The 57671-nt window shown below is 74.1% G+C and carries 41 protein-coding genes (1 of these 41 running past the window's edge); 18 read left to right on the top strand and 23 right to left on the bottom strand.

Annotated features, from left to right (window positions below; genetic code table 11):
• Positions 1 to 492, top strand: the 3' portion of a protein-coding gene (locus ACFXGA_RS13030; protein ID WP_378087312.1) for a GDSL-type esterase/lipase family protein. Its footprint begins 342 nt before the window's first position; the window shows 492 of its 834 coding nt (coding positions 343-834); its start codon lies beyond the left edge, outside the window; its stop codon occupies positions 490 to 492.
• Between the two features lie 103 nt (positions 493 to 595).
• Positions 596 to 901 (top strand): hypothetical protein, encoded by a 306-nt coding sequence (locus ACFXGA_RS13025; RefSeq protein ID WP_378087310.1) that lies wholly within the window; start codon positions 596 to 598, stop codon positions 899 to 901.
• An 80-nt stretch (positions 902 to 981) separates the two neighbouring features.
• On the opposite strand, the gene ACFXGA_RS13020 is transcribed toward ACFXGA_RS13025, so the two are convergent.
• From ACFXGA_RS13020 to ACFXGA_RS12955, 14 genes are all read right to left on the bottom strand, one after another.
• Positions 982 to 2886 (bottom strand): hypothetical protein, encoded by a 1905-nt coding sequence (locus ACFXGA_RS13020; RefSeq protein WP_378087308.1) that lies wholly within the window; start codon positions 2884 to 2886, stop codon positions 982 to 984.
• 248 nt (positions 2887 to 3134) lie between these two features.
• On the bottom strand, positions 3135 to 3683 hold the full coding sequence (locus ACFXGA_RS13015; protein ID WP_378087306.1) for a type 1 glutamine amidotransferase domain-containing protein: 549 nt from the start codon (positions 3681 to 3683) through the stop codon (positions 3135 to 3137).
• Position 3684: 1 nt separating this feature from the next.
• A complete protein-coding gene (locus tag ACFXGA_RS13010; protein WP_378087304.1) occupies positions 3685 to 4839 on the bottom strand; it encodes a glutathione-independent formaldehyde dehydrogenase in 1155 nt (384 codons plus the stop codon).
• A gap of 215 nt (positions 4840 to 5054) precedes the next feature.
• Complete coding sequence (locus ACFXGA_RS13005) at positions 5055 to 6230, bottom strand: zinc-dependent alcohol dehydrogenase (protein WP_378087302.1); 1176 nt, start codon at positions 6228 to 6230, stop codon at positions 5055 to 5057.
• A complete protein-coding gene (locus ACFXGA_RS13000) occupies positions 6227 to 7177 on the bottom strand; it encodes an SRPBCC family protein (RefSeq protein WP_378087300.1) in 951 nt (316 codons plus the stop codon). Before ACFXGA_RS13000 ends, ACFXGA_RS13005 begins: the two co-directional genes overlap by 4 nt.
• A 339-nt stretch (positions 7178 to 7516) precedes the next feature.
• A complete protein-coding gene (locus tag ACFXGA_RS12995) occupies positions 7517 to 7885 on the bottom strand; it encodes a CU044_2847 family protein (protein WP_378087322.1) in 369 nt (122 codons plus the stop codon).
• A gap of 19 nt (positions 7886 to 7904) precedes the next feature.
• Positions 7905 to 9182: an ABC transporter substrate-binding protein gene (locus ACFXGA_RS12990; protein ID WP_378087298.1), complete on the bottom strand. Its 1278-nt coding sequence runs from the start codon at positions 9180 to 9182 to the stop codon at positions 7905 to 7907.
• A gap of 26 nt (positions 9183 to 9208) precedes the next feature.
• Positions 9209 to 10381, bottom strand: coding sequence for a hypothetical protein (locus ACFXGA_RS12985; RefSeq protein WP_378087296.1), 1173 nt, complete (start codon positions 10379 to 10381; stop codon positions 9209 to 9211).
• Positions 10378 to 11784, bottom strand: coding sequence for a VWA domain-containing protein (locus tag ACFXGA_RS12980; protein ID WP_378087295.1), 1407 nt, complete (start codon positions 11782 to 11784; stop codon positions 10378 to 10380). The genes ACFXGA_RS12985 and ACFXGA_RS12980 overlap by 4 nt, the downstream gene beginning before the upstream one ends.
• 29 nt (positions 11785 to 11813) lie before the next feature.
• A complete protein-coding gene (locus tag ACFXGA_RS12975; protein ID WP_378087293.1) occupies positions 11814 to 13940 on the bottom strand; it encodes a tetratricopeptide repeat protein in 2127 nt (708 codons plus the stop codon).
• 164 nt (positions 13941 to 14104) lie between these two features.
• A complete protein-coding gene (locus ACFXGA_RS12970; RefSeq protein ID WP_378087291.1) occupies positions 14105 to 15724 on the bottom strand; it encodes a trypsin-like peptidase domain-containing protein in 1620 nt (539 codons plus the stop codon).
• A gap of 340 nt (positions 15725 to 16064) precedes the next feature.
• Complete coding sequence (locus tag ACFXGA_RS12965) at positions 16065 to 17984, bottom strand: AMP-binding protein (RefSeq protein WP_378087289.1); 1920 nt, start codon at positions 17982 to 17984, stop codon at positions 16065 to 16067.
• Positions 17981 to 19264 carry a condensation domain-containing protein gene (locus ACFXGA_RS12960; protein WP_378087287.1) on the bottom strand — a complete coding sequence of 428 codons (1284 nt, stop codon included), beginning with the start codon at positions 19262 to 19264 and terminating at the stop codon, positions 17981 to 17983. The genes ACFXGA_RS12965 and ACFXGA_RS12960 overlap by 4 nt, the downstream gene beginning before the upstream one ends.
• Before the next feature lie 33 nt (positions 19265 to 19297).
• Entirely contained in the window at positions 19298 to 19804 is a 507-nt protein-coding gene (locus tag ACFXGA_RS12955) for an FBP domain-containing protein (protein WP_378087285.1), read from the bottom strand.
• Between the two features lie 326 nt (positions 19805 to 20130).
• On the opposite strand from ACFXGA_RS12955, the gene ACFXGA_RS12950 reads away from it, so the two are divergent.
• From ACFXGA_RS12950 to ACFXGA_RS12890, 13 genes are read left to right on the top strand one after another with little or no spacing between them, the layout of a single operon-like run.
• Positions 20131 to 21984, top strand: a complete 1854-nt coding sequence (locus ACFXGA_RS12950; RefSeq protein WP_378087283.1) for an amino acid adenylation domain-containing protein — start codon at positions 20131 to 20133, stop codon at positions 21982 to 21984.
• A gap of 14 nt (positions 21985 to 21998) precedes the next feature.
• Positions 21999 to 22244, top strand: a complete 246-nt coding sequence (locus ACFXGA_RS12945; protein ID WP_378087281.1) for an MbtH family protein — start codon at positions 21999 to 22001, stop codon at positions 22242 to 22244.
• A complete protein-coding gene (locus ACFXGA_RS12940) occupies positions 22241 to 23701 on the top strand; it encodes an argininosuccinate lyase (RefSeq protein ID WP_378087279.1) in 1461 nt (486 codons plus the stop codon). Before ACFXGA_RS12945 ends, ACFXGA_RS12940 begins: the two co-directional genes overlap by 4 nt.
• Positions 23702 to 23727: 26 nt before the next feature.
• Positions 23728 to 26004, top strand: coding sequence for a pyridoxal-phosphate dependent enzyme (locus tag ACFXGA_RS12935; protein WP_378087277.1), 2277 nt, complete (start codon positions 23728 to 23730; stop codon positions 26002 to 26004).
• Positions 26001 to 27041, top strand: coding sequence for a GntG family PLP-dependent aldolase (locus tag ACFXGA_RS12930; protein ID WP_378087275.1), 1041 nt, complete (start codon positions 26001 to 26003; stop codon positions 27039 to 27041). Before ACFXGA_RS12935 ends, ACFXGA_RS12930 begins: the two co-directional genes overlap by 4 nt.
• Positions 27038 to 32401, top strand: coding sequence for an amino acid adenylation domain-containing protein (locus ACFXGA_RS12925; RefSeq protein ID WP_378087273.1), 5364 nt, complete (start codon positions 27038 to 27040; stop codon positions 32399 to 32401). The genes ACFXGA_RS12930 and ACFXGA_RS12925 overlap by 4 nt, the downstream gene beginning before the upstream one ends.
• Entirely contained in the window at positions 32398 to 33297 is a 900-nt protein-coding gene (locus ACFXGA_RS12920) for a kinase (RefSeq protein WP_378087271.1), read from the top strand. Before ACFXGA_RS12925 ends, ACFXGA_RS12920 begins: the two co-directional genes overlap by 4 nt.
• Positions 33297 to 33980 (top strand): hypothetical protein, encoded by a 684-nt coding sequence (locus ACFXGA_RS12915; protein ID WP_378087270.1) that lies wholly within the window; start codon positions 33297 to 33299, stop codon positions 33978 to 33980. Before ACFXGA_RS12920 ends, ACFXGA_RS12915 begins: the two co-directional genes overlap by 1 nt.
• Positions 33981 to 34008: 28 nt before the next feature.
• The gene (locus tag ACFXGA_RS12910) at positions 34009 to 35703 is read left to right on the top strand and encodes an amino acid adenylation domain-containing protein (protein ID WP_378087268.1); all 1695 of its coding nucleotides are present in this window, start codon (positions 34009 to 34011) and stop codon (positions 35701 to 35703) included.
• A complete protein-coding gene (locus tag ACFXGA_RS12905; RefSeq protein WP_378087266.1) occupies positions 35700 to 36986 on the top strand; it encodes a cytochrome P450 in 1287 nt (428 codons plus the stop codon). Before ACFXGA_RS12910 ends, ACFXGA_RS12905 begins: the two co-directional genes overlap by 4 nt.
• On the top strand, positions 36961 to 37749 hold the full coding sequence (locus ACFXGA_RS12900; protein WP_378087264.1) for a thioesterase II family protein: 789 nt from the start codon (positions 36961 to 36963) through the stop codon (positions 37747 to 37749). Before ACFXGA_RS12905 ends, ACFXGA_RS12900 begins: the two co-directional genes overlap by 26 nt.
• Positions 37731 to 39680: a carbamoyltransferase C-terminal domain-containing protein gene (locus ACFXGA_RS12895; RefSeq protein ID WP_378087262.1), complete on the top strand. Its 1950-nt coding sequence runs from the start codon at positions 37731 to 37733 to the stop codon at positions 39678 to 39680. Before ACFXGA_RS12900 ends, ACFXGA_RS12895 begins: the two co-directional genes overlap by 19 nt.
• Positions 39680 to 40963 carry an MFS transporter gene (locus tag ACFXGA_RS12890; RefSeq protein WP_378087260.1) on the top strand — a complete coding sequence of 428 codons (1284 nt, stop codon included), beginning with the start codon at positions 39680 to 39682 and terminating at the stop codon, positions 40961 to 40963. Before ACFXGA_RS12895 ends, ACFXGA_RS12890 begins: the two co-directional genes overlap by 1 nt.
• 57 nt (positions 40964 to 41020) lie before the next feature.
• Here the strand turns inward: ACFXGA_RS12890 and ACFXGA_RS12885 are convergent, their stop codons facing one another.
• From ACFXGA_RS12885 to ACFXGA_RS12870, 4 genes are read right to left on the bottom strand one after another with little or no spacing between them, the layout of a single operon-like run.
• Positions 41021 to 42559, bottom strand: coding sequence for an AMP-binding protein (locus ACFXGA_RS12885; RefSeq protein WP_378087258.1), 1539 nt, complete (start codon positions 42557 to 42559; stop codon positions 41021 to 41023).
• Positions 42556 to 43215: an FMN-binding negative transcriptional regulator gene (locus tag ACFXGA_RS12880; protein ID WP_378087256.1), complete on the bottom strand. Its 660-nt coding sequence runs from the start codon at positions 43213 to 43215 to the stop codon at positions 42556 to 42558. The genes ACFXGA_RS12885 and ACFXGA_RS12880 overlap by 4 nt, the downstream gene beginning before the upstream one ends.
• Positions 43216 to 43225: 10 nt before the next feature.
• Positions 43226 to 44494 carry a lysine N(6)-hydroxylase/L-ornithine N(5)-oxygenase family protein gene (locus tag ACFXGA_RS12875; protein ID WP_378087254.1) on the bottom strand — a complete coding sequence of 423 codons (1269 nt, stop codon included), beginning with the start codon at positions 44492 to 44494 and terminating at the stop codon, positions 43226 to 43228.
• Positions 44495 to 44519: 25 nt separating this feature from the next.
• Positions 44520 to 45701, bottom strand: coding sequence for an NAD(P)/FAD-dependent oxidoreductase (locus tag ACFXGA_RS12870; protein WP_378087252.1), 1182 nt, complete (start codon positions 45699 to 45701; stop codon positions 44520 to 44522).
• A gap of 454 nt (positions 45702 to 46155) precedes the next feature.
• Here ACFXGA_RS12870 and ACFXGA_RS12865 point away from each other — a divergent pair, with 454 nt between their 5' ends.
• On the top strand, positions 46156 to 51195 hold the full coding sequence (locus ACFXGA_RS12865) for an amino acid adenylation domain-containing protein (RefSeq protein ID WP_378087250.1): 5040 nt from the start codon (positions 46156 to 46158) through the stop codon (positions 51193 to 51195).
• Between the two features lie 14 nt (positions 51196 to 51209).
• Positions 51210 to 52358 (top strand): arginine 2,3-aminomutase, encoded by a 1149-nt coding sequence (blsG, locus tag ACFXGA_RS12860; RefSeq protein ID WP_378087247.1) that lies wholly within the window; start codon positions 51210 to 51212, stop codon positions 52356 to 52358.
• A gap of 437 nt (positions 52359 to 52795) precedes the next feature.
• On the opposite strand, the gene ACFXGA_RS12855 is transcribed toward blsG, so the two are convergent.
• From ACFXGA_RS12855 to ACFXGA_RS12835, 5 genes are all read right to left on the bottom strand, one after another.
• Positions 52796 to 53020 (bottom strand): hypothetical protein, encoded by a 225-nt coding sequence (locus ACFXGA_RS12855; RefSeq protein WP_378087245.1) that lies wholly within the window; start codon positions 53018 to 53020, stop codon positions 52796 to 52798.
• A 4-nt stretch (positions 53021 to 53024) separates the two neighbouring features.
• Positions 53025 to 53237, bottom strand: coding sequence for a hypothetical protein (locus tag ACFXGA_RS12850; RefSeq protein WP_378087243.1), 213 nt, complete (start codon positions 53235 to 53237; stop codon positions 53025 to 53027).
• Positions 53238 to 53485: 248 nt separating this feature from the next.
• Entirely contained in the window at positions 53486 to 54214 is a 729-nt protein-coding gene (locus tag ACFXGA_RS12845) for a class I SAM-dependent methyltransferase (RefSeq protein ID WP_378087241.1), read from the bottom strand.
• Positions 54211 to 55431, bottom strand: a complete 1221-nt coding sequence (locus tag ACFXGA_RS12840) for a riboflavin synthase (RefSeq protein ID WP_378087239.1) — start codon at positions 55429 to 55431, stop codon at positions 54211 to 54213. The genes ACFXGA_RS12845 and ACFXGA_RS12840 overlap by 4 nt, the downstream gene beginning before the upstream one ends.
• A 548-nt stretch (positions 55432 to 55979) precedes the next feature.
• On the bottom strand, positions 55980 to 56588 hold the full coding sequence (locus tag ACFXGA_RS12835) for an alpha/beta fold hydrolase (protein ID WP_378087237.1): 609 nt from the start codon (positions 56586 to 56588) through the stop codon (positions 55980 to 55982).
• Positions 56589 to 56791: 203 nt separating this feature from the next.
• Here ACFXGA_RS12835 and ACFXGA_RS12830 point away from each other — a divergent pair, with 203 nt between their 5' ends.
• Positions 56792 to 57520, top strand: a complete 729-nt coding sequence (locus ACFXGA_RS12830) for a hypothetical protein (RefSeq protein WP_378087235.1) — start codon at positions 56792 to 56794, stop codon at positions 57518 to 57520.
• Positions 57521 to 57671 lie beyond the last annotated feature (151 nt).

Here is a 57671-nt window from a genome sequence, read left to right as displayed (position 1 = left end):
CCGATGGCCGACGTGCTCACGGCGACCTACGGCCCCACCATCCCCGAGCCCACCCCGGCCGACGTCGACCGGACCGCCGCCGGCCTCGCCCGGGTGGTCGACGAGGTCCGCCGCCGGGCCCCGCGCGCCCGGGTCGTGCTGGTCGACTACCTGACCGTCATCGGGCCCCACACCGAACCCGCCCCGGACATCCCCTTCACCCCGGAGGAGATCACCGCCCTGCGCGCCGTCCAGGAAGCCCTGGAAGCGGCCTGCGCGCTGGCCGCCGACCGCAGCGGCGCCGACCTCGTCGCGGTGTCGCGGGCGAGCCGCACCCACGCCCTCGGCGCGCCCGAGCCGTGGCTCCAGCCGTTCACCCGCAACCTCGCCAGGACCGCCGCGTCCTTCCACCCCAACGCGGCCGGCATGGCGGCCGTCGCGGCCGAGGTCGGCACGGCCCTGGGCCACGGCGACCCCACCCGACCCGCCGGTTCCGGTGACGTCGGGCGGTGAGGTCGAACACGGCCCCGTCGCCCGCCCGGTCGGAGGTGATCACGGTGCACCAGCTCTTGCGGCAGCCCCACACCGGGGCGTCACGGAGCCGAAAGGTGACCGGATGGGCAAGACCGACAGGACCCGGCCGTGGTGGGTCCGGATGGCCGACCGGCCGATGACCACCTGCGTGCCGGTGCACGACCACCGGCACGGCGTGTGCACGCTGCCCGACGAGATCACGCCCGACAGTGCGTCGACGAGCCACCGCACGTCCGGCTGCCACTGGGGCGGCTCCGAGCGGCACCCGATCCGTCGGGAGACCAGGGCAGGCCGACGGGAGTGGTTCCACTTCCGCCGCGGGTCGCGTCGCCGTGACCGGCGGCGGGCGCGGCGCGAGCTGCGGGAGTGCCGCGGCGGGGAGCGCTGAACGGCGGAGGGCGGGGCCGCGGTCCCGCCCCCGGACGGCCTCCAGGGCGAAGCGCAGGACGGGAACCTCGCCGGCCGACCTCACAGCGGCGAGGGCTTCGCCGCTTCCCGCGGAGCCGTGTCCTCCACGAGCACCGCGCGCAACCTCGCGTGGCGGAACGCGTAGTGCGCGCCGACCCGCTGCAACAGCCCGATCCGGCTCGTGTCGTCGAGGAACGCGCCCAACCGCCACGGCAACTGGCCCCGGAAGGCGCAGGTCAATCGCGCCCCCAGGTAACCGCCCCACACCGATGCCGACAGCAACCACCCGGCGATGAGCGTGGCCGTGGCCGAGAGGAGCAGCGGTCGATCCCACACGATCGCCTGCGGCAGCAGTCGGTGGAGCACGACGGAGAGCATGCAGAACACCGCGCCGCTGGACACCAGCGCATGCCACCGCGCGGTCCGCACCGCCTCGGCCGGGTGCGTGTAGGTGCGCTTGACCGAGCGGAGCCTCGCCACCACCCGCACACCGAAGAAGATCGTGGTGATCGCGGCGGACAACCCCGCCGCCATGCCGGTCACCGGGCCCTGGGAAGTCCCCACCAGCACGCCGACGAGAACACCGGCCGCGAACGACAGCGACACCGAGGTGTCCACGCGCGGATCGTCGACGTAGAACAACCGCTTGTTGGGCAGCATGGAGGCCAGCATCAGCCCCACCGCGGGGTACAGGAAGGACTTCAGCAGGGCGAAGAACCTCATGTCGACGCCCAGCACGAGCGCCTGCGCCACGTAGGTCTGCACCCCGACCGCGCCCACGATCACGGCCGGCGCCGTCATGGGGTTCGGCACGCGCTCGCGGAAGTTCCACCACCGCAGTTCGCCGGTCGGTTCGGACAACCGCCGAGCCAGGAACGACAACCACCGCTCGGCCGACTCGACCGGCCACGCCCGGCCCGGCGCGCCGGACGAGCGGCGGGCGACCTGCCCGGCCAGGTCCTCGAACACCGAGGGCACCAAACCACGCCACAGCGCCCGCTCGACGGGTTCGTCACCACCGGCCTTCCGGTCGAGGTAGACCTGCCGCATCAGGTAGACGGTGAGCGGGGTGGACAGCAGGCGTCGCAAGGAGCCGGTGTCCACGTGCCGCCAGCGGCCGTCGAACGAGGCGAGGTAGGCGACCGCGTCCGCCGGCACGGTGGGGAGCAGGTCGACTCGGCGCAGACCGCGGATCCCCGACGTGCGCGCGGCCAGTCTGCGCGACGGACCCGGGCGACTGGTCAGCACGAACGGCGTCTTCGCGCCCGCGCCGGCCAGCAGGTCCAGCACCGCGCCGCGATGGGCCTCGGGAAGCTCGTCCAACCCGTCGATCACGCACCGGACACGGCCGTCCTCCACCAGCCCCGATGCCGCCGTGCCGCCGTACTCGGCGGTGTTGGCGAGCACACCGACCGACTCCGCCACCCAGGCCGCCACCCACTGGCGCAGGGTCTTGTACTCCGGTCTCCACGACGTCGCCGGCACCAGGACCGGCACGGCCTGACCGTCGTCGCGGGCCAGCGCCCGGCACCACAGCAGGCAGACCGTCGTCTTGCCCGCCCCCGGTTCACCGACGAGGAGCAGCCGGGCGTCCACCGCGAGTGGCGCGACCAACTCGCCGCTCGCCGCCACGACCAACCGCTCCCCGTCCTCGGTGCGCAGGCGTACCGGGATCACCACGTCGTCCAGCCCCCGGCGGTGCAACTCCTCGTCCAGATAAGCCCGGACCGACGCCCGCAGCGCACGTTCGGCCTGGTCGAGTTGCGCCGGCGTGCTGACCCGCTCCACGGCCGACCTGCGCGCGGGCAGTCCGATCACCAGGGCCAGCACGGACAGCAAGGCCGAGAAGATGCCCGCCTTCCAACTCGCCGACTCGTCGCCGCCCCCGGCACCGAGGTAGGAGGGAACCAACCACCCCAACACCGCACCGCCCAGCAGCAGCCCGACCAGCAGACGCCGCCCCATACCCCTCCTCCTGTCGTGGAGGTCGTCGCCGAGCCGCGGCCCGTCGTTACGGCCGGCATCGGTCGAGGTCGACGCACAAAGGGGGAACGGCCTGCCGATCGAGTTCACCACGACCCGATCGGCTCCGCGGTTGCGCAGCTCGGTGCGGGAGGCGGCCGGCTCCGGCTCCGGGGTGCGCCGGCGCGGGTGGGTGACGGGCGCGCGTTCGGGGATCGACGAGGGCACGCCCGATCGGCAGCGGTGAAGGCTTACGGCGCTTTGGCGAACTCCTGCACGATGCGCTCGCAGAAGGCCGGCAGGTCGTCGGGCGACCGGCTCGTGGTGATGTTGCCGTCGGTGACGACCGGCTCGTCGACCACCTCGGCCCCGGCGTTGCGCAGGTCGGTGCGGACGCTCGGCCACGAGGTCAGCCGGCGTCCGCGCGCGACGTCGGCCTCGACGAAGTTCCACGGGCCGTGGCAGATCGAGGCGACCGGCTTGCCCGACCGGACGAAGTCCCGGACGAACCGCACCGCAGCGGGCTCCATCCGCAGCTTGTCCGGGTTCACCGTCCCGCCCGGCAGGAGCAGCGCCTCGTAGTCGTCCACCGACACCTCGCCGACCAGCCGGTCCACCGCGAAGGTGCCGGCGTCTTCGAGGTCGTGGTCGCGCGCCTGGATCTCGCCGCCGGCGATGGAGACCACGACGGTGCGGGCTCCCGCGTCGTCCAGCGCCTGCCGCGGCTGCTCCAGCTCGACCCGCTCCACCCCGTCGGCGGCGAGGATGGCGATCCGACGTCCGTCCAGCTCCCCGGCCACGTCAGACACCCGCCCCGGCCGGGTGCAGGACGACCTTCGTCCAGCCGTCGTCCCGCTTGTCGAAGTGCTCGTAGGCATCCGGCGCGCGATCGAGGGGCAGCTCGTGGCTGACGATGAACGACGGTTCGGCCTTGCCCGCGGCGATCAGGTCGCGCAGCTGCCGGTTGTACTTCTTGACCGGGGCCTGGCCGCTGCCGATGTGCTGGCCCTTGAACCAGAACATGCCGTAGTCGAAGGCGAGTTTGCCCTGCTTGGCCAGCTCGTCGCCGGCCCCGGGGTCCTCGGGCACGAAGACGCCGACGTTGCCGATCTTCCCGGTGAAGCGCACCGAGGCGACCAGCCGGTTCATCGTCAGGTTGGCCTGCTCCCGGCCGTCGGGCTCGTGCGCCTGGTAGCCGACGCACTCGCAGCCGTTGTCCGCGCCCAGACCCATCGTCTCCTCCAGCACGGCCTGCACCGGGTCGACCTTCGAGTCGTCGATGGCGATCGCGCCGATCGACTCGGCCAGCCTCAGCCGGTCGGCGTGCCGGTCGACGACCATCACCTTGCTCGCCCCCCGGATGGTCGCCGAGAGGGCGGCCATCAACCCGACCGGACCCGCGCCGTAGACGACCGTCTGGTCGCCGGGCTGCACGCCGGCCATCTCGGTGGCGTGGTAGCCGGTCGGGAAGATGTCGGCGAGCATCACGTAGTCGGTCTGGCGCTCCTCGGCGTCCTCGCCCAGCCGCAGGCAGTTGAAGTCGCCCCAGGGCACGCGCAACAGCTCGGCCTGCCCGCCGGCCCACGGGCCCATGTCGGCGAAGCCGTACGCGGCGCCGGCCATCGTCGGCTCGGGCTGGGCGGTCAGGCAGTAGTTCGTCAGCAGGCGCTCGCAGTTCTTGCAGTGCCCGCAGGAGATGTTGAACGGCAGGACTACCCAGTCGCCCACCTCCACCTTGTCGACCCCGGCGCCGACCTCGACCACCTGACCCAGGTTCTCGTGCCCGAACCAGCGGCCGGTCTCGAAGTCGGTCCGCCCCTCGTACATGTGCAGGTCCGAGCCGCAGATGTTCGCCGACGTGATCCGCACCAGCACGTCGGTCGGTCGCTCGATCCGCGCGTCCGGCACGTCCTTGACGCTGACCTGCCGTGGCCCTTCGTACACCACTGCTTTCACGACTACCTCCTCGTCGCGGGTGCCTCCCTCCGTCCGGGCGGCCCCTTCAGAGCCGAATACCCTGGGGAAACCGTCCAAACCGACGGTCCACTGAGGATGATGTCCACACGGCACTCGCCGTCACACAGCGGGAGACACGAAAGCGTGAAACCGGCGTGGCCGAGCGGTCACCCGCAGCCGGGCGCTCGTCGCGGTGGCCGGGCGCCGGGTGGTCGTCAGGGTTTGAGGACGACCTTCTCGCAGTTGTCCTGCTTGTTCTTGAAGATGTCGAAGCCGCGTTCCGCCTCGTCCAGCGGCAGGGTGTGGGTGATGATCCGGGTCGGGTCGATCTCGCCGCGTTCGATGCGGTCCAGCAGCGGCTTCATGTAGCGCTGCACGTGGCACTGCCCGGTGCGCAGGGTCAGCGACCGGTTCATCCACGCGCCGGCGGGGAACTTGTCCAGCAGGCCGCCGTACACGCCGATCACCGAGACCACGCCGCCGCTGCGGCACGACAGGATCGCCTGCCGCAACGCGTGCGGGCGTTCGGTCTCCGACCGCACGGCCTGCTTGATCCGGTCGTAGGCGGCGATGTGCGCGCTGCCGTGGGTGGCCTCCAGGCCGACCGCGTCGATGCACTTGTCCGGGCCGCGCCCACCGGTCAGCTCCAGCAGCCGGGAGCGGACGTCGACCTCCTCGAAGTTCACCGGCGTGTGGCCCGCCCGTTCCGCCAGTTCCAGCCGGTAGGGCTCCTTGTCGATGGCGACGACCTGCGCGGCGCCCAGGAGCCGGGCGCTGTCCATGGCGAACTGGCCGACCGGGCCCGCGCCCCAGACGGCCACCACGTCGCTGGGTCGGATGTCGCACATCTCGGCGCCCATGTAGCCGGTGGGCAGGATGTCGGACAGGAACAGCACCTGCTCGTCGGTCAGGTCGGACTCGATCTTCAGCGGGTTCACGTCGGCGAACGGCACGCGCGCGTACTCCGCCTGACCGCCCGCGTAGCCGCCGGTCAGGTGGGAGTAGCCGAAGATCCCGGCGACCGGGTGGCCGAACATCTTCTCCGCGATCCCGGCGTTGGGGTTGGAGTTCTCGCAGCAGGAGTACAGCTCGGCCGCGCAGGCGGCGCACGCGCCGCAGGCGATCGGGAACGGCACGACGACCCGGTCCCCGACGCGCAGCCGGTCCGGGGCGACGCCCGGGCCGACCTCGACCACCTCGCCCATGAACTCGTGCCCCAGGACGTCCCCGTCCTGCATGGTCGGCACGTAGCCGTCGACCAGGTGCAAATCCGAGCCGCAGATCGCGGTGGAGGTGATCCGGACGATGGCGTCGCGGCTGTTGAGGATCCTCGGCTCCGGCACGTCGCGGACCTCGACCTTGTTGCGGCCCGCCCAGGTGGTCGCCCTCATCCGCCCGCCCCCTTCGCGAACTCGGAATCCGACAGCGGTTGCGCCGGCCGTTGCGGGAACTCCTCGCGCGCCCTCTTGCCCCACGGCGCGCCGTCGGAGCGGACCACCTCGCCGGTCTCCACGACCTGCTTGAACCGGCGCAGGTCGTCGTCGAGCTGCTGGTGGGGTTCCTCGCCGAAGTACCTGGCGACCGCCTTGCCGACCGCGCCGCCGGGGATCTCGTACACCAGGACGACGAACACCTCGGTGCTCACACCGTCCGGGGCGGGCGTGAAGCGGACCGTGCCGGCGTTCGGCACGGTGGCTTCCCCGGTCGACCGCCACACGATCTTCTCGCCGGGCGTCTCGTCGGTGATCTCCGCGTCCCACTCGACGTCCTTGCCGAACGGCGCGCTTGCCGACCAGTGGCTCGTCCGGTCACCGGTGGTGCGGACCCGCTCGAGGTGCGCCATGAACGTCGGGAGGTTCTCCAGGTCGCGCCAGAACGCGTAGACCTCCGACGGGGGTTTGCGAACGGTTGTCGTTGCTGTCAACTCCACGGGTCCTCCTTCGCGCACGTCCCGCGCCGCCGTCACGGAGCCGGTGCGTGCCTGTCGGGTGGCCTGTACGGCGGTCAGCAGGTCCAGCGCCGTGATGCCGGCGACGGCGCCGGTGACCCCGACCAGCCGCCGCCGGCGGCTCCCGTCGCGGTGGGCGAGGGCCACTCCCAGCGCGGTCAGGTCCATCGCGTCGCCCACGACCCTGGTCCACACCCAGGCGCCCTTCCGCCGGCTCGTCAGCAGCCCGGCCGCGTGGACGAGCTCCCGCGCTCCGACGGCCGGCGCCACCGCCCGCGACCGCGCGGAATCGTCCACGCCGGCGAGCCGGCGCACCGCGCCCGGCGCCGCGAGCTGCACCACGCCCAGGGCGAAGCTCAGCCAACCCAGCCGCCGAGCCCGCCTCTGCACCTCTTCCCGCCTGCCTCGCCTTCCGGCCAGGCGTGCCGGTCGCGCCACGGGCAGCCTCCGCATCCGATCGGGTCGAACGCCCCGGTGCGCACGGCCCGGGACGCGACCGATGTGGACTGGGCTACCCCTCGCCGATCCCACTAACCCCGCCGACCGGCCACGGCGCGCGGATACCCCCGGCCCTGAGCAGCAACCGACCGCTTGGGCGACCCCGGTGCGGGCAACAGCGGGGCAGCGTCGCGCCTCGCTGTGATCGGCCGTCGTCACCGCGTGTCGCCGTGAACGTGAGCCGGCGGCTCCCCATGCGAGATGGCCACGGGGAGCTGTCGCTCGTTCGGGTTACCCGGCGCGATCGGGCTCCGTCGGTTGCGGCTCGGGCTCCTCCGGAGCGGGCACGGCCGTCGGGTCGCGCACCCACTTCAGCTTGACCTCGAACTGGCCGTCCACCGCGGTCTTCGCGATCACCGCCCCGGCGGTCGCGGACAGCTTCACGGCGAACTTCAGCTCCACCTCGTCGGGTTGCCGGCTCATCGACCGCAACTGGCCGAGTGCCGCGGCCGCCGCGTCGCGGATGCTCTCCAACGCCTTCTCGAACGACACCTTGGCGTCGGCGATCAGGTCGTCGCGGCGCGACACGCGGGTCGTGTGCGGGACGGGGTCGACCTCCACCACGACTCCGCCGCCGTCCTCCAGGACGAACCGGGCCATCTCCTGCACGCGCTGCTCCTCACTGCCCGCAAGGGACGTCGAGCCACTGTTCCGGGTCGTCCAGGCTCGCCCGGACCTCGTCCAGGTCGGCCAGCAGGGCGTCCAACCGCGCCGGGGCGTGCAGGTACTCCAGCACGGCGCGGTAGAACGCGTCGGTCATCCGCGCGGGCATCAGGTCGGACGCGTCCAAGCACAGCGGTTCCGCCGTGAGCCTCTGGACGATCCGGCGGCCGATGTCGTCGTCGTAGACGTCGGTGACGGTCTTGTTCACCGAGAACACGCTGCCGCCGCGCAGCTCCGGCCAGATGCGCTGCGCCTCGTCGGACGCGAGGAACCTGACGAGCGCCCTTGCCCCCGGGGTGTCGTGGAACATGCCCGCGAGGTCGGCGGACACCGACGACACCCGGCCACCGGGGAAGGGGAAGAAGTCGAAGTCCGACCCCGGTCGCGGCGTGCTGCCGTCCTCGCGCTCCACGGCCTGGTAGCCGCCGATGGCGAACGATGCCTGGTACTCGAGCAGGCACCCGGGCGGGTTCGTGAACAACCCGCGCCCCGCGTCGCCGAAGTCCGTGAGCAGCGCGGCCTGCGCGCCGCCTCGCACCGCGCCGGGCGCCGCCACGAGTTCGCCCCACGCCTGCCACGCCTGGCGGACCTGCGGTGACGTCCACGCGAGCCGACCGGAGGCCCATTCCCGGTACACCTCGGGCCCGGCGGAGTGCAGCAGGACGTCCTCGACCCAGTCGGTGCCCGGCCAGCCGGACACGGGTGGGGATCCCATGCCCAGGCACCACGGCGTGCGGCCCTCCGCGCCCAGCCGACGGCTCAACGCGACGAGTTCCTGCCAGGTCACCGGCGTCGGCCAGTCGGCGTTCGCGGTGGCGTACCAGATCGTGCTCTTGACGTCGGCCTTGACCGCCACCGCGTACTGCCGGTCCCGCCCCACCCGTTGCAGCGCCAACCACTGCGGTCCGTACGACCCGCTCCGGTCGCCGAGCACCTCGTCCAACGGGTGCAGCTCGCCCTGCCGCGCATACGCGGCCAACACGCTCGGGTTGGGCAGGACGGCCACGTCCGGCGCGGCGTCGCGCTGGACGTCGGCGGCGAGCACCTGGTCGACGGCACGCGTGCCCCGGTACTCGTAGCCGATCCCGGTGGCGGTCTCGAACCGGTCGAGCACCTCGCGGAAGGCGTCCTCCTCGGAGCCGGTCCACGGCCCCAGCACGGTGACCGTGCCGCTCGCGGTCGTCGCGCACGCGCCGGACGCCAGCAGCGCGACGGCCAGCACGAGCCGCCCCACCCGTGCCCGGGCTCTCCCTCGGGTTCTCATGTTCGATACCGGTATTCGTTGAGGCGGAGCGCCATGCCGGTCACGACGAGCGCCAACGCGAGCACGGCCGCCAGCGGCACGAGCCAGCCGCGCCCGCCGGACTCCGTGGCGGCCGCGGTCTGGGCGGTGACCTCCTCGGCGTCGGTGTCGCGCTCGGCGTCCGCCTCGGTGACCGGTGCGGGCAGCCCGGCCCGGAACTCGTCCACCGTGGGCCCGCACCCCTGCGCGCCGCACAGCCCGGAGAGCAGGTCGGCCAACGCCCGTTGACCGACGGCTTCGTCGGCGGAGACGGCCGCCTCCCGTGCGGCGAGCACGGTGTCCACCCGGTCACCGACCTCGACGAGCCGGTGGCGCTGGAAGGCGGTGAACACCAGGGCGACCGCCACGAACAGGGTGAGCACGGTGGCGGCGGCGAGCCAGACGTTCAAGACCCGGCGGAACCGCTTGAAGAACTGCCACTGCACCACCAGCAGCACGAGTCCGAACAGGGCGGGCAGGAGCGGCGAGGCCGGCTGCGACCACAGCAGCCGCGGCCACAGGGTCCCGTCGTCAAGCTGTTCCGCCAACGCCGCCCGCTGGTCGGCCTGCAGGGTCTCCAACTGTTCCAGGACGCCGCCGGGCGCGTGCAGCAGGCGCGACGCGTACCACAGGTCGGCCGCGCCCAGACCGGTCGCCTCCGGGTCGCGGTAGTGGGCGTCGGCCTGGCCGATCGCGCCCGCGTAGGCCGCGACCAGGCCGGCGACGACCTGGAGCCTGCCCGCGCCCGCCGCCGCCTGGTTGGCCTCCGCGACCTTGGCCAGGCTCTGGTTGGCCGCGGCCAGCCGGTTCGTGTAGTCCTGCCCCGGCCCGGTGAGCACCGCGTGCCCGGACGCGAAGGACGTGATCACCGCCCGGTCGGCGGCGGTCAGCGCGAGGCGGGCCGCGGCGGTCTCCAGCACCGCTTCGGTCGTCCGGTCGCGGACGGTCCCGGCGGTGTCGACCACGACCCACACCGCCCACGGGGCGGTCGCCAGCGTCAGCGCCGCCGCGCCGAGCAGGAGCCACAGCCGCCGCAGCAGCCACGTGCGCGTGCCGCCGCGGACGTGCGCGGGGGCGCGCGTCACGTCCTCGGTGGACGTGGACCCGTCGCCGCCGACGTGCGCGGGGAGCGGGCTCTCCGGGGCCGTCACGTCGCGACCTCGGCCATCGGGCCGCCACAGCTCTCGCAGAACCTCGCGGCCGGCCTGTTCGGCTCCCGGCAGTGCGGGCAGGGCTGCCAGGGGCCCGACGCGAAGACCGGGTCGGCGGTGGGCCGGCGCGGTCCGCCGACGCCCGACGGGGCGATGAGCACGCTGCCGACGGCGCTGCGCGTGACGTCGGGACGAAGCCGGACGTCACCGGTGTGCGCGTCGCGGATCTCCACGATGCGTGCCAGGCGTGCCAGGTACTCGTCGTTGTGCTGCTCGGTGGCCAGCCGCACGGCCTCGCCCCAAGCCCGCTCGGCCGCGTCGAACCGGCCCTCGCCGTAGGCGTCGCCGCCGTCCGCCATCGCCGCGTTCAGCTCGGTCCGCGCCAGGTACCGGCTGACCACCGGGTTGACGATCGTCGGCTGCACCGGGTCGTGCGTCCAGCGGCCGACCACGGCGACCGTCCCGGAGACCGCGCCGTCGGCCTCCAGCTCCGCCCACGCCAGCTGGCGGTCGACGTCGTAGCTGGCCGGCGCGTCCGGGTCGAGGTCGAGGCACAGGTGGTAGTCCTTCGACTCGTCGGCCGACCACGAGCCCAGCGACAGCACGTGCTCGTCGTCGCCCTCCCGGCGGACGCGGTCGGTCAGGTCGTACTCGTTGGGCATCACCTGGGTCACGAACCGCACCCTGCTGTAGGGCATGGTGCCGACGCGCAGCCGCACCTCGGGCAGCACCTTCGTCAGCGCCCGCTCCACCAGCCGTCGGAAGTCGGCCGCGAGCAGGTGGTCCTCCACGACGGAATCCGCCTCGCCGCGCAGCACCTTGACGATCTCGGCCAGCTCCCGGGGGTCCCAGCCCTCCCCGATGCCGCGCGCGTCGCAGACGAACCGGCCTTCGCAGGCGTTCAGCTCGGCCACCAGGGCCTGGTGGCTCTCGGACTCGTTGTTGCCGTCGGTCAGCAGGATGGCGTGGCGCACCGCGTCCGGGTGGGCGGCGAACAGGAGCCTGGTCTTGGCCAGCCACGTGCCCATCGCGGTACCGCCGTACGCGCCGAGGCGCGCGACGGCCTGCTGCGCGGCCCGCCGCGTCGCGTCCGACGCGACGACCAGGCCGTCGTGCGCCGGGTAGACGACCCGCGCGTCCTCCGCACCCCGCACGACGCCGAACAGCGCGCCGTCGGGGAGCACCGCGATCGCGGCGGCGGCCGCCCGTTTCGCCTCCTCGATCTTCGTGTGCGGGTGCCGCATCGAACTGGAGCAGTCGATCATCAGCACCTCGGCCGAGCGGGTCGGCGGCGTGGCGGCGCCGCCTCGTGCGCTGGCGGTCAGCACCGCGTGCATCGCGGTGTCCCCCTGGGCCAGGAACTTGTTCTGGTGCACCGTCAAGCCCAGTTCCACCCCGGTCATGGCGTCCCCTCTGCGGTGCCCGGCTGGGATCAGACCAACGTGATCGGGCGTCGCTCGTTGGCCAGGTCGATCAACACGTCGTGCTCCTTCCTGCTCGACGCCCGCCACGCGAGACGGCGCAACGTCTTCTCCAGGCGATCGCGCAGCGCGCGTTCGGTCGGCCGGTCGCCCAGCAGCGCCCCGGCCGGCGGCGTGACGTCGTGCTCGACGCACTTCAGCGCCGTGCCCAGCACCGCGGCCCGCAGCCGGTCGGCCCGGATGTCGTCCACGCCCAGCGCCGACATCCGCTCCTCGGCCTCGGCGAAGTCGTCGGGGTCCGGCAACAGCACCTCGCCACCGGACCCGCGCAGCGGACCGGTGAGCACCCGGACACCGGCGATCCGCGCGGCCTCGTCGTGGCGGGAGAACTCGGGCACCTGGTCGAGCACGCGGACCGCGCCGGCCCGGTCGCCACCGCGCAGCGCGACCCTGGCCAACCCGAACGCCGCGCTGACCTGCGCGCGGTGCAACCACACCGCGCCGTAGTAGCGCCCGGCGTCCTGGTCGAGGTGTTCCAGGCACAGCCCGAGCGCCAGTTTCGGCGTCTCCTCGCCCGGGATGTCGTGGTGGACGGAGGTGAACTTCCCGACGGCCGCGGCCACGCGGCCGGAGGCCAGTTCGACCAACCCCTCGTGCCAGCGGACCCGCCAGTCGTGCGCGGCCCGCCCGCCGAGCAACCGGACGGCGTCGCGCACGCTCGCCGTCGCCGCGGCCACGTCGGCCACCTCCAGGAACGCCCGGCAGCGGCGGAACGCGACCTCCACCGACGGCGCCGCCTGCGCGAGCTTCTTCAGCAGCCGGGCCGCGTCGGGGGCCCGGACCGTGCGGAGGAACGCGACCTGCTCGTCATCGGGGTCCTCGCGCGGCGCCGGCAGCCCCAGGGCGATCTCCCGCGGTGAGGGCCCGCGGACGAGCGCCGACACGTCGTCCGCGATCAGGTCGCGCACCGACGGCACGTCACCCAGACCGGCGTCGACCAGAGCGGTCGGCTCCGCGAACAGCGTCGAGAACGCCGGCCGGGAACGGCCGTCGCGCAAGGACAGGATCTCGTTGAGCACGCCGTCGAGCTGCACCAGCATCTCGTCGGCGCCGGCGAAGCGGCGCTCGTACGGCGCGACGGCCCGCCGCAGGACGTGGACGAACGACTCGATGCCGAACGCGGCCGGGTGCGCCGGGTCGACGGCGAGCTCCGCGGTGCCGGGCCGCCAGCCGTCGCTCGCGTTGTACAGCTCCCGCAAGGTCATCCCCACCGTGTGGATGTCCGACCGCACGGTCAGCCCGCGCTCGTGCACTTCCGCCCGGCGGGCCCGCGGATCGTCGGTGCCGAACTGGTAGTGCTCGGTGATGACCCACGGGCTTTCCCGGTCGCCGATGCGGCGGATGCCGCCGAAGTCGATGAGCTTGACCCGCCGGTCGCCGTGGATCACGTTGTCCGGCTTCATGTCGCAGTACAGCAGGCCCTGCCCGTGCAGGTAGGACAGCGCGGTGAGGATCTCGCGGCCGTAGGCCACGACGTGCTCGACCAGCAGCATGCCCCGCTCGGGGCCGAGGCTCGCCCGGCCGCGGTTCTTCACCTCGCGCAGCGACAGCCCGTCGACGAACTCCATCACGATGTAGCGGGCGTCGTCGTGCGTGACGACATCGAGGATCCGCACGATGTTGGGGTGCCCGAGCGCGATGAGGACCTGGCTCTCGTTCTCCGCGATCCGCACGGCCGCGGTGTTGTTGACGTCGATGAGCCCTTTGAGCGCCACGTGCTGACCGAGTCGGACGTCCTTCGCCAGGTACACGAACCCCAGCCCGCCGCGCGCGATGCAGCCGCGCACCTCGTAGCGCCCGGCCACCACGTCGCCGGGGCCGAGCTTCGGCCTGAACGAGAACGGGGCGCCGCACTCGCCGCAGAACCCCTCGTCGCGCGGCGGACCGCCGTCGACCGACCGGCCCACGGCCGCGCCGCAGCCCTGCCTGCCGCAGAACCGCTCCTCTTCCGCGACACCGGGGAGCGGCCGGACGCGGCTGTCCGGCTCGGGCAGCTCCACCACCGGCAAGGGCACGTGCGCGCCGCCGCTGCCCTGCCCGGTGGTCTGCGGCGGCCGGGTGGCCGCCGTGCTCGTCACCCGGGTGGGGCGTTCCCCGGCGGGGTCGGGGCGTGCCGGCCCGGCGGCCGGGCCCCGGGAGCCGACGAACGCCGTGGCGGGTGTCTTCGGCGGGAGGCCGCACCGGCGGCAGTACCCGCTCCGCGCGAGCGTGCCGGTGCACCCGTCACGTTCGCACGCGGTCATCACCGACCTCCGATCCCGTGGCGCACCGCGTTCATGTAGTCGACGACCGCCCGTCCGGCGGCCGCGATGTCGCACGGGCCGTCGTAGAGCAGCCGCCACGCCCGGCCGTACGCCTCGTCCAACCCGCGCTCCTCGACCAAGCCGTGGTCGCGCGCCATCTCGGCGTAGGAGTCGAGCCGGGCCCGCAAGGCGGCGCGCCGGTCCACCAGCTCGTCCAGCGCGGCGCGGTGCCGCCTGCCCTGGTCGAGCGCCGCGGTCACCGCGCGTTCGCACCCCCCGGCGTGCCGCTCGGCCCACGCGGTGTCGCCCGCCGTCCACGCCGACCGCAGCTGGTTCACCGCGCTGCGCAGGCGCCTCGCCCGCGGGGGCAGCAGGACGACACCGGCGAACCGGGGTCCGACGGCCAGTTGGTGCTCCTCGATCGCGGCGAGGTCGGCGACCGACCTGTCCAGGGCCGCGAGGCGGCCCGGGAAACCGGGTTCGGCCGACGTCCCCGCCCCGGACGTCGCCCGCACGACGCCGGCCTGCGGCGAAGTCTCGCGCCGGAACCCGAGGACCAGCCGGTCGCCCAGCTCCGCCGCGCGGTCGGCGAGCGGGAACAGCACGTCCTCGACCAGCCGATCCGGTTCGGCGGCGTCGTCGATCCCGTCGACCACCACGGTGCGGCCGGCCGGGGCGCCGACCGCGAACCGCTCCTCGATGCGCCGCCGGACCTCGTCGGCGGTCTTGCCCGACGCGTCCACGGCGAGGTCCACGCTGCCGACGCGCGGCCGCTCGTCCACCCCCTCGGGCAGGCCGGGCAGCCGCACGGACCGCTCCCGGTCGGCGGAAGCCACGACCAGCCGCAACGCGCGCGCCGTCGCCGACTCGTACTCGCCCGTCACCACGACCCACACCGCGCCGGCCCCGGCGGTCGCGAACCACCGGGAGAGTTCCCGTGCGAACGGCACGTCGACCGCGTCGGTGCGGTGGTCGACGAAGCTGTCGTCGACCGCCGGGCCGTCCGGGACCCACTCGGCCAGGCGTGGCAGGTGGCCCAGCATCGTCTCGACGGGGATCATCCAGCCCACGCGGCCACCGTCGCCGGTGTAGCGGCTGACGACCATGCCGATGACGTAGCCGGTCGCCTCGTCGAGCACCGCGGTGCCGCTGTAGCCCTGCCCGATCGGCTCCGCCTCGCCGGTGCGCTGCAACTGGACCCACTCACCGGCCGGTCCGCCCTCGCCGACGAGACGGGCGAGGGTCCACATGCCGTCCTCGGCGCCGAACGGGAAGCCATAGGCGCGGACGAGTTGGTGGTCGCGCAACGGCATGCGGTGCAGCGGCGCCCCGTGCGCCGCGGGTTCGGGCTTCTCCAGCCGCAACAAGGCGATGTCGCCCCGCTCGTGCTCGGTCGGCGGCACCCAGCCCTCGTCCACGACCGACGCGACACCGGGTGGCGCGTCCGCCATGCCGACGAAGTCGACCACGACCTTCCCCCGCGGCCCGTCGATGCCCTCGACCACGTGCGCGCAGGTCAGCAGGTGCCACTCGTCGAGCATTGTGCCTGCGCCGAAGACCCGCCCCACGTCGTCGGACAACCGAACGCGCCAGCGTCGCCGCTCGCGTTCGAACCCCATTGAGCGGATGCTACGCGGATCACCGAGGCGGCCGACCGCACTTCACCGGACCGATCCCGGTCCGTCCGTGATCCCACCCGATCGGCGCAACAGGCCACATCCGGGGCCCGCCACCCGGCTGTTCGTGGCCCAGGTCGCCGAGCCCGCGCGCTCCTTCGCGCTCGACCGGGCGCGGTCGCAGGACGACTGCGGCCGTTACCCGGGCGGAGCGGTAATCGCGTCGGGTGAAGTGGATCCCGGGGCCGCCGCGGGTCGAGCGGGTGGCGGTTCCGGGTGAGCAGCGGTCGCCGGCGGCGGTCGGGGCGGCGTCCGGTCCGCCGGGCCGCGCGATCCCACGGGGTCAGGGGAGCGTGCGCGCCTCCACGACTTCGGCCAGCAGGCGCGGGGTCGGGTGGTCGAAGACGTCGCGCACCCCCAGGCGCACGTCGAAGCGCTGGTTCAGGCGCGAGAGCAGGCGGACGGCGGTCAGCGAGTCGCCGCCCAGTTCGAAGTACGACGAATCGGCGTCGGCGTCGGCGTCCAGGACCTCGCGGTAGGCGGCCTCCACCTGGGCCAGGACGTCGGGCGCGTCGGCGGTGGCCGAAGGGGCGGGCGCCCGCGCGGTGAAGGTCGCGCGCAGGGCGTTGACGTCGACCTTGCCGGTTGCCGTGAGGGGCAGCGACGGGCGGGGGTGGACGTGGTGGGGGAGCATCGCGCGGGGCAGGCGGGCTTCGAGGGCGCGCAGGACGTCGGCGGGGTCGGCCGGGTCCGTCGCGGACGGGACGTAGACGCCGACGAGGGTCGGGTGCTCGCCGTCCACGGCGAAGACGGCCGCCGTCGCCACGCCGGGGCACGCGGTCATCGCCCGCTCCACCTCGGCCGGTTCGACGCGCACGCCGCGGATCTTCAGCTGGCGGTCCGCCCGGCCGAGGAAGGTCAGGCCGCCGTCCGGGCGGACGCGCACGACGTCCCCCGTGAGGTAGGCCCGCCCGCCGGGCACGGGCACGAAGCGCTCGCCGGTCAGGTCGGGGCGGTGCAGGTAGCCCCACGCGACCGTCGGGCCGCCGACGGCCAGCTCCGCCGTGCCGTCGCCGCGGTCGGTCAGGATCTCCCGGATGTGCGGCAGGGGGTGGCCGATCGGCACGTCGTCGGTGTCGCGCAGGGACCGGCCGGCGAGGCCCCCGACGTCGGCGGCGTGGGTGACCATGACCGTCTCGGTCTGGCCGTAGGCGTTGATCAGGCGCACGTGCCCGGGGACGTGCTCGGACCACAGCCGCACGGTGCGGGCCCTGGCCTCCTCGCCGCCCATCACGACCACGCGCAGGCTCGACGGCAGCGGACGGCCCGTGGTGACCAGGTGGTCCACGAGTTCGTTCCACAGGGCGGTGGCCAGGTTGACCACCGTGACGCCGCGGTCCTCGACCACGTCGAGCAGCGTGGCGATGGACGGGTCGGCCGTGCGGTCGTCGCACACCAGGGCCGCGCCGCCGAACAGTGTCGCGTAGACCTCCTCGCCGCTGGTGTCCCAGATGAGCGGGGTCAGGTTGAGCACGCGGTCCTCGTGCGTGATCCCGTACCGGTCGCGCAGCGCCGTGCCGGCGGTCAGCACGGCGCGGTGCGGCACCAGCACGCCCTTCGGCACGCCGGTGGACCCGGAGGTGAACATCAGGTACGCGAGGTCGTCCGGTGAGACGGCCGGACCGGACCCGCCGGCGGAATCCCCGGACGGCAGTGGCACGCCGGCGATTGCTTCGGCGGGCAGCGGCACGGCGTCCGAACCCTCGGCCGGGGCGGACCCGCCGGCGGAACCCCCGGACAGCAGTGGCACGCCGGCGATTCGCTCGGCGGGCAGTGGCACGCCGGCGACTCCCTCGGCCGGCAGCGGCACGGCGGCGAAACCCTCGAACGGCAGCGGCACGGCGTCGAGGCCCCGGAGGGCGGGGCCCAGCGCGGCCAGGGTGGCTCCCCGGCCGAGGACGGCGACGGCTCCGCCCGCGGTCAGCACCGACCGCACCCGGTCCTCCGGGTCGCCGGGCGACACGGGCAGGTAGGCCGCCCCGGCGTGCAGCACGCCCAGCGCGCCGGCGATCGTGGTCCAGTGCCGGTCGGCCGGGACGGCCACCCGCGCCCCGCGGGGCACGCCGTGCGCGGCCAGACCAGCCGCGACCCGCGCCACCTCGGCCATCAACTGCCGGAACGTCAGCTCGCGGTCGCGGTCGAGCAGGGCGGGGGCGTCCGGCGCCGCCGCGGCGACGCGGGCCAGTGCGGCGGTGATGCTCACCGGAGTACCCCCAGGTGCTCGTGCAGCGAGGTCAGGTAGTCCTCGGCCAGCGCGGCGGCCGTGGCGCGGTCGAACAGATCGGTGCTGTACGCGACGAAGCCCACGAGGCCCTCGCCGTCCCACGCCAGTTCCAGTTCCAGCTCGAACTCGCTGGTCCGGCTGGGCAGCGGCACGGGGGTGGCGGTCACGCCGGGCAGCCGCAGGTCGTCCTCGGCGAAGTCCTGCACGGTGAACACCACCTGGAACAACGGCGTGCGGGACAGGTCGCGCGGCGGCGAGACCGCCTCCACCACCTGCTGGAACGGCACGTGCCCGTCGTCGTAGGCGTCGAACGCGGTCGACCGCACCCGGCGCAGCAGCCCGTCGAACGACGGCCGGTCGGACAGGTCGACCCGCAGCACCACGGTGTTGGTGAACAGGCCGATCATGGCCTCCTCGTCCGGACCCTCCCGCCCGGACAGCGGCACGCCGACGCTGAGGTCGCCGACGCCGGACCGCCGGGCCAGCACCGCGAAGAAGTTGGCCAGCAGCACCATGAACAACGTCGCGCCGTGCCGCCGGGCGTGGTCCCGGGCGCGTCGGACCAGGTCCGCGTCCACGGTCAGCGCGACGCGGGCGCCGTGCGGCGACCGGATCCGCGGCCGCGGCCGATCGGTGGGCAGGGCGAGCGGCGGCGCGCCGCGCAGGCGTTCCCGCCACCGGGCCAGCGCCTCGGCGTCGGGTGGGCGGGCCAACGCGCGCCGCACGTGCGCGGTGTAGCCGACGGGCAGCGGCGGCAGTTCCTCACCGCGGTAGAACGCCGCCAGGTCGGCGCTGAACACCGGCAGCGACAGGCCGTCCGCGCAGATGTGGTGGATCACCACCGTGAGGATGTGGTGGTCCTCGGCCATGCGCAGCAGGAGCACCCGGAACGGGTCTTCGGCGTCCAGCCGGAAAGGCCGCAGAACGTGATCTTCGTTTTCCCGGGCGGCCGCGGCCTCGGCCTCGGGATGCGTGGACAAATCGACCCGTTTGGCGGATGCCGGCCCGGGGGAAAGCACCGACTGTCGCGGTTCGCCGGTGCTCAGGTCGACCCGGGTCCGCAATGGTTCATGCCGTCGGACCAGCGCCGTCAACGCGGCGTCGAGCGCTTCGGCGTCGAGCGGTCCGCGCAACCGGTGGGCGAACGAGATGTGGTAGAGGCTGGTCGGTCCGGCAAATTGCTCGGTGAACCAGATGCCGTGCTGGGCGGGGGACAGCGGAGCGATCGTGGTGGCTGTCCGGATTTCTTCCTGCGTCACATTCCCCCCGCGGTGATGCCGTCGGAATCCGCCTCAGGCGAGGACTTTCTCGACGAAGTGGTTGATGTTCGTCAGCATCCGGGCGATCCGCTCGTCGTCGTCCAGCGTCTCGGCCGGCTGCGGCGCCGAGGGCCGCCGCTTGCGCCGCACGTACGCCGAACAGGCCAGGTCGGCGCACACGTACGTGCCGACGGTGTTGCCCCGGCGCCCGGCCGCGCCCGCCTTGGGGGCGACGAACATCCCCACGTCGGACAGCACGTGGTTGGTGAGGCAGAACGCGCACGAGGACGACCGCAGCGCGCTTTTCGGCGGGGTGTTCGCGCGCAGCACCACGCCCACCACGCCCTCGTCCCGGGGCAGCACGAGGTAGGCGTTGTTGACCGCGCGCGGATCGATCCAGCCGAGGAAGTCGGTTTCGGCCCAGTTCCTCGAATCGAGGTCGGCCGGCAGGGTGAGCTTCTTCGCCTCGCCTTTCGAGCAGTTGACGAACGACTTCCTGATTTCCTCCGCCGGGGTCGGCCGCACCCTTTTGCCCTTCATTTCGATCACGTGCTGTCGTGGCCAGTATGCCCGACCTCCGGTCCAGGTCAAACAAGTGTCCGCGTGGTACTTCGACTACACGCAGAGCCGCGTCCGCGCAAGGGGCTACCTGGCTGGAGTCGGCGCGCGCTACGGTCGTTGCCACCCCGGGAGGGCCTGTGCTAGGAAGAGTCTGATCGCACTTGCCGGAAATCGGCGGGAAGGTTCTGGGGAGCTGAGCGGGGCGGTTGACGCGCATTCCGCGTTGACCGATCACATTCTTGGGGAACGGTGGTGGCCGACGGCTGCCCGGCCCCGGTCTGTCGCGGTGAGGGGGCGGGTCGAGCGTGCCTGGGAAATGGGATCCGACCGACGCGGACTTCCCGGCCCACCGGGGGTTGCACGAGTTGGTCGAGGACCGCGTGGCGGATTGCGCCGAGCGCGTCGCCGTCGTCTTCGACGCCGAGCAGGTGACGTACGCCGAGCTGGACGCGCGGGCCAACGGGCTGGCCCACCGGTTGGTCGAGGCCGGGGTCGGCCTGGACGACGTGGTGGCGCTGTGCGTGGACCGGTCGGTGGAGATGGTGGTCGCGCTGCTGGCGATCCTGAAGGCGGGCGGCGCGTACCTGCCGCTGGACCCCGAGCTGCCCGTGCACCGGATCGCGCAGATCACGCGGGTCGCCGGGGCGCGCGTCTGCGTGGCCGCCGACGGGTACCGCCCGCTGCTGCCCGAGGACGTGACGGCCGTGCCGCCGTCGGCGCCGCCGCGGACCGACCGGCCCGACCGGCGTGCGTGCGGCGCGAACCTGGTGTCCGTGTACTTCACCTCCGGCTCCACGGGCGTGCCGAAGGGCGTGGCGAGCAGCCACGAGGGCTGGGTGAACCGGATGACCTGGTCGCAGCGCCAGCACCGGCTGCGGCCGGGCGACACCGTGCTGCACAAGACGACGCTGACGTTCGACGACTCGGCGCTGGAGCTGTTCTGGCCGCTCACGGTCGGCGCCCGGGTCGCCGTGCTGGAACCCGGCCTGCACCGCGACCCGCGGGCGATCCTCGACGCGCTCCACGAGCACCGCTCGGTCTACCTCCAGGTGGTGCCGAGCATGCTCACGATGCTGCTGGACGAGATCGAGCAGCGCGGCGGGTGGGACCTGTCGGCGCTGCGCGACGTGACGTCCAGCGGCGAGGCGCTGCCGCCGGCGACGGTGAGCCGGTTCCTGGCGCTGCTGCCGTCCGTCGGCCTGCACAACACCTGGGGCGCGACCGAGGTGTCGATCGACTCGACCAACCACACGTGCGGCCCGGCGGACGCGGCGGACACCGGCGCGGTGTCGGTCGGCCTGCCGTTCGACAACAACCGGGTGCACGTGCTCGACGCCGACTTCCGCGAGGTCCCGCCGGGCGAGGTGGGCGACCTCCACATCGCGGGCGTCGGCCTGGCGCGCGGCTACCTCGGCGACCCGGCCGCCACCGCGCGGGCGTTCCTGCCGAACCCGTTCTCGCCCGGCGAACGGCTCTACCGCACCGGCGACCGCGGCTACCGGCGGCCCGACGGCACGGTGAAGTTCGTCGGCCGCGACGACCACCAGGTCAAGATCCGGGGCATGAGGGTCGAGTTGGGCGAGGTCGAGTCGGCCCTGCGCGGCTCGCCGCTGGTGCGCGACGCGGTCGTGGTGCTGCGCCGCCTCGGCGAGGACGACCACCTGGTCGCCTACACCACTCCGGCGCGGGCCGACCGCGCGCCCGACCCCGAGGACCTGCGCGACCTGGTCGCCGACCGGCTGCCCAAGCACATGGTGCCCTCGGTCGTCGTCGTGCTGGACTCGTTGCCGCTCAACAGCAACGGCAAGGTCGACCGCAAGCGGCTGCCCGCACCGGAGCGCCCGCGCGGCGGCGACGCCGAGTACGTGCCCTGTGAAGGGCCCGCCCAGGAGGCCGTCGCCGAGATCTGGCGCGAACTGCTGGGGCTGGAGCGCGTCGGCGCGCGGGACGACTTCTTCGACCTCGGCGGCCACTCGCTGATGGCGACCCGCTTCTCCGCCAGGGTGCGGCAGCGGTTCGACGTCGACCTGCCGGTGCGCGCGGTGTTCAGCACGCCCACCGTGGCGGAGCTGGCCGGGGAGATCGAGCGCCTGCTGGTGGCGAAGATCGACGACATGTCCGAGGACGAGGTGCGGGCGCTGCTCGGGGGCGCCGAGTGACCGCCGAGGACCGGATGACGACGGAGGAAGGGGTGGACGGCATGGCCGATCGCGAGGACGAGGACACCCGCGCCTACGCGGTCGTGGTGAACGACGAGGAGCAGTACTCGGTGTGGCCCGCCGACCGGGAGGTCCCGGCGGGGTGGCGTGCCGAGGGGGTCACCGGCACGAAGGACGCGTGTTTGGCCCACATCGCCGAGGTCTGGACGGACATGCGCCCGTTGAGCCTGCGGCGGAAGATGTCCCAGGGCGTGGCGTGACGGCGCTGACCGGTCGGCTGGCCGCGAACCCGGCCGACCTGCTCCACGACGAGGTGCTGCGCCCGCAGTTCGAGCGGGAGGTCCGCCACCTGCTGCCGCACTACGTGGCGGTCGAACGGGTGCTCGTGGCCGAGTACCGGCGGATGGGGGTGCTCACGCCCGCGCAGGCGGACGACGTGGACGCGCTGCTCGCCGGGATCGGCCCGGACACGCTGACCGCCGACCCGCGGGTGAACCTGTCCGACGTCGCCTTCGCCGTCGAGCGGCACGTCGAGGCCCGGCTGTCCCGGCCCGTGCCGCACTGGCACGTGGACCGCAGCCGCAACGACCTCCAGGCGTGCGCGCAGCTGATGTTCGCCCGCGAACGCCTGGTCGACCTGGGCGAGGGGTTGCTCGGGCTCACCACCGCGGCGCACGACCTGGCCGCGGCGAACCTGACCAGCCCGATGCCGGGGCACACCCACTACCAGGCGGCGCAGGTGATGACGCCCGGCTTCTACCTGGCCGCGCAGTCCGGCCGCCTGCTGCACACCGGCCGCCGGCTGCTGGCCACCTACGACGGCATCGACGCCTGCCCGCTCGGCGCGGGCGCGATGACCGGCCAGAACCTGCCGTGGGACCGCGACCGGATGGCGCGCCTGCTCGGGTTCGCCGGGGCCGGGCGCAACGCGCTCACCGACGTGGCGTCCCGGGCGTGGGCCGCCGAGATCACCGCCGAGCTGTCCCTGTTCGGCGTGGCCACGAGCCGGTTCGCCACCGACCTGATCACGTGGGCCGGCGCCGGGTTCGGCTTCGTCGACCTGCCCGACGAGCTGAGCGGGATCTCCTCGGCGATGCCGCAGAAGAAGAACTTCCCGGTGCTGGAACGCATCCGGGGTCGCACCGCGCACCTCACCTCGTGCCACGTGGACGCCGTGCTGGGGCAGCGCGGCACGCCGTACACGAACCTGGTCGAGGTGTCCAAGGAGGCCGGCGCCCAGCTGTACGACGCGCTCGACACGGCCCGGTCCGTGGTGCGGCTGCTGACCGCCGTGCTCCGGCGGTTGGAGTTCAGGGCCGACCGGATGCGCGCGGCGTGCGAGCGGGAGTACCTGGGCGGTTTCGCACTGGCCACCTCGCTGACCCTGCACGCGGGCGTGCCGTGGCGGCAGGCCCAGGTGCTGGCCGGCCGGTACGTGGTGGCGGCGCTCGACGCGGGCCTGCCGCCGACCGAGCCCGACGCGGCGCTGCTGACCCGCATCGCGACCGAGGCCGGGTACGTCGTGGCCGAGCCGGGCGGGTTGCTGGCCGAGGCGTTCGACACCGACCGCAGCCTGCGGGCCACGCCGACCGCCGGGTCCGCGCACCCGGACGCCGTCGCGGCCGAACTCGACGCGCAGGCCGTGGAGCACGCCGCGCTGGAGGGGGAGTGGGCGGCACGGCGCGCCAGGCTCGACCGCGCGCGGGACATCGGGTAGCGGCGGAACCGGGGGAGCAGCCGAGAATGATCTTCGACGACATCACCGACGCGATCGGCCACACGCCGCTGGTGCGCCTGCGCGTGCCCGCGGCCGAGGGGGTCGAGGTCTACGCCAAGCTGGAACTCCAGAACCTGTTCGGCATGAAGGACCGCGTGGCCGCGAACATCGTGCTGGAGGCCAAGCGGGTCGGCGCGCTCGCCGACGGCGCGCACATCGTGGAGAGTTCGTCGGGCACGATGGCGCTCGGCGTGGCGCTGGTCGGCACCGCCCTCGGCCACCCGGTGCACATCGTCACCGACCCGCGCATCGACCGGATGACGCTCGCGAAGCTGCGCGCCCTCGGGTGCCGGGTGCACGTCGTGGAGGCGATGACCTCGCACGGCTGGCAGAGCGCGCGCCTGGAGGCGTTGGAGCGGTTGATGGCCGACCTGCCCGGCGCGTTCTGGCCGCAGCAGTACAGCAACCCCGACAACCCCGGCGCGTACCGCAAGTTGGCCCGCGAGGTGCTGGACGACCTCGGCTCGGTCGACGTGCTGGTCGGGTCCGTCGGCAGCGGCGGCTCGCTGTGCGGCACGTCGCGCGCCCTGCGGGAGAGCCTGCCGGACCTGCACGTGGTGGGCGTGGACTGCGTCGGCAGCGCCCTGTTCGACCAGCCCGACGAGCCGCGCCGGCGGCAGAGCGGCCTGGGCAACAGCCTGCTGCCCAAGAACCTCGACCGCACCCTGGTCGACGAGGTGCACTGGCTGAACGACCACGAGGCGTTCGCGGCGACCCGGGCGCTGGCGGCCGAGCAGCAGATCTTCGCGGGCAACACGTCCGGCTCGGTCTACCGGGTGCTCACCGACGTGGCGTCGCGCGCCGAGCCGGGCACCCGCATCGTGGGCATCTTCCCCGACCGCGGCGACCGCTACGCCGACACCGTCTACAGCGACGAGTACTGGGCCTCGTCCGGGCTGGCCGACCTGGCCGTGGCCGACGCGCCCGAGCAGGTCGACTACGGCACCGAGGTCGACCGGTGGTCCCGGTCGGTGAACAAGAGCGGCCGGGACCTCGACCGGCACCTGGTGTTCGTGGAGGCCAACACCACCGGCACGGGGATGCTCGCGCTGGACCTCACCGCCGGCCTGGGCCTGCGGCCGGTGCTGCTGACCGGCAAGCCCGAGCGGTACGCGGGGCTGGCCGCCACCGGAGCCGAGGTGCTGGTGTGCGACACGAACTCGCCGAGCGCGCTGCGCACCGCCGTGCAGGACCGGTTCCGGCGCGAGGAGGTGGCCGGGGTGGTGAGCACCAGCGACTTCTACGCCCCCGCCGTGGCCGACCTCGCCGCCTGGCTGGGCCTGCCGCGCAACCCGGTGGACGCGGTGCGCACGTGCCGCGACAAGTCGCTGCTGCGCCGCCGCCTGGCCGAGGAGGGTGTGCCGCAGCCCCGGTACGCGGTGCTGGACGAGCCGGTGACGGCGGACGCCGTGGCCGCGGCGGTCGCCGACGTCGGGTTGCCGTGCGTGGTGAAGCCCGTGGACGACTCCGGCTCCAACCTCGTGGTGCTGTGCCACGACACCGCGCAGGTCGCCGCGGCGGCCGAACGCGTGCTGGCGGTGCGGGAGAACGTCCGCGGCCTGCCGACCGCCCGCCGCGTGCTGGTCGAGCAGTACGCGCGCGGCCCGGAGTTCAGCGTGGAGCTGTTCGGCTGGGCGGGCGAGTCGCACCTGGTCGGCGTCACGCGCAAGTCCGTCACCGGCGGGCCGCACTTCGTGGAGCACCGGCACCTCTTCCCCGCGCCGCTCGACCCCGCGGACGCCGACGCGCTCGCCGACGCCGCCCGGCGGGCGGTCGAGGCGGCCGGGATGACGCTGGGGGCCACGCACACCGAGGTCGTGCTGACCGAGCGCGGCCCGGCCGTGGTGGAGGTGAACCCGAGGCTCGCCGGCGGCATGATCCCCGAGCTGATCCGCCTGGCCACCGGGGTGCAGCTGCTGGAGCAGCAGTTGCGCGTGGGCGCCGGCCTGCCACCGGAGCTGGCCGCGGGGGACACCGGGCACGCGGGCATCGCGTTCCTGCTCGCGCCGGAGCACGGCGTGCTGCGCGGGGTCGACGGGGTGGCCGCCGCCCGCGCCGTGCCCGGGGTGGTCGAGGTGACCGTCACCGCCCGGGTCGGCGCGACCGTGCGCCCGCCCGCCAACGCCTACGACCGCCTGGGCTACGTCATCGCCCGCGCCGCGAGCCCGGAGGAGGTCGACGCCGCGCTCACCGCCGCGCTCGGCCGGATCGACACCCGCATCGAGTCGGAGGGCGACCAGTGATCGAGCTGCGCAGCGACACCTTCACCCTGCCCACCCCGGACATGCTCAAGGCGATGGTCGCCGCGCCGCTGGGCGACGACGTGTACGGCGAGGACCCGACCGTGCGCGAGCTGGAGGAGCTGGCCGCCGCCACGCTCGGCAAGCAGGCGGCGTGCCTCACGCCCAGCGGCACCATGGCGAACCTCACCGCGATCATGGCGCACGCCCCGCGCGGCGCGAAGGTGCTCGTGGGCGACGAGTCCGACATCCACATCTACCAGGCCGGCGGCGCGGCCGTGGTGGGCGGGGTGGTCTACGAGCCGGTCCGCACCGCCGCCGACGGCACGCTGGCCCTGGACGACCTGGCCCGCGGTTTCCCCGACGACCCGGACGACCCGCAGTTCGCGCTCCCCGCGCTGATCTGCCTGGAGGACACGCACAACCGGGCGGGCGGCAAGGTGCTGCCACCGGGCTACCTGGCGGAGGTGCGGCGGTTCGCCGACGAGCGCGGGGTCGCCGTGCACCTGGACGGCGCGCGGGTGTTCAACGCCGCCGTGGCGTCGGGCGTGCCGGTCGCGCGGATCGCCGAGCACGTCGACTCCGTGCAGTTCTGCCTGTCCAAGGGCCTGGGCGCGCCCATCGGCTCGATCGTCGCCGGCCCGGCGGAGTTCATCACCGCGGTGCGGCGGCTGCGCAAGCTGCTGGGCGGGGGGATGCGCCAGGCCGGGGTGATCGCGGCGGCGGGCATCCTCGCCATCACCAACGCCCACCGGCTCGCCGAGGACCACGCCAACGCCCGCCGGCTCGCCGAGGGGCTGGCCGGTGTGGACGGCGTCGAAGTGGACCCCGCGCAGGTGCAGACCAACATCGTGATGTTCCGCGTGCACGGGTTCAGCTGGCAGGCGTTCGTGGCCGCCGCCGCAGCCGAGGGCCTGGCCGTGGGCGAGCTGGGCCACGGGCGCATCCGCGCCGTCACGCACTCCGGCGTGACGGAGGCCGACGTGGACCGGGCGGTGGCGGTGGTCCGCGCCGTGGTGGAGCGAGGGCCGCGCGGATGAGCACCGACCGGATGAGCGCCGACCCGGGTTCGACGGCGGGCGTCTACGTGTTCCCGGCGTCGCGGGCGCAGTACCAGATGTTCTTCGTGCAGCAGGTGGTCGGCGACGCGCCGACCTACCACGTGCCGCTGTGCTACCGGCTGACCGGTGACGTGGACGAGGCCGCGCTGCGCCGTTCCGTCGCCGACGTGGTCGCCCGGCACGAGGCGCTGCGCACCCGCTTCGCGCTCGTCGACGGTGAGCTGGCGCAGGTGGTGGACCCGGTGGCGGAGCCCGAGTTCACGGTGGCGCGGCCGGGTGCGGTCGACGGCCCCGGCTGGGCCGACGACCGGGTGGCCCGTGAGGCGGCGCGGCCGTTCGACCTGGAGCGCGGGCCGCTGTTCCGGGTCGCGCTGCTGCGCCCGGGCAGGACCGAAGCGGTGCTGGTGCTGACCATGCACCACATCGTGTGCGACGGCTGGTCGGCCGACCTCGTGTTCCACGAGGTGGTCGAGGGCTACGCGGCGCACGCCGCGGGCCGCGAGCCCGACCTGCCCGAGCCCGAGTTCCAGTACGCCGACTACTCCGGCTGGCAGGACGAGTGGCTGGCCGGGCCCGCCGCGGCGGCGCAGCTCGCGCACTGGCGCGCCGTGCTGGCGCACCCGCTGCCCGTGCTGGAGCTGCCCGGCGAGGGCGCGGGCGGCCCGCCCTCGGGCGCGGACCTGCCGTTCGACCTGCCGACCGGCGCGGTGGAGCGGCTGCGGGAGCTGGCCGCCGAGACCGGGGCGACGCTGTTCATGGTGGGGTTGGCGGCCTTCCAGGTGCTGCTGCGCGAGCTGTCCGGCGTGGACGACGTCATCGTCGGCACGGTGTCGGCCAACCGCGCCCGGCCCGAGTTCGCGGGCACGGTCGGCTTCCTGGTCAACACGCTGGCGGTGCGCGTCCGGCTGGACGACGACCCGACGTTCCGCGATGTGCTCCACCGCGTGCGCGACACCGCGCTGGACGCCTTCGCCAACCAGGACGTGCCGTTCGAGCTGGTGGTGGAGGAGGTGAAGCCGCCGCGCGCGGGCGACCGCCACCCGGTCTTCCAGGTGCTGTTCACCTTCTTCGAGCCGGGGGACGGCGCCCGCACGGCCGCCGGGGTCGGCTTCACGCCGTTCCTGCTCGACTCGGGCACGGCGAAGTTCCCGCTCAGCCTGGAGGTCACCGACCGCGGGCGCGGCGCGGGCGCGAACTTCGAGTACCGGTCGGACCTGTTCACCGCCGAGCAGGTGGGCCGGTTCGCCGAGCGCTACGCCCGGCTGCTGGAGGAGGTGGCCGCCGACCCGGACCGGCCGCTCGCCCCGGCCGCCGGCCGCCCGCGGCAGTCCGAAGTGGACGACTGGGACGAGCCGGCGCCGTACGCCGCGCCGACCAACGCGGTGGAGGCCGTGCTGGCGGGCATCTGGGCGCAGGTGCTCGGGCGCGATCCGGTCGGCATCGACGACAACTACTTCGAGCTCGGCGGCGACTCGATCCGCAGCGTGCAGCTGCTGGCCCGGGCCCGCGAGCACGGCCTCGGCATCAAGGTCACCGACCTCGTGCTGCACCAGACGATCCGCGAACTCGCGCCGCGCACCACGCTGGTCGAGTCGGGCGACACCGCCGAGGACGGCCGCCTGGACCTGCTCACGCCCGCCGACCGGGAGCTGATCGGCGACGACGTGGTCGACGCCTACCCGCTGTCGGCGTTGCAGGCGGGGATGCTCTACCACAGCGAGTCGGCCGACTCCGAGCAGCTCTACCACAACGTCGCCACCTACCACCTGAGGGCGGAGCACTCCGAGGCCGCGTGGCGCGAGGCCGTGACGGCCCTGCTCGCCCGGCACGAGGTGCTGCGCACGTCGTTCGCGGTGGCCGGGTTCACCGAGCCGGTGCAGCTCGTGCACGCCGACGTGCCCACCCCGCTCACGTTCGAGGACCTGCGCGGCGCGGTCGACGTGGAGGCGGCCGTGGCCGCGCGGTTCCGCGCCGAGCGGGCCAGGCCGTTCGACTGGACCCGCCCGCCGCTGATCCGCTTCCACGTCCAGCGCCGCGCCGACGACGAGGCGCAGCTGTGGATCGTCGAGCACCACGCGATCATGGACGGCTGGAGCGGCCGGTCGCTGTTCGCCGAGCTGCTCACCCTCTACGTCCGGGCGCTCGGCCACGACCGCGAGGTGCCGCCGCCGCCCCGTGCCCGCTTCCGCGAGTTCGTCGCCCTCGAACGCGCCGCGCTCGCCGACGACGCCCACCGCGCGTTCTGGACCGACCTGCTCGACGACGTCACGGCGGGCGCCCTGCCGCTGGGCGGCCCCGCCACGGCCGAGCCGGACATGGCCATGGCGGAGTTCACCGTGCCCGCCGAGGTCGGCGAGGGGCTGCTGGCGCTGGCCAACCGGCTCAAGGTGTCGGTGCGCGTGGTGCTGCTGGCCGCCCACCTGCGCGTGATGTCGCTGCTGTCGGGGCGGGACGACGTGGTGACCGGCGTGGTCTACCACGGCCGCGGCGAGCAGACCGACGGCGACCGCGTCCTGGGCCTGTTCCTCAACACCGTGCCGTTCCGGGTGAGGTTGGCCGACGGCACGTGGGCCGACCTGGTGCGGCAGGTCGCCGGGACGGACCTGGCGATCCAGCCCCACCGCCGGTTCCCGCTGGCCGAGCTGCAACGCGCGCACGGCGGCGAGCCGCTGTTCGAGACGTTCTTCAACTACACGCACTTCCACGTCTCGCGCGACCAGCCGTCCGGCGACGTGCTGGAGCTGCTGGACGAGGACAGCGTGGTGCCGACCAACTTCCCGTTCGGCGCCGAGTTCTTCCGCGACGCCGAGACCGGCGAGATCGCCATCGGCCTGCGGCACGACCGGACCCGGCTCGACACCGGGCAGGTCGAGCGGGCGCGCGACTACTACCTGGCCGCGCTGCACGCGCTCGTCGCGGACCCGGACGGGTCGCACATCGACGCGGAGCTGCGGCCGGAGCGGGAACGGGCGCAGCTCGCCGCGTGGAACGACACCGACCGGCACTACGACCGGCCGCACCTGCTGCACGCCCTCACCCGCGGCGAACCGGACGCGCCGGCCGTGCGCTTCGAGGACACCGTGCTGACCTACCGCGAGTTCGAGGCACGCGCCAACCGCCTCGCGCACCGGCTGGTCGCGCTCGGCGTCGGCCCCGGCACGTTCGTCGGCGTGAGCGCCGCGAGGTCGGTGGAGCTGGTCGTCGCGCTGCACGCGGTCGTGCGCGCGGGCGGGGCGTACCTGCCCCTGGACCCGGACAACCCGCCGGCGCGCATCCGCGAGATGGTCGACCAGGCGCGGCCGGTGGTGCTGCTGGCCGATGGGGACCTGCCCGGCGCGCACCGCCTGGACGTCCCCGCCGACCAGCCGGACACCCCGCCGGAGACGGCGGTGACACCGGACGACCCGGCGTACCTGATCTTCACGTCCGGCTCGACCGGCCGGCCCAAGGGCGTCGTGGTCTCGCACCGCGCCATCGCCAACCGGCTGCTGTGGATGCAGGACGAGTACCCGATCGGGCCGGACGACCGCGTGCTGCAGAAGACGCCGTACTCGTTCGACGTGTCGGTGTGGGAATTCTTCTGGCCGCTGATGACCGGCGCGTGCCTGGTCGTGGCCCGGCCGGACGGGCACCGCGACCCCGCCTACCTGACCCGACTCGTCCGCGAGGCCGGGGTGACGGTGCTGCACTTCGTGCCGTCGATGCTGCGGGCGTTCCTGGACGACGACGGCGTGCCCGCGTGCACGTCGCTGCGGCGGGTGTTCGCCAGCGGCGAGGCGCTGCCGCACGACCTCCAGCAGCGGTTCTTCGCCACCCACCCGGCCGAGCTGGTCAACCTGTACGGGCCGACGGAGGCCGCGGTGGACGTCAGCCACTGGCGGTGCCGCGACGACGGGCGCGCGGTCGTGCCGATCGGGCGACCCATCGCCAACGTCCGCCTGCACGTGCTGGACGCGCGCCGCAGGCCCGTGCCGCTCGGCGTGACCGGCGAGCTGCACATCGGCGGCGTCGGCCTCGCCGACGGGTACGTGGGCCGGCCCGACCTGACCGCCGAGCGGTTCGTCGACGGCCTGTACCGCACCGGCGACCTGGCCCGGCGCCTGCCGGGCGGCGAGCTGGAGTACCTGGGCCGGGCGGACGACCAGGTCAAGGTGCGCGGGTTCCGGGTCGAGCCGGCCGAGGTGGAGGCGGTGCTGGGCGGGCACGACGGCGTGCGCGAGTGCGCGGTCGTGGCCCGGGACGGCGCGCTGGCCGCGTTCTTCGTCGGCGACGCGGACCCGGCGGCGCTGCGGGCCTTCCTGCTGGACCGGCTGCCCGAGCACATGGTGCCGCAGCTGTGGCAGTCGGTGGACGCGATCCCGCTGTCGCCCCACGGCAAGGTGGACCGCAAGGCACTGGCCGCCGTCGAGGTGCGACGGGACCGGCCGTCCGCCGTCGAGCCCGCGACCGAGGCCGAACGCGTGCTGCTGGAGCTGTGGCGCGACGTGCTCGGCGTCGAGGACGTGGGCGTGCTGGACACGTTCGGCGAGCTGGGCGGCCACTCGCTCAAGGCCCTGCGGCTGCTCACCGCGGTGCGCAAGCGGTTCGGCCGGGCGCTGCCGGTGACCGAGCTGCTCGACGGCGGCACGGTCCGCTCGATCGCGGCCCGGCTCACCGACGGCGGCGCGGGCGTGGACGACCGGCCCCGGCTGCACCTGCTGCGCCCCGGGCTCGACGGCACGCCCGTGGTGCTGGTGCACCCGGCGGGCGGCACTTTGCTCGCCTACCGGGCGCTGGTCGAGGCGATCGACCCGCGCCACCCGGTGCACGGGGTGTCGGCCGCGGCCCGGCCCGCCGCGAGCGTCGGGGAGACCGCCGCCGCCTACCTCGACCTGCTGCGCGACCTGCCCCGGCACCACCTGGCCGGCTGGTCGTTCGGCGCGGTGGTGGCGCACGAGATGGCGGTCCGCGCGCCGGACCGCGTCGCCTCGCTGACCATGGTCGACCCGTCCTACCCGGGCCAGTACGACCCCGACGACGCGGACGGCGCGGACCTGGCCGAGCAGCTGCGCCGGGAACTCGGCGACGACCACGGCCGGGACGCGGACGCGCTGCTCGCCGTGTTCGAGGCCAACGTGCGCGCCCACGCCCGGCACCGGCCGGGCCGCCACGGCGGCGACGCGGTGTTCGTGCAGGGCGAGGAGAACCGCGAGCACGACAGCGCGGGGCACTGGGCCCGGCACGTCACCGGCCGCTTCACCGTGCACGACCTGCCCGCCGACCACTTCTCGCTCGTGCGGCCACCGCACGCGGCGGCGGTCGCGGCGCTGCTCGACCTCGACGGGGGAGGCCGCGCGTGACCCGCATCGGCCACGGCCGCGCTTTCGGCACGTTCGGCGAACTGCTCCAGGGCGTGCTGCCCGAGGAGGAGCGCGACTTCCTGGTCACGCTGCCGATCACCGAGTACTCGTCGGCGCGGTTCGAGCTGACCGGCGAGCACGACCCGGTGGTCGTGACCCCGCCGAACAAGGACAAGTCACGGCTGCTGGTGGAGCGGATGCTCGCCACCGGCGGCCACCGCGGCGGCGGCGTGCTCGAACTCGCGGGCAGGCTCCCCGAGGGCAAGGGCCTCGCCAGCTCCTCCGCCGACCTGGTGGCCACCGCGCGGGCCGTGGCCGCCGCGCTGGAGCAGCCGCTCGACGCCGTGGCGATCGAGGGGTTCCTGCGGCACATCGAGCCCACGGACGGGGTCATGCACGACGGGATCGTGGCGTTCTACCACCGCGAGGTGCGGCTGCGGGAACGCCTGGGCTGCCTGCCGGTGCTGACCATCGTCGGGGTCGACGAGGGCGGCCAGGTGGACACCGTGCGGCACAACCGGGTGCCCAAGCCGTACTCCGCGCGGGACCGGGCGGAGTACGCCGAGTTGCTGGACGCGCTGACCGCGGCGGTGCGCGGGCACGACCTGGCCGCGGTCGGCGCCGTCTCCACCCGCAGCGCCGAGCTGAGCACGAAGGTCCGGCCGCGCCCGCTGCTGGCGTCGCTGCGGCGCATCGGCGCGGAGGTGGACGCGCTCGGCCTGGTGATCGCGCACAGCGGGACGGTGATCGGCGTCCTCATCGCCGACCACGACCCGGCCCGCGAGGACAAGGTGCGTTTCGTGGTCGAGCAGTGCCGCGGCCTGTCCGGGACGGTGTCGTTGCACACGTCGCTGTGCGTCGAGTCGACCTGCGCGCCGCAGAGGGTGGGTGCCTGATGGAGGTCACCATCCCGGCCCGCTTCAACGGGCCGCCCGACTCCGGCCAGGGCGGGTACGCGTGCGGGCTGCTGGCCGGGCTCGCCCCGCCCGCCGCCGGGCACGCCGTGGTCACCCTGATCGCGCCGCCGCCGTTGGACACGCCGATGCGGCTGGAGGCGGGCGCGCGCCGGTCGCACCTGTGGCTGGGCGACCGGCTCATCGCCACGGTGAGCGGGGCGCGGAAACCCGTCCCGGTGGTGGAGCCGGTGTCGCCGGGCGAGGCGCGGCGCGCCTCCGAGGGCTACCTGGGCCACCGCGACCACCCGTTCCCGACCTGCTTCGTGTGCGGCCACGACCGGGAGGACGGGCTGCGGCTCGCACCGGGCCCGGTGGCCGGGCGCGACGGCGTGGTGGCGTGCGGGTGGGTGCCCGAGGAGGCGTCGACCGAGGTGTTGTGGGGCGTGCTGGACTGCCCCGGCGGCTGGACCGCCGACCCGCGCGCGGACCCGATGGTGCTGACCCGGATGACCGCGGAGGTGGTCCGGCCGCCGCGGCCCGGCGCGCCGCACGTCGTCGTCGCGCGCCGGGAGGAGCGGTGGGGGCGGACCGCGGTGAACCTGACCAGCGTGTACGGGCCGGACGGCGACCTGGTCGCCACCTCGACCGCCCGGTGGACCGCGCTCGACGCCGGAGGGGCCTGACATGGGGACGAGACCGAGGGGGTGTGACATGCGGACGATCCCTGCGTTGTTCGCGCGCCAGGTCGCGGCCGTGCCGCGGCGGACCGCCGTGAGCGGGTCCGGGCAGCGGCTGTCCTACGCGGAGCTGGACGAGGCGTCCGCCCGCCTGGCCCACGCGCTGGGCGGGCGCGGTGTCCGGCGCGGGCACGTGGTGGCCGTCCACCTGGCGCGGTCGCCGCTGCTCGCCGTCGCGTTGCTGGGCATCCTCCGCGCCGGGGCGTGCTACCTGGCGCTGGACCCGAACGACCCGCCGGAGCGGCGGGCCGCCGTGCTCGCCGACGCGGGGGCGTCCGTCGTGCTGACCGAGGACGACGTCCTGGTCGACGGACCGCGCGGCCGGGACGTCGAGGTCGGCGCGGAGGACCTGGCCTACATCGCCTACACCTCCGGGTCCACCGGCACGCCGAAGGGCGTGTGCGTGCCCCACCGCGCCGTGGCCCGGCTCGTGCACGAGCCCGACTTCGCCACGTTCACCGCGGACGACGTGGTCCTCCAGCACGCCCCGATCGCGTTCGACGCCTCCACGCTGGAGGTGTGGGGCGCCCTGCTCAACGGCGCCCGCCTGGCCGTGGCGCCGCCGGGCGACCTGTCGCCCGCGGAGGTCGCGGAGGTCGTGCGCGCCGAGGGCGTCACCGTCGCGTGGCTGACCGCCGGTCTGTTCCACCAGGTCGTCGACACCGCCCCGGCGGACCTCAAGGGCGTGCGGCAGCTCATCGCCGGCGGCGACGTGCTGTCACCGTCCCACGTGGACAAGGCGGTGGCGCTGCTGCCGGACACCGTCCTGGTCAACGGCTACGGCCCGACCGAGAACACCACCTTCACCTGCTGCCACCCCGTCCGCGGCCGGCTCACCACGGCGACCGTGCCGATCGGCACGCCGATCCGCGGCGGCGCGGTGCACCTGCTCGACGCCGACCTGCGGCCGGTGCCGGACGGCGAGGTCGGCGAGCTGTACGCGGCGGGCGAGGGCTTGGCGCACGGTTACCTCGACCGGCCCGGGCTGACCGCCGAGCGGTTCCTGCCGGACCCGGCGACACCGGGCGGGCGCATGTACCGCACCGGGGACCTCGCCCGCCGGCTGCCCGACGGCTCGTACGAGTTCGTCGGCCGCGCCGACGCGCAGGTCAAGCTGCGCGGGTTCCGGGTGGAGCCCGGCGAGGTGGAGGCCGCCCTCACCGCGCACCCGGACGTGGCCGACGCCGCGGTGGTGGCGCAGCCCGACCGGTCGGGCGGCAAGCGGCTGGCCGCCTTCTACACCACCGAGGGCCTGGTCTCCGTCGCCGAGCTGCGGCGCACGCTCGCCGCCGCGCTGCCCCGGCACATGGTGCCCGCGACGTTCAGCCGGCTGCCCGCGCTGCCGCTGACCCCCAACGGCAAGGTGGACCGCGCGGCCCTGGCCGCCACACCGGTGCGCGCGCGGCCCGACCTCGACACCGACTACCGCGCTCCGGACGGCGAGCTGGAGCAGTGGCTGGCCCGGCTGTGGGCCGATGTGCTGGAGGTCGACGAGGTCGGCGTGGACGACGACTTCTTCGAGCTGGGCGGCCACTCGCTGCTCGCGACGGTGATCACCACGGAGATCGCCAACGAGCGGGGCACGTTCGTCCGCGCCCGCACGTTCTACGAGAACCCCACGATCGCCGAGCTGGCCGAGCACCTGGACGCGGCGGGGGAACCCCGATGAGGCTGAGCGCGCCGACCGGCCACGAGGCGGTCGACCTCGACGCGGTGGACCTGTTCGACGCCGCCACCTACTCCGACGGCGACCCGCACGTGGTGTGGCACGCCATGCGTGAGCGCGCGCCCGTGCACCGCCAGGTGCTGCCGGACGGGCGCGGGTTCGCGTCCGTGACGCGGCACGCCGACGTCAGCGCCGTGCTGCGCGACCACACCAGGTTCACCTCCAGGCGCGGCACGCTCCTGTCCATCCTCGGCGGCGTCGACCCGGCGGCGAACAAGATGATGGCCGCCAGCGACCCGCCCGTGCACACCGCCATGCGCGAGCCGATGGCCAAGGCGCTGTCGTTCGCCGCCCTGCGGTCCCGTCACCCCTCGGTGCTCGCCGTGGTGCGGCGGATGATCGCCCCGCTGGCGGGTGGCGAGCCGTGGGACGTGGCGCAGGCGGGCACGGGTTTCCCGATGGAGTTCACCGGCGCGCTGATGGGCCTGCCCGAGGCGGACTGGCCGGAGCTGGCCCGGCTCACCACGATGGCCGTCGCGCCGGAGGACCCGTCGTTCGGCGCGGAGGCCGGGCACGGCTCGCTGGTCGCCGCCCACCACGAGCTGTTCGAGTACTTCGCCGAGCAGGTCCAGGGCCGCGGCGAGCGCGACGACCTGATCGGGTTCCTCAAGGCGATGGACCTCGGCGGTCGCGGGATGCGCGCCGACGAGCTGGTCTACAACTGCTACAGCCTGCTGCTGGGCGCGAACGTCACCACACCGCACGCCGTGGCCGCGACCGTGCAGGCGTTCGCCGAGCACCCCGACGAGTACGCGCGGCTCACCGGCGACCGCGACCAGACGTCCCTCGCAGTGGAGGAAGGGCTGCGCTGGGCGTCGCCCGCGAACCACTTCATGCGTTACGCCGTGGTCGACACGGAGCTGAGCGGGCAGCCGATCCGGGCGGGCGAGGCGGTCGTGGCCTGGCTGGGTTCGGCCAACCGCGACGAGCGGGTCTTCGCCGACCCCTACCGGTTCGACGTCGCCCGCACGCCCAACCGCCACGTGGCGTTCGGGTTCGGCCCGCACTACTGCATCGGGGCGCCGCTCGCGCGCATCGCCCTGCGCCTGCTGTTCGGCGAGCTGGTGCGGCTGGTCGAGCGGTTCGAGCCCGCCGGCCCGGTGGCGCACCTGAGGTCCAACTTCGTGGCGGGCATCCGGAGCATGCCGGTGCGCGCCGTCCTGCGGCCGGGCGCCGCGGCCGAGCTGGAGGGAGGATCCGATGTCGTCCCCGCCGCGTCGAGGTAGGTGGTTGCTGCGGCGGCCCGACCCGGACGCCGCCGCCCGCCTGTTCGTCTTCCCCTACTCCGGGCTGGGCGCGTCGATGTACGCCCGGTGGCCGGCGCGGGTCGGGTCGATGGAGGTCTGCGCGGTGCAGCCACCCGGCCGCGAGAACCGCATCCGCGAGCCGCACTACGGTGGCTACACCGACCTCGCCGAGGCCGCCGTGCCGCCGCTGCTGCCGTACCTGGACCGGCCGTTCGCGTTCTTCGGGCACTGCGGCGGCGCGCTCGCGGCGTTCGCCACCGCCGTGCGGCTGCACGAGACGGGCGGACCGGCGCCCACCGTGCTGTTCATGTCCTCCCAGGTGGCCCCGCACGACGGGCCGTACGGGCGGTTCCTGTCCATGACCGACGCCGAGCTGGGCGCCGAGCTGGCCGGCCTGACCCGCGCGATGGGCGGCGACCCGGATCCCGACATGATCGACCTGGGGCTCGGCGTGCTGCGCGCCGACATCGGCGCGAACCAGCGCTACCGGCTGGACGAGCCGATGACCCTGTCGAGCGCGGTGTGCGCCGTCGGGTGGGCCGACGACGTCGAGATCCGGCCCGAGCAGATGGGCGGTTGGCGCGAGTACGCGCCGGACGGCCGGTTCTCCGCGCCCGTGCTGGCCGGGGGCCACCACGCGTTCCTGTCCGCGCCCGACCACCTGGTGGCCGAACTCGACCGGACGATGACCGAGGCACTCGCCGCACAACCAGGGGGACGAGCGTGGCCGAGTACGTCCTGAGCTGTTACCTGACCCCGCCGGGCGAGCACGCCGTGCTCCGACCCCGGCACGACCAGAACATCAGCCTCTGGCGGCGCACCGCGACCGCCGTCGAGCTGGTCCGCCTGTGGGAGCTGGAGCGGTTCAGCGGGCAGAAGCACCACTACTGGCCGCTCTACACCCCCGAACGCGCCGAGGCCGTGCTGACCGAACTGCTCGCCGCGGAGGGCCTGACCCTCGCCGACGTCGGCGCCACCTGGGGCACGCCGGGCCTGCCCGCCGCGCGGGACGTGCCCCTGCCGCCGGGCACCGAGGACTACGCCGTGCACTCGCTGGCCCACCTGTTCAGCGGGCTGCTGATGGACAGCGACGTCTTCGCCGAGGGCACCATCGTGGCGATGGCCGTGGACGCCGCGCCGGACTTCGTGCTGGAGCGCGACGCCAAGCCCTACTGGTACGCGGGCGCGGTGTCGCGGCGGGGCCGGATCACCTACGCGCCGGTCGACTCGCCCGCCCCGCTGTACTCGGCGGCCGAGCAGCTGTTCGGCAAGGAGCCGGGCACGCTGATGGCGCTGGCCTCCGCCTCGACCGTCGACATCGAGTTCGACGTCGAGCGCGTGACCGCGCTGGACCTCCGCGGCGGCCGGGTGCACCCGGTGTCCGAGGCCGTCCCGTTCGTGGAGTCGATCGTCGCGGCCGCCCGCGGGCAGTTGGCGCGCCGGGAACCCGACCCGGACTTCACCGAGGAGGAGAACCTCCAGAGCGCGGTGATGAAGGTCGTGCAGCGGGCGTGCGAGCTGGTCGCCGTGCGCAACGTGCGCAGCCTGCTCGACCTGACCGGGGTGGACCCCTCGACCGCGTACCTGTCCATGAGCGGCGGCTACGCGCTCAACTGCCCGACCAACACCGCCCTGCTCGACCGGTTCGGCTTCCGCGGCCTGCTCACCCCGCCGTGCGCCAACGACTCGGGCCAGTCCTACGGCTTGGGCCTGCTCGGCTTCTACGCCGGCGGCGCGTTCGACACCGCGCGGCACCGGCTGGGCACCGCCTACCACGGCGCCGAGGTCACCGACCTGGACGAGGCGCTGGCCGAGTTCGCGCCGTGGGTCGAGGAGGTGGACGACTTCTCGCCCGACCGGTTCGTGCTCGACGTGGCGAGGGCGCCGGTGGCGTGGGTGGACGGCGCCGCCGAGATCGGGCCGCGCGCCCTGTGCCACCGCAGCCTCCTCGGCGACCCGCGGTCGGCGAAGACCAAGCAACTGCTCAACGAGCACAAGCAGCGCCAGTGGTGGCGGCCCGTCGCGCCGGTCGTGCTGGCCGAGCACGCGGGCGAGTGGTTCGCCACGGACCGCCCGTCGCCGTTCATGCTCGAAGCGGTCGCCGTGCGGCCGGAGGTGCGCGACCTGGTCCCCGCGATCCTGCACCTCGACGGCTCGGCCCGGCACCAGACCGTGACCGCCGCCGACAACCCGCTGCTGCACCGGGCGCTGCGCGCGTTCCACGACGCGACCGGCGTGCCGGTGCTGTGCAACACCTCCCTCAACGACCGCGGCGAGCCGATCGTGGACACCGCCGCCGAGGCGCTGACGTTCTGCCTGCGCAAGGGCATCGCCGTGGCGTACGTCCTGGGCAGGCGGATCGCGCTGCGCGTCGACGCCGCGGCGGCGTCCCTGCCGCCGCGCACCCGCGACGAGCGGTTGTTCGCCGGGCAGGAATCCGATCGCGACGCCGCGTGGCACAAGTGGGTGGCCGCCGGCTACACCGAGGCCGCCATGTACCTGATGACGCAGATGCCCCAATTGGGGACCGAACCGGAACCGGACGGCGCCGAGGACCTGAATGGGTTGGCCGAGTATGTTGGATCGGTCGACCCGGCGTTCCAATTCTGGGTGGACGAGTTCCGACGCGACCAGGGACCCGGCGTCCGGTTTCCCTCCGGAAGGCACACGTGATGAATGGCCAGCCCGGCAGTTTGTTCCGGCAGGCGAATTTCCGCAACCTGTGGTTCGGGCAGACGCTGTCGTTGTTCGCGGCGGAGATCACCGCCGGTGTGATCCCGTTGCTCGCCGCGCTCACCCTGGACGCCAGCGTGCTGGAGATGGGCGTGCTGTCGGCGGTGTCGTTCCTGCCCTACCTCGTGGTGAGCCTGTTCGCGGGCGTGTGGTTGGACCGGTTGCCCAAGCGCCCGGTGATCATCGCGGCGGACCTCGGGCGGGGCGTGCTGCTGCTCCTCGTGCCGCTGGCCGCCGTGCTCGACCTGCTCAGCATGCCGTTCCTGCTGGTCATCGCGGTGCTGATCGGCGTGGGCACGGTGGTGGCCGACATCGGCAGCGCCTCCTTCCTGCCCAGCGTGGTCGGCCGGCGCGACCTGGTCGACGGCAACGGCAAGCTGGAGATCAGCAACAACGCCTCCCGCATGGCGGGCGAGGCGGTGGGCGGCGCGCTGGTGCAGGTGCTCACCGCGCCGTTCGCGCTGCTGTTCAACACCGCGGCCTACGCGCTGTCGGCGGTGTTCACGCAGCGCATCAAGGTCGATCCGCACGCCGAGCCCGAGGACGAGGACGACGAGGAGCAGCCCGACGCCCGCAAGCCGGACTTCTGGCGGGAGGTGGGGGAGGGCCTGCGGTTCGTCTTCGGCAACCCGATCGTGCGCACGCTTGCCGTCACCGCGCTGCTGTTCAACCTGTTCACGTTCTTCATCGAGCCGGTGTTCCTGATCTTCATCACCCGCACGCTCGCGCTGGAGCCGATCTACATCGGCCTCATCCTGTCCTCGTCCGGCGTCGGCGGCGTGGTGGGCGCGGTGATCTCCGGCTGGGTGTCGCGCAAGCTGCCGCTGGGCACGCTGCTGGTCGTCACGCAGTGGCTGGCGGGCGGCGCGTCCCTGCTGGTGCCCGTGGCCACGCTGGTGCCCAAGCCCGCGGCGGTGGTGCTGATCATCGTCATGCACTTCGTGGACGCGGTGATGGTCATCGTCTACAACGTCAACCAGCGCAGTTACCGGTCCGCGGTCACGCCCGACGCCCTGCAGGGCCGGATGAACGCCTCGATCCGGATGATCGTGATGGGAGTCTGCCCGCTCGGCGCGCTGCTCGGCGGCGTGGTCGGCAACGTGCTCAGCGCCACCACCGCGCTCGTCATCGGCTCGATCGGCATCCTCAGCTCCGGCGCCTACATCGCCTGCACCCGCATCCGCTCGGTCAAGGAGATCCCGACCGAGCAGCCCGCCGGCTGACCGGGCGACGACCAGGAGGGCCACCCCGCGCGGGGCGGCCCTCCTCGCCGTCGCACTTCAGAGCATCGCGGCGAGCGCCGCGGACACCGCCTCGCGGTCGACCTTCCCGCTCGGGGTGCGCGGCAGCGCGGGCAGCACGGCGACCGACTGCGGCACGGCGTGCTCGGGCAGCACGCCCTCAAGGGCCTTGAGCAGGCCCGGCACGTCCAGCTCGGCGCCCGCCTTCGCGGTGACGGCGGCGCGCAGGCTGCGCGCGCCCTCGCCCGCCTCCACCACGACGCACACCGCCGCCGCGACCCCCGGCTGCTCCAGCAGCCAGGCGTCCACCTCCAGCGGGTTCACCCGGTAGCCGCGGATCTTCACGTCGTGGTCCAGGCGGCTGAGGAACCACGCCACCCCGTCCGCGAACCGCACCAGGTCGCCGGTGCGGAACGCCCGCGTGTGGCCGTGCGGGGTCCGCGGCACCTCCACGTAACGGCGCTCGTTCAGCTCGGGCTGGTTCAGGTAGCCCAGCGCCACCGGCAGGCCCGCCACCAGCAGCTCGCCCACGTCCGGCACGTCCGGGTCGGTCGGGTCGAGCAGCAGCTCGCAGCCCGGCAGCGGCACGCCGATCGGCGGCAGCGCGGGCCACGACGAGGGCGGCCCGGTCAGCACGTGCGAGCTGACCATCGCCGACTCGCTCTGCCCGTAGTGGTTGGTCAGCCGGCACCCCGGCAGCCGCTCGAACAGCTCGCGGATCGCGGGCGTGCACACCAGCTGCTCGCCCGCCGTGTTGACCTCGACCAGCGCCAGGTGGTCCAGGGAGTCCTCGGCGGACGCCGCCACGGCCAGCATGGTCAGCGCCACGTTGGGCAGGAACAGCCGCTCCACCCGGTGCTCGGCGAGCCAGTCCAGCAGCTCGAACGGGTCCTGCCGCAGCTCCTCGGGCACGATCACCAGCGTGCCGCCGCCGCACAGCGTGCCCAGCACCTCCTGGAACGACACGTCGAAGTTCAGCGGCGCGAACTGGGCGGTGCGCAGGTCCGGCCGCGGCGAGTGGGTGCGCTGCCACTCGGCCATGCCGTCCAGGCAGCTGTGCGGGAGGGCGACGCCCTTCGGCCAGCCCGTCGAGCCGGACGTGTAGATCACGTACACCGGCAGGTCGGGCGAGCACGCCACCACGTCGTAGGCCGCGCCGGGACCGGGCGGGGGCACGGCCACCGGCACGGCGGGCGAGTCGAACGCGGGCCGCGCGCCGGCGTGCAGCAGCAGCGACGCGCCGCTGTCGGCCAGCATGTGGGTCAACCTGCGCTCCGGGTACTCCGCGTCCAGCGGCACGTAGGTGGCGCCGACCGCGGCCACCGCCAGGAACGCGGTCACGACCTCGGCGCTGCGGGCGCCCGCCACCGCGACCCGGTCGCCGGGGCGCACGCCCCGCTCGTGCAGCAGGGCGACGACCTCGCCGACCCACCCGTGCAGCCGGGCGTAGGTGAACGAGCGGTCGCCGTCGACCACGGCGACCCGCTCCGGGTGCTCGCGGGCCGCCCGCACCAGGGAGTCGAGCAGGCACGGCGGTCGCGCCGGGCCGCCCCACAGGGTCGGGGTCGCAGCGGTCATGTGCCCTCCACTTCGTCACGCCCCAGCCCGTGCAGCCGCATGATCCGGCACAGCTCCAGCGCCGTGCCCCGGCCGGCCTCGCCCAGGCTCGCCATGATCCGGGCCTGCACCTCGGGGGGCTTCTCCTGGCTGAGCTTGAACATCGAGTCCACCGACTCGACGTGGAACCGGAACGCACCCACGCCGCCGACGATCCGGCCGAAGTACTCGTGCGACGACTCGGCCACCCACCCGTCGCCGAACGCGGCCTCGAACACCTCCGCCGTCCGCTTCACCACGTCCAGCGACTCCTCCCGGCTGTCCAGCGGCTCCACCCGGCCGTGCAGGTGCACGGAGACGAAGTCCCAGGTCGGGGCGGCCGGCGAGGTGCGGTAGGTGGTCGGCGTGATGTAGGAGTTCGGCCCGGTGAAGATCAGCACCGCGGCCGGGCGGTCGGCCAGCGCGCGCCAGTGCCCGTTCGCCCGGTTGAGGTGGCCCCACAGCGTGGCGCCGACCAGGTCGCCGTCCTGCGGCGCGTCGGGCGGCCGGACGACGGGCAGGTGCGTGGCCAGCGGGGTGCGCGGCCCGTTGGTGACCAGCGTGGCCAGCGGGTAGTCCCGCACGATCGCGCGCGGCCACTCGTCGTGGGTGGCTCGGTACAGCGGTGGCACGTACATGGCGACCCCCTCACCGTCCGTGGCCGACGATCGACCGGACGATCTCCCCGGCCCGCACGGCCGTGGTCGACAGCAGGCCCGCGGACAGCCCGTGCGAGGGCTCGGCGACCGCGCCTTGGAGGTAGATGCCGCAGTGCACGGAGTCCGAGGTCACGACCCGGTAGTCCCGGTCCAGCACCGGCCGGCCCGTCGCGTCGAGCTTGGCCAGGCCGCGCAGCATCGGCGTCGGGTCCGCGGGCCGGTAGCCCGTCGCGCACACCACGGCGTCCACGTCGAGCGCGGACACGGCGCCGGTGGGCAGGTGCTCGACCCGCAGCGTCACCCCGTCGTCGGTCTCGACCAGGTCGTGCAACCGGGACGCGTTGACGATCCGCAACCGCGACGTGCCCAGCACCTGCTCCCGGTAGCGCGTCCGGTACAGGTGCGCGGACAGGTCGGCGTCCACCACCGAGTAGTTCGTGTTCGCGTGGTACGCCAGCAGCTGGGCCCGGGTGTTGGGCGGCGCGTCGAAGAACAGGTCGACCGCTTCCGGGTCGAACACCGCGTTGGCGAACGGGCTGTCGTCGGCCACGCTGTAGCCGTACCGGGAGAACACCGCGAGCACCTCCGCGCCGGGCAGCGCGCGGTGCAGGTGGTCGGTGACCTCGGCGGCGCTCTGGCCCGCCCCGATCACGGCCACCCGGCGCGGCTCCAGCGCCCCCAGCGCCTCCACCCGGTGCAGCAGCTCGCCGCTGTGCCAGACGCGGGCCGAGTCGCGCACGCCCGGCGGCAGCACCGGCACCAGGCCGGTGGCGATCACCACGTTGCGGGCGCGGTGGGTCGTGACCAGGCCGTCCCGGCGCACCAGCACGTCCAGGTGCTCGACCGCGCCGTCCTCGGCGACCGGTTCGATGCCGACCACCTCGCTGCCGTAGGCGACGGCGTCGGCGAAGTGCCCGGCCACCCACTCCAGGTAGTCGTGGAACTCGATCCGCAGCGGGTAGAGCGTCTTGCTGTTGATGAACCCCGGCAGCCGGCCCCGGGCGTGCAGGTAGGCCACGAAGCTGTGCCTGCTCGCGGGGTTGCGCATGGACACCAGGTCCTTGAGGAAGGACACCTGCATCGTCGCCCCGTCGAGCAGCATCCCCCGGTGCCAGCCGAACCGCGGTTGGCGCTCGAAGAAGCCGGCCGTCAGCGTGCCGACCTCCTCCAGCGCCACCGCGAGCGCCAGGTTCGACGGTCCGAACCCCACGCCGACGACGTCGGCAGCCGTGGTGATCCCGCGCGGTACCGCAGCCAAATCGCTCCGCCTCCCCAGTGGCGCGTCAGATTGAGTCGAGCAGCTCCTCGGTCAGGAGGTCCTCCATCGGCATGATCCCGGCGACGACCGCGAAGTAACCCGAGGTCAGCTCGGGGTCCGCGGCGATCGCGCGCAGCATCGCCAGGCGGGCGTCGGTGACCTCCAGCCGCGCGAGCCCCAAGGTGCCGTGGTAGCTCTCGACCAGCTCGTCGTCACGCCGCGCGGCCCAGGCGCGCAGCCCGGCGGCCCTCGCGCCGGGGTCGCGCAAACCGTCGCCGAGCGCGTCGGTCAGCAGCTCCGCCTGGAGGAAGGCGTTCGAGATGCCCTGCGCCGTGATCGTGTCCCGGTGGTGCCCCGCGTCGCCCACCAGCGCCCAGCCGCGACCCGCCGCCCGGCGGAAGAAGTTGCGCTGGTCGCCCGTGCCGACCAGCCTGCCGACCTGCTCGCCGCCCGCCAGCTGCCCGAACACCTCGCCCGCCGTGGTGGCCAGGGCGTCCAGGTGCGCGGCGCGCGGGTCGGCGCGGACCTCGTCGAACCGGTCCTGCGGGAAGTAGGTGGCGAGGACGGTCGCGCCGTCGTGCGTGGGGATGGTGGCGACCCAGCGCCCGGTGCGCTCGTGGAACCCGAAGCCGGTGTCGAGCCCGGTCCACAGCGAGTAGTACACGCAGCTCAGGCGCGGGTCCTCGACCTCGACGGGGGCCGCGACCAGCTCGGCGACCCGCGAGCGCATCCCGTCCGCGCCGACGACCAGGTGCGCCGGCGCGGCGACCTCGGCGCCCGAGGGCGCGCGGAACCGCACGCCCGTCACCGCGTCGCCGTCGCTCAGCAGCCCCCGCACCGACGAGCCGTCGGAGAACTCCGCGCCCGCCGCCACGGCCGCGTCGACCAGCACCTGGTCCAGCACGTGGCGGCGGGGGCCGTAAGCCGTGTCGACGCCCTCGAACGCAGGCGCGCGGCCGTGCAGTCGCACGTCGCCGACCGTGTAGGTGACCGTGTCCAACCGCGGCGCGCCCGAGGAGGCGATCGCGTCCAGCACGCCCCACCGGGCCAGCCTGGCCACGCCGGGCTGCTGGATGTAGAGCGTGGACATCGTGTCGGAGGGGAACCTGGCGCGGTCGAGCAGCAGGACCCGGTAGCCGCGGCGCGCGAGCAGGAGGGCGGTGGCCGCGCCCGCGACCCGGGCGCCCACCACCACGGCGTCGTGCATGCCCGCCCCCCTCGACCGCCCGACCGGCCTATCCGGCACGGTGGTGACAAATGTGGATAAAGCGATCGGTAAACGGGTCCGGCTAACTGTGCGGAATATCGCTTATCCCATCGCAACGTAACTCATCTCCGGACGGAGCGCAACGGGCCGAAAAAGCCTGTGCTGGCTTGGGAAAACGCCCTGAGTTCGCTCCCTTGACAACCCCTGGGGTGACTGCTGTAGTGGCCAGGGGAAGCGGCAAGCGCTGGGGGTGGAGATGCCGCGAAGTTCGTCGCAGTAGTCGGGTGGATTAGGCCGACCGGGTGTTCCACGACCTGTTCGGACCTGTACGTAAATGCGGGTGGTGGCGCACCGGAAATCTCCCGGCGCCCCGGTCGGGTCGCACCGCGCGATGACGCCGTGCCGCGCTCCGGGGCGGGCGCGTCCGCATGCCCGCGAACGGAGGGGACTGACGATGGCCGACAGTGTCGCGCAAGCCAGGCGGGAGCTCCTGCGCCGGATGCTCTCCTCCGGGGCGCCCGCCGCCGGGTCGCTCCCCTCCGGGGGACGCGCGCCGGCCGGGCCGGTGCGGACTACCGAACGACCCGACCGCGTCCCGACGTCGGCCGCGCAGAACCGGCTGTGGTTCCTCGACCAGCTCAACGGGCCGAACGCGGCCTACAACGTGCCGTTCGCGCTCCGGCTGCGCGGACCCCTGGACGAGGACGCGCTCTGGGGCGCGCTGGACGACCTGGTGGCGCGGCACGAGGTGCTGCGGACGACCTTCGAGGTCGTGGACGACGAGGTCTACCAGGTGATCGGCGACCCGTGGGCGCTGCCGCGCGACGTGGTGGACCTGCGCGCGCTGCCCGCCGCCGACCGCGAGGCGGCGGTCGAGGAGGCCGTCCGGTCCGCCGCCGCCCGACCGTTCCGCCTGGACGCCGAGCCGCTGCTGCGGGCGTCGCTGCTGCGCGCGGACGACCACGAGCACCACCTCGTGCTGAACCTGCACCACATCGTCACCGACGGCTGGTCCGAGGGCATCCTGTTCCGCGAGTTCGGGCAGCTGTACTCGGCGCGCACGCGCCACGTGCCCGCGGACCTGCCGCCGGCCGCCCAGTACGCCGACTACGCGGTGTGGGAGGCGGGGCAGGCGGGCGGTCCGCTGTTCGAGGCGCAGCTCGCGCACTGGCGCGAGCGCCTGTCCGGCCACCTGGGCGAGGCGGGCATCCCGGCCGACCGGCCGCGCCCGGACGGGTCGAGCACGCGCGGCGACAACGTGCCCGTGCCCGCGCCGGCGGACCTGCGCGCCCGGCTGGGCGGCACGTCCCTGTTCACCGGCGTGACCGCGGCGCTCGCGGTGCTGCTGCACCGGTACGGCGACCAGGACCGGGTGATCATCGGCGTGCCGGTGGTCAACCGCACCCGCTCGGACTGGGAGAGCGCCGTCGGGTTCTTCGCCAACACCGTGGCGCTCCGCGTGGACCTGTCCGACAACCCGACGCTGGCGCAGGTCGCCGAGCGGGTCACCGCGGAGGTCCTGGACGCCCTCACCCACCAGCACGTGCCGTTCGACCGGGTCGTGGACGCGCTGGACGCCCAGCGCGGCGCGGGCATGAACCCCGTGTTCCAGGTGATGTGCTCGGTCAACGCCACCACCCCGCCGCCGGAGATGGCCGGGTTGGACGTGCGGCTGCGGGCGATGGACAACGACACCGCGAAGTTCGACCTCGAACTGGCCGTGGAGTACGACGACCACGGCGTCGAGTGCCGCTTCGAGTACGCCACCGACCTGTTCGACCGGCCGACGGTCGAAGCGTTGTCCGCGCGCTACCTCCTCGTCCTGGACGCGCTGCTCACCGCCCCGGGGACCCGGGTGGGCGACCTCGCGCTGGCCGACGAGGCCGAGGCGACCGTCGTGCTGGACGGCGTGCCGGCCGTGCTGCGCGACCGCTACGGCGCGCCGGTCCCCGTCGGCGTGCCGGGTCGCGTGTGGGTGGACGGCCGCGAGGACGGTCGCCTGGCCCGCGTCCGCCGGGACGGCGTCGTGGAGGAAGTACGGTCCGAAGTGGACGGACCCGCCCGCCCGGAGGAGTTCCTCGAACCGGCCACGCCGGTCGAGCGCGAGCTGGCCGCCATGTGGGCCGAGGTGCTCGGCCGCGGGCGGGTGAGCCGGGACGAGGACTTCTTCCGCGGCGCGGGCGGCGACTCGATGCTGGCGACCAAGGTCGTGGTGAGGGTGCGGCGCAAGTGGGGCGTGCGGATCACCGTGCGGCAGATGCTCCGGTTCCCCGTGCTGAAGGACCTGGCCGCCCACCTCGCCCCGCTGCTGACCGGGGCCGCGCCGGACGACGCGTCGGTGATCCGCGCCGACGCCGCGGCGGAGGACGTGCCGCTGTCGTTCGCCCAGCAGCGCTTGTGGTTCATCGACCAGCTCGAACCCGACAGCGCCGCCTACAACATCGCCGAGGTGCTGGACCTCACCGGCCCGTTGCGGGTCGACGCGCTGGAGCGCGCGCTCAACGCCGTCGTGGCGCGGCACGCGGCGTTGCGCACGTCGGTGGCCGTCGTGGACGGCGTGCCGATGCAGCGGATCGCGCCCGCGTTGGAGCTGACCGTCGCCGTGGTGGCGGGGCGGTCGCCCGAGCAGGCGGTGGCCGAGGCGTGGCGCGAGGCGGACCGGCCGTTCGACCTGACCTCCGGGCCGCTGCTGCGCGCCGCGGTGTACCCGACGGGCCCGGACCGGCACCTGCTCGCGTTCACCTGGCACCACCTGGTGTTCGACGGCTGGTCGCAGGACCTGTTCATCCGCGAGCTGACCGCCTTCTACGCCCGCGAGACCGGGCGCGACGTGGCCGTGCCGCCACCACCGGTGATCCAGTACGCCGACTACGCGCGGTGGCAGCGCGCCTCCCTGCGCGACGCCGAGCTGGCGCGGTTGCAGGACTTCTGGTCCACCACCCTGGACGGCGCGCCCGCGCTGCTGGAGCTGCCCACCGACCGGCCCCGCCCCGCGGTGCGCGGCACCACCGGCGGCAGCCGGTTCCACGACCTGCCGCCCGACCTGGTCGACGGCCTGCGCGGGGTCGCGGACCGGCACGGCGTCACGCTGTACCTGGTGCTGTTCGCCGCGTTCAACGCGCTGCTGGCCCGCCACACCGGGCAGACCGACATCGTGGTCGGCGGCACCACGGCCAACCGCGCCACCGAGGAGACCGAGGGCGTCATCGGCCTGTTCGTCAACACCCTCGCGCTGCGCACGGACGTGTCGGGCAACCCCGCGTTCGGCGAGCTGGCGGCCCGTGCCCGCGACACCGTCACGGCCGCCTACGCCCACCAGGACCTGCCGCTCGAACAGGTGGTGGAGCTGCTGCGGGTGGAGCGGTCGTCCAGCCGCACGCCGCTGTTCCAGGTGCTGTTCGACTACCAGGAGGGCAGCTGGTCCGCGCTGGAGCTGGACGGGCTGACCGTGCGGCGGCTGCGCGGCGAGGACAACGCGGCCATGTTCGACCTGACGTTCGTCGTCGTGGTCGACGCCGACGGACTGCACTGCGACCTCCAGTACGCCACCGACCTGTTCGACGGGGCCACGGCCGTGCGGCTGCTGGACCGGTGGGAGACGCTGTTGCGCGCCGTCGTGCGCGACCCGGACGCCCGCGTGCACGACCTGGACGTGCTGCCCGACGCCGAGCGCGAGCTGGTGCTGCGGCGGTTCGGCGCGCCCCGCCCGGCCACCGGCAGCCGGCGCCCGGTGCCCGCCCGGATCGCGGCGCAGGCCGCGCGACGACCCTCGGCGACCGCCCTGGTGCACGGCGACCGGCGCACCTCGTACGCGGACCTGGACGACCTCTCGGCCCGGCTCGCCGCACACCTGGTGGCGCTGGGCGTCCGTCGCGGCGACCGGGTGGTGGTGTGCGCGCCGCGCGGGATCGAGTACGTGATCGGCTCCCTGGCCGCGATGCGCGCCGGCGCGGCGTACGCCCCCGTGGACGCCGCGTTCCCCGCGGCCCGCGTGGCGCAGGTGCTCGCCACGGCCGGCGCGGCGGCGGTGCTGGTCACGGGGGAGACCCGGCACCTCGTCGAGGGCTTCGCGGGCCCCGTCGTCGCGGTGGACGAACCGCGCGACCCCGCGCCCGCCCCCACCGTGCCGATCGGCCCCGACGACGCCGCCTACGTCATCCACACCTCCGGTTCGACCGGGCAGCCGAAGGGCGTGCTGCTCGACCACGGCGGGCTGGCGCTGCGCGTCGACTGGTACAACGCCGACTGCGCGACGACCGAGCACGACCGGATGACGCAGATCGCGGGCACCGGGTTCGACGTGTCCGTGCTGGAGATCTGGTCGGCCCTGGCCGCGGGCGCCGAGCTGCACCTCGCCGACCCGGACACCACCGCCTCCGGCGAGCACGCCGTGCGCTGGCTGACCGAGCACCGCATCACGATCGGGTTCCTGCCCACGCCGCTGTGCGAACTCGCGCTCGACGTGCCGTGGCCCGCCGACAGCCCGCTGCGGGTGCTGACCACCGGCGGCGACGCGCTGCGCAAGCGACCTCCCGCCGACGCGCCGTTCACCCTGCTCAACATGTACGGCCCGGCCGAGGCCACGGTGGTCACCACGAGCTGCGACGTGCCGGCGACCGGGTCGCGGGTGCCGCCCATCGGCATCCCGCTGCCCGCCACCCGCGTGCACGTGCTCGACCGCCACCTGCGCCCGGTGGGCGTGGGCGTGCCCGGCGACCTGCACGTCGGCGGGCCGGGCGTGGCCCTCGGCTACGTCGGCCGGCCCGACCTCACCGCGGACCGGTTCGTGCCGGACCCGTTCGGCTCCGGCGAGCGCCTCTACCGCACCGGCGACCTCGTCCGCTGGCTGCCCGACGGCTCGCTGGACTACCTCGGCCGCCTCGACACCCAGGTCCAGGTGCGCGGGTTCCGCGTCGAGCCGGGCGAGGTCGAAGCCGTCCTGCTCGCGCGCCCCGACGTCACCGACGCCGTCGTGGTGGCCCGCGACGTGCCGGGCGTCGGCCCGCTCCTCGTCGCCTACGTCGTCGGCGACGCGGACCCCGAAGCCCTGCGGGCGCACCTGCGCGATCGGCTGCCGGACTACATGGTGCCCGCGACGGTGCACCCGCTGCCCGCGCTGCCGCTCAACCGCAGCGGCAAGGTCGACCGGGCCGCGCTGCCCGAACCGGACCGCGCGGGCGGCGAGGAGCACGTCGCGCCGCGCACGGACGTGGAGAAGGCCGTCGCGGCGATCTGGTGCGAGCTGCTGCGCGTGGACCGCGTCGGCGTGCACGCGAACTTCTTCGCGCTGGGCGGGCACTCGCTGCTCGCCACCCAGGTCGTCACCCGCCTGCGCGCGCAGTTGCACTGCGACCTGCCCGTCCGCCAGCTCTTCGAGACACCGACCGTGGCGGAACTGGCCGCGGTCCTGACGACGGCCACGACCGCCGGACCGGTCGAACCCGCGGTCGTGAAGCGGGAACGCCGCCTTCAGCAGCTCCCAGCCACCTCCTGAGCAACGGAGAACACATGTCGGAGTCATTCGCCGCGCCCGCTTCGGCGCCGGGCTCGCCCACCCCCGAGCAGTGGTCGGACTGGCGCTGGCACATGCGCAACCGCGTCACCAACCTCGACAAGCTGCGCGAGTGGGTGAAGGTCAGCCCCGCGGAGGAAGAGGCGATCGCGGAGACGGCGGGCAAGTACCGCTGGAGCGTGACGCCGTACTACGCGTCGTTGATGGACCCCGAGGACCCCGACTGCCCGGTCCGGTTGCAGGCCGTGCCGTCGCACGGCGAGCTGCTGGAGTTCCCGGACGCCGACGTGGACCCGGTCGGCGACATGTTCTACCGCAAGACCAACCGCATCGTGCACAAGTACCCCGACCGGGTGATCATGTTGATCACCGAGTCGTGCCCGGTGTACTGCCGCCACTGCACCCGCAAGTTCCACACCACCGACGTGGAGGGCACCTACTTCCGCGACAACGAGGGCGGGGACTTCGAGGAGGACTTCCGCTACATCCGGGAGCACCCGGAGATCCGCGACGTCCTGCTCACCGGCGGCGACCCGCTGTCCTACCGGGACGAGAAGCTGGAGACCATCATCTCCGGCCTGCGCGCCATCCCGAGCGTCGAGATCATCCGCATCGGCAGCAGGTTCCCCGTGCTGCTGCCGCAGCGCATCACCGACGAGTTCTGCGAGATGCTGTCCCGGTACCACCCGGTGTGGCTGAACACCCACTTCAACCACTCGCGGGAGATCACGCCCGAGGCGGCCGCCGCCGTGGACCGCCTGCTGCGCCACGGCGTGCCGGTCGGCAACCAGACCGTGCTGCTCAAGGGCATCAACGACGACGTGGACACGATGCGCAAGTTGATGACGGACCTGCTGCGCATCCGGGTCCGGCCGTACTACCTCTACCACTGCGACAACGTCACCGGCGTCTCCCACTTCATGACCTCGATCGAGAAGGGGTGGGAGATCATGGAGGGCCTGCAGGGGCACATGACCGGCTTCGGCGTGCCGCAGTACGTGCTGACCACGCGGATCGGCAAGATCCCGGTCAGCCTGCCCTACCACGAGGTGGTCGAGGACGGCCTGGCGCTGCGCAACTACCGGGGCCAGACGATGACCGTGACCGGCGAGCACTACCGGGTGAGCAAGCCGCCGTCGGACTGAGACCGCCCGTCCCCGACATCGGGATCGGAGCTGATCGAAGGGGCGCACCGCACACCGGCCGACGGGTTCCGCGCAGGCACGGAACCCGTGACGGGGTCACGGCCTTGACCGTGCCCCCGTCGTCGGCGGGCGGTGGTCCGGACGACGCGCGCCGACGAACCCGGTCGTCGGTGGCGCGGGTGGCGCGGTCGGCCTGGTGGTCCGGACGTTCCACGAACCTCCGCACGGCGTGCACCCGCGGCCGGCACCTGCCGTTCGCCCCGCCACCAACCAGGATCACCGGCAGGTCGAGCCGGGATCGGACGGCCCGGGATCGTCAGCCGGCGGTGGGCAGCCGGCGGTGGGCAGCCGGTGGTGAGCAGCCGGTGGTGAGCAGCCGGTGGTGAGCAGCCGGCGGTGGGCAGCCGGTGGTCGCCCGCACCGGGGGCGAAACCCGGCTACGGGTAGTAGACGGCGTAGAGCGCGTAGGTGCCCGACCCGTCGGGACGGCACTCGTAGTCCCACCAGCCCTCGTCACCCTGCTGCACCGCGCCGGCCACCACGCAGTCGTCCAACGACGGGTAGCTCGCGACGTACCGCGTCCGGCCCGCCGCCTGGGCGGGCGCACCGACGACCACCGCCACCACCGCGGCGAGCGCGACGGCGAGCTTCACGCGCGCCACGCGGTCACACGCCGTTCGCGAAGTAGAACCACGCGAACACCCGCGGCTGGCACACCTGGCCCGAGCTGCGGGTGTCCTGCTTCCGGTCGGCCTCGCACTGCTCGAACACGTCGTACGGCCCGACCCACTCGCCGATCTCCGTGGCGGACGCGGGCACGGTCACCCCGGCCACCACGACGGCCACCGCCGTCACGAACCCCAGCAGGGCACCGCGCATGTGCGCCTCCTCCTCGGACCACGTGCCCCCACCGTGCCGGCCCGCTCCGCCCGCCGTCGACAGCCGACCCCCGAGTGGCCGATACGGCATACCGATCCCGACCGCCGCGTCGCCCCTCATCGGGTGACGTCGCCGAGATCGCCCCGACCGAGGACCGGCGTGCCGGGGCCGTGCGGGACCACCCTCGGCCGCCGCTCCGGGTCGTCATCCCGCGCGACCACCACGTCGGAGGCGCCGCCGACCCGCGTTCACCCCTCACCGCGGCGGGCGGCCAGCACCAGCACCGGCGGTCGCCGCAGGTGCTCGGCCAGCCCGGGGTGCGCCGCGACGTCCGGCACCGGCTCGTCAACGGCGGTCAGCTCCAGGCCGGCGGCGAGGAGCGCACCGATCAGCGTGCTCACCCGCCGGTGGTGCTTGCGCACGCCCTCGATGATCCAGTCCTGGGTCCGCGGGCCTTCCGCCGCGTAGTCGTCGACCGGCCACACCGTGCCGTGCTCCGTGCGCAACCACCCGGTCATGGGGTCGGCCGCGGTGCAGACGGGGTGCTCGACCGAGAACGCGAACCGCCCGCCCGGCCGCAACCAGCGCGCGACCCGCCGCACCAACCCCGGGTAGTCGGCGACGTAGTGCAGGGCGAGGCTGCTGACGACCAGGTCCGCCGAGGACGGGGGCAGCGCGAGGTCGTCCAGGTCGGCGCGCAGCAGGCGGACCCGCGGGTGCGGGGTGGACAGCGCCAGCATGCGCCGGGACGAGTCCACCGCCAGGACGTCCGCCGCTCCCGCGTCGGCCAGCCGGCGTGCCAGAGCGCCGGTTCCGCAGCCCAGGTCGACCACCGCCGCCCCCGCCACGGGAGGCAGCACCCGTGCCAGGGCGGGGACCTCGACGGCGTCGTTGATCGCGGCGGCCGAACCCCGCAGCAGGCGGTACTCCTCGAAGAACCGGTCGTCGTCGTAGAGGTCGCGTCCCGCCGTGCTCACAGGTACTTCCGGAGGTCGTCCACGTCGACCAGCGGCAGACCCCAGCGCAGCGCGGCGACCTCCAGGTCGGCGGCCCTCGCCATGGTCCCGTCCGGGTTCATGACCTCGCAGCACACCCCGACCGGGGGCAGGCCGGCCGCCACGCACAGGGCCACGGTGGACTCGGTGTGGCCGCCGCGCTCGGCGAGCCCCCCGGGACGCGCGGCGAGCGGGAAGACGTGGCCCGGCCCGATGAAGTCGCCCGGTACGGCGCGCGGGTCGGCGAGGCGGCGGACGGTGGCCGCGCGCTCGGCCGCGGACACCCCGGTGCCGGCGCCGGCGGCCAGGTCCACCGGGACGTGCGCGCGGGTGCCGTGCCGGTCACCCGGTCCGGGGATGGGACCGATCCCCAGCCGCTCCAACACCTCGGGCGCGCACGGCACCGTCGGGTGGCCGCAGACCTGGGTGAGCAGGAAGGTGAACGCCTCCGGCCGCAGGTTCGCCCCCGCGAACACCACGTCGCCCTCGCCCTCCAGGTCCGGGTCCCACACCACCACCGCACCGCCCGCGGCGAGCTGCGCGACGGCCTCCTGCACACCACGCGCGCCCGAGCGGCGTCCCGCCCACGGCAGCGCCGCGACCGCCTCGGTCACCGCGCGTCCGGGGTCGGCGGGCCAGCGCCGCGCCAGGCGGGTGAGGAGGTCGGGTTCCAGGTTCACGCGATCACCGGCCGCCAGGTCGCCGAGGGTGGTGTTCGCCACCGTGACGGGGACCAGTGCGACGGAGAAGCGGTCGCGGGACACGTCGGCGACGGTCAGGCTGACCCCGTCGACGGCGATCTGTCCTTTCGGGACGACCAGCGGGAGGAACCGCTCCGGCGGCTTGATCCACAACCGCCTGGCGGTCGTCTCGTCGTCGACCCGGACGACCTTGCCCACGGCGTCCACGTTGCCCTGCACCAGGTGACCGCCCACGCGGTCGCCCAACGCCAGCGGCGCCTCCACGTTGACCCGCGCGCCGGGCGCGATCGAGTCCAACGTGGACCTCCGCCGGGTCTCCGGCGACAGCGCCGCCGCCAGGGCGCCCGACCCCCGCTCGTCGGGGACGACGGTGAGCCCGACGCCGTTCAGGCAGATCGACCCGGGGCCGGCGGTGGCCGTCCCGGGCGCGCTGACCGCGATGCCCGTCCGGTCGACGGCCAGCACCGTGCCGACCTCGTGGATGTGTCCGGTGTACATGTGACTCCGCCTCTCGACCGCGGGAGGTCGGTCCTCACCGCGCGCGGGAACAGGGGCCGCGCCAACGGGCCCGAGCAGAGGCGGGGTCTCACCGCGTGGCCTCGGAATCGCACCGAGTCGTCCCGCCGTGACCGGCGGAACCGGTGGGCTCTCACCACCGCACCTTGGAATCGCACCGAAACCCTTATACCACCGCCCGGTGGTCGGGATCAACGTGGCCGAAGGCGGCCAGGTCGCGTCAGCGCGCGATGTCCTGGCGCGTGTCGCCCATATCGGAGACACGTCTTCCGACCGGGCGGGCCTCGAAGACGGGGTGCCGGTGCGCACGTCGTCGGCAGCCGTGGCGTCCCGCCCCGAACACGGATGCCTGGGCGACGCCGGTGGCAACTGGCTCCACGGTCCGCTGCAAAGCCCGGCCGGCGCGTCGGGCGCGTCACCGGAATCCACGGTGGGGCCGGACACCATGTGCAGCCCTCGGACGATCGCGGCCGGTTGCTCTCCCTGCTCCGGTGACGTCGGACATCAGACTGTCGGAATGGGGCCGAACGTCATCGGCCGGCGAACTCGGTGATCGTGGCGAGGAACCGGTCGAGGTGAGCGGCGAAGCCCGGATCGGGCGGTTCCGGGCAACCGGGAAGCTCCTCGCTGTCCGGGACCAGCCGCAGGAGCGCGTCGACTGTTCGCCGTTGGTGGGCCCGATTCCCGGGATTCGAGGGGAGTACGCCGGTCTGCATGGCGAGGCCGGCCAGTTCGTCGTCGGTGACGCCCCGCAGCGTCTGCCCGTCCAGCAGCGCACGGATGTCCTGGTCCGACGCGCCGAGCGAGGCCAGATCGGCTCGGGCGCGGAAGTCCACGGCAGCGTCCCCGGCGGTCGCGGGCCAGGCCAGCAACAGTCCTTCGACCAGATGCGGAAACGCCAGCGCCAGGCGGACGGCCGCCGAGCATCCGTTCGACCCGGCCACGACGGTCACGGGGTGCCGGGGCAGGACAGCCGCCAGGTGCTCGGCTTCGGCGGCCCAGTGGGGCGGCCGCCGGGGACGGTCGGGGGCCAGGACGCGGAAGCCTTCCTCGCGCAGGGCCGGGGAGATTCCGGGCAACGTCCAGAACCGGTCGGCGTTCATGCCGTCCCCCAGACCTCCGTGGACCAGCAAGATCATGGGGTTGTGGCCCGGCCCGCGGTGGGATGCAGGGCACCCTCCCGCGGCCCCACTGCCGGAGGTCGGCCGGGGCGTAGGTGTCGATCGCCGTGACGCGTGCATCAGTCGGTCGTACACCCTGATCGAGAAGTCGCGCGACGCGGCCGGCGCGTTCACCGTTGCGACCCGCCAGACCGGCGCTGTCTGGTATCGATGGTGACCGGATGCGGTCGATGGGGGGCAAGGTGGCGAGCGGCGACGAACCGGGACCGGAGCGGATCGACCAGGTGGGCAGCGCGGCGAACGGCTCCAACGTCAACCAGGCCGGCCGGGACGTCAAGGTGTACGGCGTGGACCTGCACGTCCCGGGTTGGGCGTGGGTTGCGGTCGGCGTGTCGGTGGTGGTGGCGGCAGCCGCTGTCACCTGGGCGACCTGGAACGGACCGACCACCGGATCACCGGTGCTCGACGCAGAACGCCCCGCGACCACGACCACGGCGACGACCACGACGTCGCCGGCCCCGCCGGAAGCATCCACTGCAACCACCCGACCGCCGACCGCCACGACGACGCCGACACCCGCACCTGCGACCGTCTGGTGGACGGGCAACCTGGAGCTGGGCGGCTACGGCGGCCCGGGCGGCGGTTGGTGGCTGGACCAGAGCCCGCCCGGCCCGGCCGTGACCGGGGACCTCTACTACGGGTCGGAGAACGAAGTCGCGGGCGTTGCCGTGGTCGAGTGGGACGGAGCGATCCCCCCGGACCTGGCGCAGTGCGCGAACCTGCTGGACACCAACCTCGGCCGGAAATGGACAGCCGTCCGCCGCGGCACCACCGCGTGCCTCCGAACCCGTGGCGGCCGGGTCGGCTACTTCACCGTGACCCGAACCCCCGGGCCCAACGAACTGACCCCGTCGATCAGCGTGACGGCCACCGTGTGGGACCTGGAGTAGGGCCCACGGGCGACCGCCCCCGACCAAGGCGTGCTCGACCGCGCCTTCGTGCTGGACGAGCGGTCGACGCCGGCTGCGGCCGCGAACGCACCCCCGACAACCGGGCCGCGGGGCGCCCGGGCGGGGGGCCGCGGGGGGGGCGGGGGCGGGG

This window comes from Actinosynnema sp. NPDC059335 (genome assembly GCF_042752395.1).
GTDB lineage: Bacteria > Actinomycetota > Actinomycetes > Mycobacteriales > Pseudonocardiaceae > Actinosynnema.
The sequence above is the reverse complement of the archived record's forward strand: the minus strand, read 5'-3'. Positions and strand labels throughout refer to the sequence as shown.

What these genes read in the sequence shown, in the direction of transcription:
- ACFXGA_RS13025 (WP_378087310.1), top strand. Translation starts at nt 596, where the DNA reads ATGGGCAAGACCGACAGGACCCGGCCGTGGTGGGTCCGGATGGCCGAC.
- ACFXGA_RS13020 (WP_378087308.1), bottom strand. Translation starts at nt 2,886, where the DNA reads ATGGGGCGGCGTCTGCTGGTCGGGCTGCTGCTGGGCGGTGCGGTGTTG.
- ACFXGA_RS13005 (WP_378087302.1), bottom strand. Translation starts at nt 6,230, where the DNA reads ATGAGGGCGACCACCTGGGCGGGCCGCAACAAGGTCGAGGTCCGCGAC.
- ACFXGA_RS12995 (WP_378087322.1), bottom strand. Translation starts at nt 7,885, where the DNA reads ATGGCCCGGTTCGTCCTGGAGGACGGCGGCGGAGTCGTGGTGGAGGTC.
- ACFXGA_RS12980 (WP_378087295.1), bottom strand. Translation starts at nt 11,784, where the DNA reads ATGACCGGGGTGGAACTGGGCTTGACGGTGCACCAGAACAAGTTCCTG.
- ACFXGA_RS12970 (WP_378087291.1), bottom strand. Translation starts at nt 15,724, where the DNA reads ATGGGGTTCGAACGCGAGCGGCGACGCTGGCGCGTTCGGTTGTCCGAC.
- ACFXGA_RS12955 (WP_378087285.1), bottom strand. Translation starts at nt 19,804, where the DNA reads ATGAAGGGCAAAAGGGTGCGGCCGACCCCGGCGGAGGAAATCAGGAAG.
- ACFXGA_RS12945 (WP_378087281.1), top strand. Translation starts at nt 21,999, where the DNA reads ATGACGACGGAGGAAGGGGTGGACGGCATGGCCGATCGCGAGGACGAG.
- ACFXGA_RS12935 (WP_378087277.1), top strand. Translation starts at nt 23,728, where the DNA reads ATGATCTTCGACGACATCACCGACGCGATCGGCCACACGCCGCTGGTG.
- ACFXGA_RS12925 (WP_378087273.1), top strand. Translation starts at nt 27,038, where the DNA reads ATGAGCACCGACCGGATGAGCGCCGACCCGGGTTCGACGGCGGGCGTC.
- ACFXGA_RS12915 (WP_378087270.1), top strand. Translation starts at nt 33,297, where the DNA reads ATGGAGGTCACCATCCCGGCCCGCTTCAACGGGCCGCCCGACTCCGGC.
- ACFXGA_RS12910 (WP_378087268.1), top strand. Translation starts at nt 34,009, where the DNA reads ATGCGGACGATCCCTGCGTTGTTCGCGCGCCAGGTCGCGGCCGTGCCG.
- ACFXGA_RS12905 (WP_378087266.1), top strand. Translation starts at nt 35,700, where the DNA reads ATGAGGCTGAGCGCGCCGACCGGCCACGAGGCGGTCGACCTCGACGCG.
- ACFXGA_RS12900 (WP_378087264.1), top strand. Translation starts at nt 36,961, where the DNA reads ATGTCGTCCCCGCCGCGTCGAGGTAGGTGGTTGCTGCGGCGGCCCGAC.
- ACFXGA_RS12890 (WP_378087260.1), top strand. Translation starts at nt 39,680, where the DNA reads ATGAATGGCCAGCCCGGCAGTTTGTTCCGGCAGGCGAATTTCCGCAAC.
- ACFXGA_RS12885 (WP_378087258.1), bottom strand. Translation starts at nt 42,559, where the DNA reads ATGACCGCTGCGACCCCGACCCTGTGGGGCGGCCCGGCGCGACCGCCG.
- ACFXGA_RS12880 (WP_378087256.1), bottom strand. Translation starts at nt 43,215, where the DNA reads ATGTACGTGCCACCGCTGTACCGAGCCACCCACGACGAGTGGCCGCGC.
- ACFXGA_RS12870 (WP_378087252.1), bottom strand. Translation starts at nt 45,701, where the DNA reads ATGCACGACGCCGTGGTGGTGGGCGCCCGGGTCGCGGGCGCGGCCACC.
- ACFXGA_RS12865 (WP_378087250.1), top strand. Translation starts at nt 46,156, where the DNA reads ATGGCCGACAGTGTCGCGCAAGCCAGGCGGGAGCTCCTGCGCCGGATG.
- blsG (WP_378087247.1), top strand. Translation starts at nt 51,210, where the DNA reads ATGTCGGAGTCATTCGCCGCGCCCGCTTCGGCGCCGGGCTCGCCCACC.
- ACFXGA_RS12850 (WP_378087243.1), bottom strand. Translation starts at nt 53,237, where the DNA reads ATGCGCGGTGCCCTGCTGGGGTTCGTGACGGCGGTGGCCGTCGTGGTG.
- ACFXGA_RS12840 (WP_378087239.1), bottom strand. Translation starts at nt 55,431, where the DNA reads ATGTACACCGGACACATCCACGAGGTCGGCACGGTGCTGGCCGTCGAC.
- ACFXGA_RS12835 (WP_378087237.1), bottom strand. Translation starts at nt 56,588, where the DNA reads ATGATCTTGCTGGTCCACGGAGGTCTGGGGGACGGCATGAACGCCGAC.
- ACFXGA_RS12830 (WP_378087235.1), top strand. Translation starts at nt 56,792, where the DNA reads ATGCGGTCGATGGGGGGCAAGGTGGCGAGCGGCGACGAACCGGGACCG.